At 58.7% G+C, this 55639-nt stretch carries 59 protein-coding genes and 1 tRNA gene (1 of these 60 cut by a window edge); 30 read left to right on the top strand and 30 right to left on the bottom strand.

The genetic code is table 11. From position 1 onward, the window contains the following. The 8 genes from tssG to TU73_RS12715 all read left to right on the top strand — a co-directional run. A protein-coding gene (gene tssG / locus TU73_RS12750; protein WP_082642598.1) for a type VI secretion system baseplate subunit TssG crosses the window boundary here: on the top strand, positions 1 to 29 show its final stretch. The gene continues 979 nt to the left of window position 1, outside the view; the window shows 29 of its 1008 coding nt (coding positions 980–1008); its start codon lies off the left edge, out of view; its stop codon occupies positions 27 to 29. Between the two features lie 21 nt (positions 30 to 50). Next, positions 51 to 440 (top strand): DUF4280 domain-containing protein, encoded by a 390-nt coding sequence (locus TU73_RS12745; protein WP_057012510.1) that lies wholly within the window; start codon positions 51 to 53, stop codon positions 438 to 440. A gap of 16 nt (positions 441 to 456) precedes the next feature. After that, entirely contained in the window at positions 457 to 2412 is a 1956-nt protein-coding gene (locus TU73_RS12740) for a type VI secretion system Vgr family protein (RefSeq protein WP_057012509.1), read from the top strand. Beyond that, positions 2399 to 2914: a type VI secretion system lipoprotein TssJ gene (gene tssJ / locus TU73_RS12735; RefSeq protein ID WP_162276321.1), complete on the top strand. Its 516-nt coding sequence runs from the start codon at positions 2399 to 2401 to the stop codon at positions 2912 to 2914. The genes TU73_RS12740 and tssJ overlap by 14 nt, the downstream gene beginning before the upstream one ends. Then, a complete protein-coding gene (gene tssK, locus TU73_RS12730) occupies positions 2907 to 4247 on the top strand; it encodes a type VI secretion system baseplate subunit TssK (RefSeq protein WP_057012507.1) in 1341 nt (446 codons plus the stop codon). Before tssJ ends, tssK begins: the two co-directional genes overlap by 8 nt. A 32-nt stretch (positions 4248 to 4279) precedes the next feature. Then, a complete protein-coding gene (gene icmH, locus TU73_RS12725; RefSeq protein WP_082642613.1) occupies positions 4280 to 5467 on the top strand; it encodes a type IVB secretion system protein IcmH/DotU in 1188 nt (395 codons plus the stop codon). Positions 5468 to 5512: 45 nt separating this feature from the next. Further along, positions 5513 to 8722, top strand: coding sequence for a type VI secretion system membrane subunit TssM (gene tssM / locus TU73_RS12720; RefSeq protein ID WP_162276322.1), 3210 nt, complete (start codon positions 5513 to 5515; stop codon positions 8720 to 8722). 135 nt (positions 8723 to 8857) lie between these two features. After that, the gene (locus tag TU73_RS12715; RefSeq protein ID WP_057012504.1) at positions 8858 to 10141 is read left to right on the top strand and encodes an OmpP1/FadL family transporter; all 1284 of its coding nucleotides are present in this window, start codon (positions 8858 to 8860) and stop codon (positions 10139 to 10141) included. Between the two features lie 234 nt (positions 10142 to 10375). Here TU73_RS12715 and TU73_RS12710 read toward each other — a convergent pair whose 3' ends face one another. Both TU73_RS12710 and TU73_RS12705 read right to left on the bottom strand, forming a co-directional pair. Then, positions 10376 to 11683: an ATP-grasp domain-containing protein gene (locus TU73_RS12710; RefSeq protein WP_057012503.1), complete on the bottom strand. Its 1308-nt coding sequence runs from the start codon at positions 11681 to 11683 to the stop codon at positions 10376 to 10378. A 15-nt stretch (positions 11684 to 11698) separates the two neighbouring features. Further along, positions 11699 to 12640, bottom strand: a complete 942-nt coding sequence (locus TU73_RS12705) for a radical SAM protein (protein ID WP_057012502.1) — start codon at positions 12638 to 12640, stop codon at positions 11699 to 11701. 446 nt (positions 12641 to 13086) lie between these two features. Between TU73_RS12705 and TU73_RS12700 the strand changes: the two genes are divergently transcribed. Both TU73_RS12700 and TU73_RS12695 read left to right on the top strand, forming a co-directional pair. Then, positions 13087 to 13467 (top strand): DUF4354 family protein, encoded by a 381-nt coding sequence (locus TU73_RS12700; protein ID WP_057012501.1) that lies wholly within the window; start codon positions 13087 to 13089, stop codon positions 13465 to 13467. Between the two features lie 62 nt (positions 13468 to 13529). Further along, positions 13530 to 13865 carry a hypothetical protein gene (locus TU73_RS12695; RefSeq protein WP_156421219.1) on the top strand — a complete coding sequence of 112 codons (336 nt, stop codon included), beginning with the start codon at positions 13530 to 13532 and terminating at the stop codon, positions 13863 to 13865. Between the two features lie 258 nt (positions 13866 to 14123). On the opposite strand, the gene TU73_RS12690 is transcribed toward TU73_RS12695, so the two are convergent. Beyond that, positions 14124 to 14210, bottom strand: a tRNA-Leu gene (locus TU73_RS12690). Between the two features lie 224 nt (positions 14211 to 14434). On the opposite strand from TU73_RS12690, the gene TU73_RS12685 reads away from it, so the two are divergent. Beyond that, positions 14435 to 14911: a hypothetical protein gene (locus TU73_RS12685; RefSeq protein ID WP_057012499.1), complete on the top strand. Its 477-nt coding sequence runs from the start codon at positions 14435 to 14437 to the stop codon at positions 14909 to 14911. A gap of 71 nt (positions 14912 to 14982) precedes the next feature. Continuing rightward, on the top strand, positions 14983 to 15456 hold the full coding sequence (locus TU73_RS12680) for a GFA family protein (protein WP_057012498.1): 474 nt from the start codon (positions 14983 to 14985) through the stop codon (positions 15454 to 15456). Here the strand turns inward: TU73_RS12680 and TU73_RS12675 are convergent. Further along, a complete protein-coding gene (locus tag TU73_RS12675; RefSeq protein ID WP_057012497.1) occupies positions 15428 to 15955 on the bottom strand; it encodes a DinB family protein in 528 nt (175 codons plus the stop codon). The two genes, TU73_RS12680 and TU73_RS12675, sit on opposite strands and share 29 nt — an antisense overlap. Before the next feature lie 125 nt (positions 15956 to 16080). Here TU73_RS12675 and TU73_RS12670 point away from each other — a divergent pair, with 125 nt between their 5' ends. After that, positions 16081 to 16776: a tellurite resistance TerB family protein gene (locus TU73_RS12670; RefSeq protein WP_057012729.1), complete on the top strand. Its 696-nt coding sequence runs from the start codon at positions 16081 to 16083 to the stop codon at positions 16774 to 16776. Here the strand turns inward: TU73_RS12670 and TU73_RS12665 are convergent. From TU73_RS12665 to TU73_RS12630, 8 genes are all read right to left on the bottom strand, one after another. Further along, positions 16773 to 17594, bottom strand: coding sequence for a hypothetical protein (locus TU73_RS12665; RefSeq protein WP_057012496.1), 822 nt, complete (start codon positions 17592 to 17594; stop codon positions 16773 to 16775). The genes TU73_RS12670 and TU73_RS12665 overlap by 4 nt on opposite strands. A gap of 18 nt (positions 17595 to 17612) precedes the next feature. Beyond that, entirely contained in the window at positions 17613 to 17960 is a 348-nt protein-coding gene (locus TU73_RS12660) for a DUF2493 domain-containing protein (RefSeq protein ID WP_057012495.1), read from the bottom strand. Positions 17961 to 18024: 64 nt separating this feature from the next. After that, complete coding sequence (gene mgtA / locus TU73_RS12655) at positions 18025 to 20739, bottom strand: magnesium-translocating P-type ATPase (protein ID WP_057012494.1); 2715 nt, start codon at positions 20737 to 20739, stop codon at positions 18025 to 18027. 235 nt (positions 20740 to 20974) lie between these two features. Further along, on the bottom strand, positions 20975 to 21268 hold the full coding sequence (locus TU73_RS12650) for a hypothetical protein (protein ID WP_057012493.1): 294 nt from the start codon (positions 21266 to 21268) through the stop codon (positions 20975 to 20977). 318 nt (positions 21269 to 21586) lie between these two features. Beyond that, a complete protein-coding gene (locus tag TU73_RS12645) occupies positions 21587 to 22198 on the bottom strand; it encodes a LysE family transporter (RefSeq protein WP_057012492.1) in 612 nt (203 codons plus the stop codon). Positions 22199 to 22233: 35 nt separating this feature from the next. Continuing rightward, complete coding sequence (locus TU73_RS12640; protein WP_057012491.1) at positions 22234 to 22755, bottom strand: arsenate reductase ArsC; 522 nt, start codon at positions 22753 to 22755, stop codon at positions 22234 to 22236. Positions 22756 to 22766: 11 nt separating this feature from the next. Further along, positions 22767 to 24050 carry an arsenic transporter gene (locus tag TU73_RS12635; RefSeq protein WP_057012490.1) on the bottom strand — a complete coding sequence of 428 codons (1284 nt, stop codon included), beginning with the start codon at positions 24048 to 24050 and terminating at the stop codon, positions 22767 to 22769. Positions 24051 to 24069: 19 nt separating this feature from the next. Further along, positions 24070 to 24426 carry a metalloregulator ArsR/SmtB family transcription factor gene (locus tag TU73_RS12630; protein WP_057012489.1) on the bottom strand — a complete coding sequence of 119 codons (357 nt, stop codon included), beginning with the start codon at positions 24424 to 24426 and terminating at the stop codon, positions 24070 to 24072. A gap of 175 nt (positions 24427 to 24601) precedes the next feature. On the opposite strand from TU73_RS12630, the gene TU73_RS12625 reads away from it, so the two are divergent. The 4 genes from TU73_RS12625 to TU73_RS12610 all read left to right on the top strand — a co-directional run bounded on the left by TU73_RS12625 (position 24602) and on the right by TU73_RS12610 (position 26418). Then, entirely contained in the window at positions 24602 to 24817 is a 216-nt protein-coding gene (locus TU73_RS12625) for a hypothetical protein (protein ID WP_057012488.1), read from the top strand. A gap of 71 nt (positions 24818 to 24888) precedes the next feature. After that, entirely contained in the window at positions 24889 to 25584 is a 696-nt protein-coding gene (locus TU73_RS12620) for an AzlC family ABC transporter permease (RefSeq protein WP_046068239.1), read from the top strand. Continuing rightward, on the top strand, positions 25581 to 25892 hold the full coding sequence (locus TU73_RS12615) for an AzlD domain-containing protein (protein WP_057012487.1): 312 nt from the start codon (positions 25581 to 25583) through the stop codon (positions 25890 to 25892). The genes TU73_RS12620 and TU73_RS12615 overlap by 4 nt, the downstream gene beginning before the upstream one ends. Positions 25893 to 26064: 172 nt before the next feature. After that, complete coding sequence (locus tag TU73_RS12610; protein ID WP_057012486.1) at positions 26065 to 26418, top strand: hypothetical protein; 354 nt, start codon at positions 26065 to 26067, stop codon at positions 26416 to 26418. Positions 26419 to 26566: 148 nt separating this feature from the next. Here the strand turns inward: TU73_RS12610 and TU73_RS12605 are convergent, their stop codons facing one another. The 11 genes from TU73_RS12605 to TU73_RS12560 form a co-directional block, all read right to left on the bottom strand. After that, on the bottom strand, positions 26567 to 27271 hold the full coding sequence (locus tag TU73_RS12605) for a YoaK family protein (protein WP_057012485.1): 705 nt from the start codon (positions 27269 to 27271) through the stop codon (positions 26567 to 26569). A 69-nt stretch (positions 27272 to 27340) separates the two neighbouring features. Next, positions 27341 to 28975 carry an ATP-binding cassette domain-containing protein gene (locus tag TU73_RS12600; RefSeq protein ID WP_057012484.1) on the bottom strand — a complete coding sequence of 545 codons (1635 nt, stop codon included), beginning with the start codon at positions 28973 to 28975 and terminating at the stop codon, positions 27341 to 27343. Between the two features lie 124 nt (positions 28976 to 29099). Continuing rightward, positions 29100 to 30149 carry a DNA topoisomerase IB gene (locus TU73_RS12595; RefSeq protein WP_057012483.1) on the bottom strand — a complete coding sequence of 350 codons (1050 nt, stop codon included), beginning with the start codon at positions 30147 to 30149 and terminating at the stop codon, positions 29100 to 29102. A gap of 74 nt (positions 30150 to 30223) precedes the next feature. Then, positions 30224 to 31303: a molybdenum ABC transporter ATP-binding protein gene (gene modC / locus TU73_RS12590; RefSeq protein WP_057012482.1), complete on the bottom strand. Its 1080-nt coding sequence runs from the start codon at positions 31301 to 31303 to the stop codon at positions 30224 to 30226. Between the two features lie 5 nt (positions 31304 to 31308). Continuing rightward, on the bottom strand, positions 31309 to 31989 hold the full coding sequence (modB, locus tag TU73_RS12585) for a molybdate ABC transporter permease subunit (protein ID WP_057012481.1): 681 nt from the start codon (positions 31987 to 31989) through the stop codon (positions 31309 to 31311). Beyond that, on the bottom strand, positions 31990 to 32742 hold the full coding sequence (gene modA / locus TU73_RS12580) for a molybdate ABC transporter substrate-binding protein (RefSeq protein WP_057012480.1): 753 nt from the start codon (positions 32740 to 32742) through the stop codon (positions 31990 to 31992). It abuts the gene before it with no gap. A 191-nt stretch (positions 32743 to 32933) separates the two neighbouring features. Further along, a complete protein-coding gene (locus TU73_RS12575) occupies positions 32934 to 33998 on the bottom strand; it encodes an NAD(P)H-dependent flavin oxidoreductase (RefSeq protein ID WP_057012479.1) in 1065 nt (354 codons plus the stop codon). Between the two features lie 112 nt (positions 33999 to 34110). Then, positions 34111 to 35157, bottom strand: coding sequence for a bifunctional DNA-binding transcriptional regulator/O6-methylguanine-DNA methyltransferase Ada (gene ada / locus TU73_RS12570; protein ID WP_057012478.1), 1047 nt, complete (start codon positions 35155 to 35157; stop codon positions 34111 to 34113). A 75-nt stretch (positions 35158 to 35232) separates the two neighbouring features. Beyond that, positions 35233 to 35898: a DNA oxidative demethylase AlkB gene (gene alkB, locus TU73_RS12565; RefSeq protein WP_057012477.1), complete on the bottom strand. Its 666-nt coding sequence runs from the start codon at positions 35896 to 35898 to the stop codon at positions 35233 to 35235. A 3-nt stretch (positions 35899 to 35901) separates the two neighbouring features. Beyond that, positions 35902 to 36069 (bottom strand): hypothetical protein, encoded by a 168-nt coding sequence (locus TU73_RS29155; RefSeq protein WP_164486648.1) that lies wholly within the window; start codon positions 36067 to 36069, stop codon positions 35902 to 35904. Positions 36070 to 36095: 26 nt separating this feature from the next. After that, positions 36096 to 36398: a DUF1883 domain-containing protein gene (locus tag TU73_RS12560; RefSeq protein WP_003173824.1), complete on the bottom strand. Its 303-nt coding sequence runs from the start codon at positions 36396 to 36398 to the stop codon at positions 36096 to 36098. A 212-nt stretch (positions 36399 to 36610) separates the two neighbouring features. Between TU73_RS12560 and TU73_RS12555 the strand changes: the two genes are divergently transcribed. Continuing rightward, positions 36611 to 36961 carry a hypothetical protein gene (locus TU73_RS12555; RefSeq protein WP_057012476.1) on the top strand — a complete coding sequence of 117 codons (351 nt, stop codon included), beginning with the start codon at positions 36611 to 36613 and terminating at the stop codon, positions 36959 to 36961. A gap of 164 nt (positions 36962 to 37125) precedes the next feature. Then, the gene (locus TU73_RS12550) at positions 37126 to 37356 is read left to right on the top strand and encodes a hypothetical protein (RefSeq protein ID WP_043051522.1); all 231 of its coding nucleotides are present in this window, start codon (positions 37126 to 37128) and stop codon (positions 37354 to 37356) included. A gap of 9 nt (positions 37357 to 37365) precedes the next feature. On the opposite strand, the gene TU73_RS12545 is transcribed toward TU73_RS12550, so the two are convergent. Both TU73_RS12545 and TU73_RS12540 read right to left on the bottom strand, forming a co-directional pair. Continuing rightward, positions 37366 to 37647 (bottom strand): hypothetical protein, encoded by a 282-nt coding sequence (locus TU73_RS12545; RefSeq protein ID WP_005788201.1) that lies wholly within the window; start codon positions 37645 to 37647, stop codon positions 37366 to 37368. Between the two features lie 193 nt (positions 37648 to 37840). After that, complete coding sequence (locus tag TU73_RS12540; protein WP_057012475.1) at positions 37841 to 38026, bottom strand: hypothetical protein; 186 nt, start codon at positions 38024 to 38026, stop codon at positions 37841 to 37843. Positions 38027 to 38334: 308 nt separating this feature from the next. On the opposite strand from TU73_RS12540, the gene galU reads away from it, so the two are divergent. Together galU and gorA are read left to right on the top strand one after the other, a co-directional pair. Beyond that, entirely contained in the window at positions 38335 to 39174 is an 840-nt protein-coding gene (galU, locus tag TU73_RS12535) for a UTP--glucose-1-phosphate uridylyltransferase GalU (protein ID WP_043049885.1), read from the top strand. A 104-nt stretch (positions 39175 to 39278) separates the two neighbouring features. Then, a complete protein-coding gene (gorA, locus tag TU73_RS12530) occupies positions 39279 to 40637 on the top strand; it encodes a glutathione-disulfide reductase (protein ID WP_057012474.1) in 1359 nt (452 codons plus the stop codon). Here gorA and TU73_RS12525 read toward each other — a convergent pair whose 3' ends face one another. Further along, the gene (locus TU73_RS12525) at positions 40638 to 41654 is read right to left on the bottom strand and encodes a DNA-binding protein (RefSeq protein ID WP_057012473.1); all 1017 of its coding nucleotides are present in this window, start codon (positions 41652 to 41654) and stop codon (positions 40638 to 40640) included. 168 nt (positions 41655 to 41822) lie between these two features. Between TU73_RS12525 and TU73_RS12520 the strand changes: the two genes are divergently transcribed. The 3 genes from TU73_RS12520 (at position 41823) to ahpF (ending at position 45148) form a co-directional block, all read left to right on the top strand. After that, on the top strand, positions 41823 to 42755 hold the full coding sequence (locus TU73_RS12520; protein WP_057012472.1) for a site-specific integrase: 933 nt from the start codon (positions 41823 to 41825) through the stop codon (positions 42753 to 42755). Positions 42756 to 42888: 133 nt separating this feature from the next. After that, positions 42889 to 43452 carry an alkyl hydroperoxide reductase subunit C gene (gene ahpC, locus TU73_RS12515; protein WP_003191303.1) on the top strand — a complete coding sequence of 188 codons (564 nt, stop codon included), beginning with the start codon at positions 42889 to 42891 and terminating at the stop codon, positions 43450 to 43452. Between the two features lie 130 nt (positions 43453 to 43582). Next, positions 43583 to 45148, top strand: coding sequence for an alkyl hydroperoxide reductase subunit F (gene ahpF / locus TU73_RS12510; RefSeq protein WP_057012471.1), 1566 nt, complete (start codon positions 43583 to 43585; stop codon positions 45146 to 45148). A gap of 63 nt (positions 45149 to 45211) precedes the next feature. Here the strand turns inward: ahpF and gloA are convergent, their stop codons facing one another. Then, positions 45212 to 45733, bottom strand: coding sequence for a lactoylglutathione lyase (gene gloA / locus TU73_RS12505; RefSeq protein ID WP_057012470.1), 522 nt, complete (start codon positions 45731 to 45733; stop codon positions 45212 to 45214). Between the two features lie 176 nt (positions 45734 to 45909). Between gloA and TU73_RS12500 the strand changes: the two genes are divergently transcribed. Continuing rightward, entirely contained in the window at positions 45910 to 46446 is a 537-nt protein-coding gene (locus TU73_RS12500; protein ID WP_057012469.1) for a DUF4946 domain-containing protein, read from the top strand. A gap of 113 nt (positions 46447 to 46559) precedes the next feature. Here TU73_RS12500 and TU73_RS12495 read toward each other — a convergent pair whose 3' ends face one another. Together TU73_RS12495 and TU73_RS12490 are read right to left on the bottom strand one after the other, a co-directional pair. Then, the gene (locus tag TU73_RS12495; protein WP_057012468.1) at positions 46560 to 46925 is read right to left on the bottom strand and encodes a histone-like nucleoid-structuring protein, MvaT/MvaU family; all 366 of its coding nucleotides are present in this window, start codon (positions 46923 to 46925) and stop codon (positions 46560 to 46562) included. A 198-nt stretch (positions 46926 to 47123) separates the two neighbouring features. Next, positions 47124 to 48665: an EAL domain-containing protein gene (locus tag TU73_RS12490; RefSeq protein ID WP_057012467.1), complete on the bottom strand. Its 1542-nt coding sequence runs from the start codon at positions 48663 to 48665 to the stop codon at positions 47124 to 47126. 295 nt (positions 48666 to 48960) lie between these two features. On the opposite strand from TU73_RS12490, the gene TU73_RS12485 reads away from it, so the two are divergent. The 5 genes from TU73_RS12485 to TU73_RS28305 are packed head-to-tail and all read left to right on the top strand — an operon-like array spanning position 48961 to position 54774. Continuing rightward, entirely contained in the window at positions 48961 to 49521 is a 561-nt protein-coding gene (locus TU73_RS12485) for a fimbrial protein (RefSeq protein ID WP_057012466.1), read from the top strand. Between the two features lie 45 nt (positions 49522 to 49566). After that, positions 49567 to 50337 (top strand): fimbrial biogenesis chaperone, encoded by a 771-nt coding sequence (locus TU73_RS12480; protein WP_057012465.1) that lies wholly within the window; start codon positions 49567 to 49569, stop codon positions 50335 to 50337. Between the two features lie 2 nt (positions 50338 to 50339). After that, the gene (locus tag TU73_RS12475) at positions 50340 to 52961 is read left to right on the top strand and encodes a fimbria/pilus outer membrane usher protein (RefSeq protein WP_057012464.1); all 2622 of its coding nucleotides are present in this window, start codon (positions 50340 to 50342) and stop codon (positions 52959 to 52961) included. Then, a complete protein-coding gene (locus tag TU73_RS12470; RefSeq protein ID WP_057012463.1) occupies positions 52961 to 53710 on the top strand; it encodes a fimbrial biogenesis chaperone in 750 nt (249 codons plus the stop codon). Before TU73_RS12475 ends, TU73_RS12470 begins: the two co-directional genes overlap by 1 nt. A gap of 47 nt (positions 53711 to 53757) precedes the next feature. After that, positions 53758 to 54774, top strand: coding sequence for a fimbrial protein (locus TU73_RS28305; RefSeq protein WP_156421218.1), 1017 nt, complete (start codon positions 53758 to 53760; stop codon positions 54772 to 54774). 386 nt (positions 54775 to 55160) lie between these two features. On the opposite strand, the gene TU73_RS12460 is transcribed toward TU73_RS28305, so the two are convergent. Further along, the coding region (locus tag TU73_RS12460; RefSeq protein ID WP_156421191.1) for an integrase core domain-containing protein at positions 55161 to 55639 on the bottom strand (479 nt) is incomplete at its 5' end.

The raw sequence follows: 55639 nt of genomic DNA, 5'->3' as shown, positions 1-55639 counted from the left end.
GTTTCACAGCGGCACGTTTTTTTCAGTGACTGATTCAGGAGCAAAGGCATATGCCGGCACAAGTGGTCATGGGGGCTTCGTTGCGCTGTTCATTCGGCAATACGCAAGCCAAGTTGATTGTACTGCCCATCAATCGGGTGTTTGTCGAAGGTCAATTAGCGGCGACCATCATGGATCACCTGCCGATGGTCAATATCTGCTCGTTTGGAATGTGCAGCTCCCTGGCCAATCCACAGGTCGCGGCGGCGACATCGGCAGCGATGGGGGCATTGACGCCGATGCCGTGTTTGCCGGTAACGGTCACGCCATGGATTCCCGACGTTACAAAGACTTTGATCGGCAAACTCCCTGCTCTGGGCAGTACCGCCACCTGCTCCTGCACCTGGGCAGGCCTAATTCAGGTTGCGGATCCAGGCACCCGGAAAACACTGATCTCATGATGAAGCGAGTCCCACGATGAGCAGCTTCAAGGCTAGTCAGATCAAGGCGCCTTCAGCGGCTGGCACGTTATCGCTGATTCATTTTGAAGCGAGCGAGGGGCTGAGCATGCTCGCGCAGTACACCCTTGAGGTACAGGGCAGCAAAACCGAGTTGGACGCCAATCGGTTGCTCGGCCAGACACTGGGTGTTGGCTTGAGTGCCTCCGATGGCGGTGTGCGCTGGATACACGGGCATATCAGCGCGGTGGACCAGGATGATCGACTTGGCCAGCAGGGGCGCTACACGCTGACGTTGCGCCCGTGGCTGTGGTTGTTGACGCTGGCGAGCCACAATCGTTTTTTTGAGGAAAAAACGGTAGTCGAGGTGCTGACGGCGGTGCTGGACGAGTACCCGGGCAGGGTGGACTGGCAAGTGACGGCGCGCTATGACGCCTTGGAATACTGCGTGCAGTACTGCGAAAGCGATTTCGATTTTTTCAGCCGATTGATGGAGCGTGCAGGGCTTTATTATTTTTTCACTTTTAAGGACGGTAGCCACGAGTTGGTTATCGTCGATGCCATGAGCGCCCACAAAACGGCAGCTCACTGCGACAAAATGAGCTACCGACCGCACCAGCCCCACTTCATCGCCAGCGTTTTCAGTTGGGTATCGCGCTCTGAAATGACGACGGGAAAAGTCTCGCTGCATGACTACGATTTCAGCAAGGCCAACAGCCGTGAGGCTAGCGTTCAACGTGGCGAAAGCGCTGTCGCTGCCGGGTATGAGCTGGACGATTATGAGCGGTCGTCGTACCCCGGTTTCTTTGCCGATCAGCGTGCCGGCGATGCATTTGCCAAGGTACAGGCGCAGGCTCTGTTCGCTCGCCAATGCGTGGCGCAGGCGACCCACTCGACACCCTACCTGACGCCTGGTCATCGCTTCGAACTCACCGATCATCCGCAGTCGGCTCATAACGCCAAATACCTGGTGGTGCGATCGACCCTGACAGGCAGTTGCCCAGAGTCGACGGGCGGGCTTGGCGAGCTTCGCTTTGAAGGCTGGGTTGAGGTGATCAAAACCAGCCAGATATTCCGTGCGCCCATTCGCACGCCAACGCCGGTCATTAGCGGGCCGCAGACCGCCTTTGTGGTGGGTAAATCCGGCGAGTCACAGTGGGTGGATAAACATGGCCGGGTCAAGGTGCAATTTCACTGGGACAGCAGCGGCAAGGAAAACGAAAACTGTTCCTGCTGGGTACGTGTCGCCCAGCCGATGGCTGGCAAACGCTGGGGCGCAATGTTCTTGCCGCGGGTAGGGCAGGAGGTGGTGGTGCAGTTTCTGGACGGCAGCCCGGACCGACCTCTGGTGGTCGGCGGCGTTTATAACGCTGGAACCCGGCCACCTTGGGATTTACCCGACCAGGCTTCACGCTCTGGCTTTAAATCGCAATCGCTTGGCGACCAGCAGATGTACAACGAGCTGCGTTTTGAAGACAAGAAGGACGCTGAACAACTGCTGATTTATGCGGGGCGCAACCAGGATGTCACGGTTGGCAATGATGCGTTCGTCAGTGTGGGCAACGATTGGCATATCAGCACGGGAGCCAACCAGTTCGTCAAGGTTGCCAAGGACCTGCACGAGTCGGTGGAAGGCAGTCGCAATGTCAAGGTAAGCAAGGACTGCTCCTTGAGTATTGACGGGGACAGCCATTCGAAAGTGGGGGGTAAACAGTATTTGACCGCAGGCAGTATCGACCTCAAAGGTCAGCAGACGATCACCCTTGAAGCCGGCAGTGAGTTGGTGCTCAAGGTCGGTTCAAGCTCATTGGTACTCAGCGCTTCGGGCGTAGCGATCAATGGCGTCCAAGTCACGATTGACGGCTCTGCAAAGGTCGATATCAACGGCGGTGGCGGTGGCGCTGCTACCGGTGCCGATGCAGCTCAGCCCGTCACTGCGACACTGCCGGAGGAAGCCGACAATGGTCAGGCTTGAGTCGCCGGCACGGTGGTGGCTGGCGAGCGGATTGTCGGCGTGCATGACCGGTTGCAGTTTCTTGGCCGAGCCCGTACCCGAACCCGTCGCGGACCCTCACCTGACCCTTGCCTTGCAGACGTCTCTGGACGCCAATCGCAACCTTTACGGCAGGCCATCGCCGGTGCGGGTGCAGGTGTTTCAACTGCTGCGTCGTCAAGCCTTCGAGCAAGCCAGCCTGGCTCAATTGAGTTCGGCGGCCGAGCAGGTTTTACGCGCTGACTGGCTGGGGCAGGAGGTGGTTGTGCTGCGCCCCGGCGAACGTTATCGCTACCACTTTATCCCCGAATCACGCATGCGCTACATCGGCATCATTGCCGAGTACCGCGATATTGATCAGGCGCGCTGGCGAGCCATCACCTTGCTGGATCAACGCAAGACCCCGGAGCTATCCGTCCAGATCGGACGGCATGCCATCGAGTTCATGGCCCCCTCAATGATAGAGCTGCAAACGAATGATTAACCAACCTAAAGTCGTGTGGTCCGAAGGTATGTTCCTTCAGCCTCAACACTTCCAGCAACACGAACGCTACATTCAAGCCCAGCTGGTTCAAGCACTGCGTGCACTGCAAGTCGATGCCTGGGGGTTTACCGCGCTTAAAATTGACAAAGGGCAGTTGGCCCTGGGATCTATCGTCTTGACCGAGTGTGCAGGCGTGCTGCCGGATGGCAGTTTTTTTGTGCTTGGCGACGATGAATTGGCGTTGTTGCGTTACACAGTGATGGAAGGGGAGCGGGACCAGCCGGTGGTATTGGCATTGGCGCTGCAACGCGGTCACGGTGTGGACACGGAAACGGCGCCTTCTGCCGACAGCCTTGTGCGCTATCGGGTGGTTGAGGCGTGCGTGCCTGATAGCAATGTCCAGGGCAGTGAGGCGGCGACGCTGCAGTTGGGTCAACTGAACCTGAAGTTGGCCCGTGAGCAGGATGTGGTGGTCTCCCATGTGTTTTTAACTGTCGCCAGGGTGCTTGAGCGTTCACCCGGGGGACAAGTGTTGCTGGATGAGGAGTTTATTGCGCCGGTCATGGCCTGGCGGCGTTCGCCAAAGCTTGCGGAGTTTGTCGATGACATCATCGGGCGGGTTCGCCAGCGCGCCTTTACGCTGGCCGCGAACCTTGGGGTGCAGGGGTTGGGCGGGGTTTCCGAAGTACAGGACTTTTTGATGCTGCAAACGCTCAATCGCGCTCAACCCTTGCTGGTGCAACTGGCCAGTCGTGAGGGATTGCACCCCGAGCAGCTCTATCGTTCGCTGGTAACGTTGGCGGGTGATCTAGCCATTTTTGTTGAAGAGAATAAGCGGCCCAAGCAATACCCGATCTACCGCCACGATCAATTGGCCGACTGCTTTACACCAGTGATTCAGGACCTTCGTCATGCCCTGAGTGCTGAAGCCGGCTCCGATGTGGTTCCACTGGCGTTGAGTGACAGGGAGTTGGGGGTGCGCTTCGCGTCGGTGCCCGACTCGCAGCTGTATCGGTCGGCGCGTTTCGTGTTGGCTGTACGCGCGCAACTGCCTGACGATGAGCTGCGTAAACGTTTCCCGCACAACCTGAAGATTGGCCCGATCGAGTGTATGCGCGACCTGGTTGACCTGCAGTTACCCGGCCTGAAGGTGCATGTCCTGCCCGCTGCGCCACGTGAGCTACCGTATTACGCAGGCTTCAGTTATTTCGAACTGGAAAGTGAACATCCCTTGTGGGCTGGCTTGAGCAGCAGTGCCGGGTTTGGTTTGCACCTTGCCGGGGATTTTCCAGGGTTGCAGTTGGCTTTCTGGGCTATTAAGGCTGGCCAATGAGTACCGCTAAGCCAGGTTACTGGCGCCGCTGGATGTCGCGACGCAAACGGCCACTCAATGATGGCTACGATGAGTCGGCACGTACCGTTTCGGTTTCGGCAAATGAAGTGCTGGTGCAGTTGGCAGGCGATCTGCTCTACGAAGTCGTGCCGTTGCGTGGCTTGAATCATGCCCCGGATATCGATGAGCTACGCGCCCGGTTGATTACCCAAGTGCGTAGTTTTCAGCGCAATGCGCTGGAAGCGGGGATCGATCAGCATACCCAGGAGCATGCCAAGTATGCGCTCTGCACGTTGCTCGACGAGGTGATTGCCAACTGTGACTGGGGGCAGGGCGCGTGGTCCAAGCAAAGCCTGTTGATGATCTTTCACAACGAGACAGCCGGTGGGGAAGGCTTCTTCGTTCACCTTGATGCAGCTGAACTCAGACCTGTGGAGAATCTGGCGCTGCTGGAATTGATGTACCTGTGTTTGGCACTCGGATTGGAAGGGCGCTATCGCATTCAGAGCGAGGGGCGTGCGGCCTTAGCGTTGCGCAGGCGTCAGCTTTACGAAACCATTCGGTTGCAGCGGGGCCATCATCCAAAAGTGCGTTTGAATGAGCACTTGCTCACCTTGAACCACGACTATTTCAGTCGGCGCGAACGCCTATTCTGGTGGAGCTTTTGTTTTTGCTTGCTGGTGCTGGCGGGGGCCGGAGCACTTTACTTCGAGAAGCGCTCCTATCAACAACTGCAAGCTCTGCAAGCGCTGCGCCCGGCACAGTCGACCACGGTTGCACAAACACTGGCCGAAAAATTGGCCACCGACATCGAGGCCAATCGACTGACGCTTATTGATGATGGGCGGAGCGTGCGCATCGTGCTCAGTTCCACTGGTTTGTTTGCCAGCGGTGGCAGCGAGATTGCCGAACAGACGCGTTCGCTGCTGTTGCGAATTGCGCAGGCATTGGGCGAGTGGCAGGGCCGGATTCAGGTTATTGGCCACAGTGACGACACCCCCGTGGCTGGACGACTGGGGTCCAATGAAGCGCTGTCGCTCGCACGCGCCCAGTCAATCCTGAAGGTGTTGGTGGGCGACAAGCGTGACCCTCTGCGCTTCAAGGCCGAAGGTCGCGGTGCTGCCGAGCCGCTGTTCCCAAACGATAGTGTGGAGCACCGGGCACGCAACCGGCGCGTCGAGATATTGATCTATGCCCCAGAGCCTGTGGCGACCCCCTGATGGGCTAATGAAATTTCCCCCTCCTATGTGTGGATGATTGGCGTCATGCTTTTGCGATTCTTTAAAACGCTGTCACGGGCGGCCGTGATGGTCGCGGTGTTGTATTGGTTAACGGTGCTGGTGCGTGATTACGGCCCTCGCTTGTCGATAGATGGCAGCATGCTGTTCGCTGAGACATGGCAGCAATGGGGGGTATTGTTACCGTTATACGTTGGCGGGCTGATCTGGTTTTGCTGGAGATGGAAAGTTCATGCGCAACGCGCCAAACGCCGCGCTATACAAATTCAAGTTGACCTGGAAAAACGGGTAGCTCCCTGTGAGCGTGAGTTGCAATTGCGTGAGCAGCTCACACAATGGCGCTTGCAAACACAGGTTGAGGGTGTTCGGCCAGCATTTTTGCTCTTCGACTTGCATACCACCTCGACCGTTGACCTGCGTATTGAGCGGGTAGGGCGTTACAGCGTGCTGACGGTGAGTGGCCGCTTGCTGTCCGAGGCTGAGTCGCGACGCTGGCAATGTTTGTTGAATGAGCTCAAAGACGCTAAACGTGACCGATGCGCTTTGGTGGGCGGCCTGTTGTTATTGAATGCTCAGAAGCTGCTCGGAGCCGATGACGGCCAGGAGTTGCAAGCGTTAAGCCTGCGCGAGCGCCTGGAGGAACTGGCGGGCGCGATCGGTAAGGGCTTGCCGATCCAGGCTATTGTGAGCCACTGCTCCGGTTTGCCGGGCTATGTGCCCTCGATTATGGGATTGCAGGGAGAGGAGCGTGATTTGGCGATTGGCTTTCCTTTGGGGGCTAACCAATCCAACCTCTTGCGATTGGCCGAACGCATGGGTAACCGACTCGAGTCCCTTGATGACAGCCTGCTTGACCGATTGCAGAGGGAGCCGCTGACCTTGCTGCGGACTCAGCTTTATGGGTTTTCACCGTTGTGGCGACTGTTCAGCGGGCACGTACAGTCATTTTTGCAGGCGGTATTTCATGATCAGGCGCGTTTGCAGTCGCTGCGCTTCACGGCGGGGGATTTGGCTGAAGATGTTCAAGGGGCTACGAGTTCGACGCTGTTACTGCGGACCTTGCAGCAGTGTGAGCGTCATGGAGCCTGGCGTATGTTTATCAAGCACTCTGCAGGTTGGGTACGCTCGCATGCTCGGGTGTGTTTGATATTGATCGTGGCGGGTGTATGTGCTTTTCTGGCCCATCATTATCATCATCAGGCGCGCATGCTCGATAAGCTGGCCGAGCAGCGGGAAGCGCTATTTAACCTTCGCCAGGGTGGACTTGAGCGGCTCACCCTGCTGACCGATATGGTTGATGTTTCGCAGGATAAAGGTTGGCTGCCCAGCTTGCGGCTTAACCAGCAACAGCGCCTGGTGACACTGATTCAAACGTTATACGAGCAAGCGTTGAACGAGGTCATTGCGCAACCATTGGCCAACGTGCTGGAAGCGCGGTTCAACAATCCTAAGGCGCACGCTTACGACAATCTGCGCCTGTATTTGATGCTGGGTGGGCAAGGTCATTTGGATATCCACTTCATTGCGCGCGAACTTAAGGTATTGTCGGATCAGCGGCTACCTCAACCGCAGCGTGAATGGCTGAACGCGCATTTACAGCGGGCAGTACGGTCGATACGTGCTGCTGCACTGTTGAGCGTCAACGAAGCTCTGGTGGAACAGGCCAGAGAGAGCATCTCGCGTGAACCGGTGGCGCAGCGTGTTTACCGCCAGCTATCGACCGTGTTGCGAAACCTGCCCCACAAGGAGTTGAGCGTTGCCAGCGAAATCGGGACAGGAGGCTTGATGTTATTTGCCTCGCGCTCTGGCCGTTCTATGACGCAGGGGGTGCCTTGGCTCTTTACCCAGGAAGGTTATACGCACTTGAACCAACGATTGGAGCGTTTCATTGCCAAGGCTTTGCGTGGTGAAAGCTGGGTTATGGGATCGGTTCGTCAGCAAGCTCAGCACCACGTGCGGGCCGAAATATTGGGTCTTTATCAACGTGACTATGTGAGGCATTGGGAGTATTTCGTCTCTGACTTAAAAGTTGCGGGTCTCAATGAACCTGAACAGTTGCCGGGTCGTCTGGAGCGCCTGTCACAGCAGGACGGCGTATTGACTCGATTGTTACAGTTGATCGACCGTGAAACCCGCCTAAGCCTCAATGCTGACAATGAAGGCATGATCAAGCGTCTTAGCCAACGCTTCGTTGCGCTGACGACACGTTTGGGTGTCAAGGACAACGCCAAGGACAATCTCAAGGGCGCATCGGAGCAAACTGCTGTAACGCAACACTTTGCTTCGTTTCATCAACTGAGCGGGACTGTCGAGGGGCGGCCCGGCCTCTTGGATCAACTACGCGAAGCGATGGCTTACGCTGGGGTTTATCTGTCTGCCCGTGAAGCTTCAACAGCCTCGGGTTTATCACCACCCGACGTCAATGCGCTTGAGCGCTTGGACTCACTGACGAGTACGTTGCCGCCGCTGATAAGGCCGCTGTTCAGTGACATCGTCAAAGTCGGTAAAGGTTGGGTACGTGCACACCAGTCCGTGACCCTTACAAAAAAATGGGCACAGGATCTTGGGCCTTACTGCGAGCGTGTGGTCCAGCAACGCTATCCTTTTGATCGCAATGCAAGCGCCGATGTGCCACTGGAGGCTTTTAACCAGCTGTTTGCCGCTGACGGGTTACTGCAAACATTTGGGCGCTTTTATCCTGGTCGTCACAAAGACGAAAGCACCTTACTTCGCCCCGACAACAGAGCGGTTGAGGGTGATGAGATCGACCCTTTGGTTCTGCTGCAATTTGACCGCGCAGAACATATCGGCAAGGTTTTTTTTCCTGCAGGCGCCGCGCAGGCGCGCATTGATTTCGAAATTAGCCCGGTGACCATGGACGAAGAGATCGCCTCCTTCAGCCTGATCGTGGATGATCGGCAGTTGAGTTACTCTCACGGCCCTATTTTGCCGAGCCTGTTTACCTGGCCCTCTCAAGTGCTGGGTACGCGACTTAACGCGGTGGTGACTCTGTTGGATGGGCGTACCATACGACAGTCGCAGGAAGGCACGTGGGCGTGGTTTCGGTTGATCGACCAAGGGCTGCTGAGCGCCGGCCCTTCTGCCGATACTCAGTGGCTGACGCTTTCATTTGAGGGCTATAACGTCGTATTGCAGATACGCAGTGTGGGGCTTGAGCAACCCTTCGGCGACGTCAATGTGCGAGCGTTTCGCTGCCCTTATTCGCTGGGTGCGTAACTAAGTGTTGCCGGGGGCAAGGTTGGCATCGGCGGAACTAACCTATGCAGATTTATTTCCTACAAGTTGCCCTACAACACTGACATTTAAATATTGTTACTTTCCTCTGTGGTGATCACCACGGAGCTCTAACTAATGAAGAAAGTAATGTTGAAAAAAACACTGGGTCTGGCTATTACCCTGGCATCTACACAAGTGTTTGCGGCTGGCTTTGCATTAAATGAACAAAGTATCAGTGGGATGGGAACAGGTTTCGCCGGGCGATCTTCATCGGCCGAAGATGCCAGTACTGTCTATGGCAACCCCGCAGGTATGGTTCGCCTGGACGGCCAGCAAATAACCGGTGGTCTAGCCGTTATTGATGCAACGAGCAACATCAGCCAGGCCAGCGGCAGTTCGAGTGGCAGTAACAAGGGCAACATGGTGCCGCTTACCGGCGTGCCTTTTGCTTTCTACACCCAAAAACTGAACGAGCAATGGGCTGTCGGCTTTGGTTTCTACGCGCCATTTGGCATGGTCGCCGATTATGAAAAAGGCTTCCAGGGCAAAGCTTTCGGCAGCAAGAGCGAGGTGAAAGTCATCACGCTCCAGCCAACCGTCAGCTATGCCATCAACGATAAGTTATCTATCGGCTTTGGCCCGACCATCAACCGGGTTTCCGGTACCCTGGAGTCGGATATCAACCTTCCGAACCCAAGTCTCGCGTCCAACAATATCAAAATCAAGGGTGACGACACCGCCTTGGGTTTTAACGCTGGCGTGTTGCTTCAGGCAACAGACAGCACGCGGGTAGGCCTGACTTACCATTCGCAGGTCAAGTACAAGCTGGAGGGGCACACTCAAGTCACTAAAGGTGCCAACGTTTCTGACGCAGTATTGAGCAGTGGCCTCTACGACGCATCACTCAAAATTGATACGCCAGAATCCTGGGATTTCTCTGTGACGCAAGATGTAAATGCCGATTGGAAGCTCTATGCCGGGGCCAGTTGGACACGTTGGAGTCGCCTGAAAGACATTACGGTCAAGAACGAGGGCGTTACTAATAGCGACGGTGTGTATGCTCAGGCTTTGCTCACTACCATTAAAGAAGAGCAAAACTGGCACGATACCTGGGCCTATGCCGTGGGGGCTTCCTACCGACTGAACAAACAGTGGGTGCTGCGTACCGGTTTGACGGTTGACCAGTCGCCGACCAACAACACGGATCGCTCGCCACGTATTCCTACCGGGGATCGGACCATCTTCAGTCTCGGTGCTGGCTACGATGTCGCGCCGAACATGACCGTCGATGTGGCTTATGCCTATCTCAAGGAAGCGCCGGTCAAGGTTGACCGCACCAACGCGCTTGGCCAGTACTACAAGGCCAAGTACGAAAACAGCGCTAATGGTTTCGGCCTGGGGGTCACTTACCGTTTCTAATTCGCCTTCGTCTACGCCCTGCTTTCTTACAAGAGAGCGGGGCGTTTTCGTAGATGGGAGTGGGCGGTGCAGAGGCTGCTGCCTTCAACGTGTCAAGCCCGCTGTGCATTTGGCACCGGCGGAGGAACTGATTGCCAGAGAACGGGCGCGTAACAAGTGAAGCTGGAAATCTAAAGAAGAAATAGCCCGACGATTGCCGGGCTGGTTTGCGCTCACGTTTTTAATGTCGTATCACTATTCAATATCGATCTTGATCAGTTCTCTGACTTTCCGATCCAGCGCCTTGATAGCCGCCGGTGTATCTGCTCGTAACCACGCATCCACTGCAAACACCTCCTCAAAATCGCCGCCGATGGACGTGCCGGGTGCTATATGGGTATTCACACTGAGCACGCCGGGCAGTTGGCGTGCCGCTTCGACGCCGTGGATTCCCCTTAAAATCCCACTTACTCGTGGGTAAACCGCAGACATCCCATGATACCCAGACGCTATGGGGGGCTCGGGAAAACTAAACGGTTTGCCCAGCAGTTGTTGAACGTACACAGCTGCAAAATCAACACCACGTAAAGCCAGCAGACTTTCCCGCACACGCATTCCACCAACGCGCGGATTAACTTCGATGATGCTGGCACGGCCTTTGGAGTCGTATCGTAATTCAACGTGACAGAAAGTATTCCTCAAACCCAGCGCGTTCAATACAACGCGCGTGTAGATCAATATTTGCTGCTGTTCGTTGAGCGTAAGGCGAACGGGAGGGCTGACCAAGAGGTTTTCATAGGAGGTGTATGAGCTCTGCTCCACGTCTAACTTATCGTGCATCACCAGCGGCAGGATGTGATGTCCGGTGCATAAACACTCGACACTGATTTCATAACCATTAATCGCCTCTTCTGCGAGCATCTCACGCATGGGCTCGAAATGTTCGTCGCCAATGTCGTGGGCGCAAAAATATTCAGTGTAATAACCATGGCGAGCATGCTCCTGGTAATGGCGGAATACGCGGCGCATGTCGGCAATATTCTCACAACGTGAAATAAAACTTGAGCCCAAACCCACCACGGGTTTCAGTATCAGTGGAAAGCCCACATGCTCGGCGGCGACTACAAGGCTGGCATCGCCGATAACGCGTGCGTAACGTGCGGTATAAACATTGCGTTCACGTAGGCGCTGGCGCATGGCGAACTTGTTGTTGGCGAGGTACAACGCGTCGACAGGAGGATGCGGCAAACCGCGCCGTGCGCAAAGTTCTGCGACCTGGGCTCCCAATAGCCCTTCGGGTGTGAAGAAGCCGATACAGGTGCCGATGCCGACCACGGTTGCGTATCGTTCCAGGCTGCACACCATTTTTTCCAGGCCGGCGCTGCTCCAGTCCTGAATGGGGATGGCGCGAAATGGCAAGGCGTCTATGTCATCAGGGGTGAGGGTGTCAGGTACGACGGCAATCATAGTCAACTCGGCTTGAGTGGCCGCGACGGCAATGGCATGTAAGTTTGGCAGGCGGATGATCAAGTTTTCTATAACGATAATAGTGAGTGGTTTCATAGGGCGCTTAGTGGGTCAATAGACGAGAAGGGCGTCGTTGCCATCCGGGTAGTGCGAGACGATGTAGCCTTGATCATCAATCTCGTGCAGGGGCGGCAGGCTTGAGTTACCGGAAAGTGCTTTATAGCGCTCGGCTGAATAGGGTGAGCGGGCACGAATAAAACGCTGTCCGCCAATATTTTCGTAGCGCAGGACTTGGCCTGGTGTGATGTAGTGCGTGCCCACAGCCGTGACGTACCCATAAGGCAGTGCATAGGTGCCTGAAAACGCCATCAATTGGGTAGTTAGGGTGTTGCCTTTTTGCACCGTGGTGCGCAGCGGTGCCTGACCTGGAGCATCTGCACAGTGCATTAAGTGATAAGGCGTGATTCCAACCGCAAGGAAAAGATCGATAAGATTTTTAAGGCTGTGGAAATCGTCGTTGACCCCTTTGAGCAGTACTGCGTGGCCACGTGCGTTGATGCCCCGACGGCTGAAGCCATTGAGTGTCCTGATGACGTCCGCTTGCAGCTCACTGGCGTGGTTGATTGCAACGTCCAGAGACACGCTTGTGGAGCGCAGAGGATAGGCATAATCGACATAGTTATAACTGGCCATGCGTTCGATAAATGCTTCATTAATGCATTCTGGTTGAAGCAGGGCATGCCGGGTTGCGATACGAATGTTATTGAGATGAGGGATGCTCGCCAGGTTTTCCAGCAACGCGAACAGCTGTTTTGGTTTTACCAGCGGGTCGCCGCCAACGATTGAGGCTTGGGTGATGCGTGCATCCTTGCGTACGTACTCTATGGCATTAATGAGGTTTTCTTCACTCATCGATAGGGCGTCGCAGCGCACAGTGCTGGCTTTCTTGATGCAGTAGCGGCAGGGACAACCGAAATAAGGTGTCAGCTCAACCCGGTCTTCATCAACGCGCCATATGCCGCAAGTGCAGTTTTTTTGCTGGTGATGGCGCATGCTTGTCGCTTCCATGTCGAGGACGGTGAGGAGGATAGACGCTGATGTTGTTATCAGAGAACCATTAAAGTGCCATCTAATAGAATGGTTCTGATACAGCTATTCAGCGTAATTCAGAGTTATTCATAGTGAGTCCGACATGGCGCGCTTCGTTAATGACTTTATAGCGATTACAAGGCCGCCTTCATCTGGCTGAAGGCGGTTGCTACGCCTCGCAGGATGGTTTCAAAATTATTCAGTATGATTAAGTAGTGTGATGCGCATTTTCCCTTTCTGCGTTCGAAAGGTGCGGCTATCGAAATAGCTATGCTGATTTATCAGTCGAACGTCCTTTTTAAAGAGCGACAGTTTAGCGACCTGAAAAGTAGGTGGATTGCGTGTAATTCACGCATGGCTTTGAGCTCAATTGTTTAGGATTGAGGTTTAACACATTCAGCGGACTTACTATGAAAATTTCAAGTGTCATTGCCTCAGTTACTCTGAGCTTCATTACTCTCAGCGCACATGCAAAAGGTCTGGATCACGTAATAGTAGTCTCGACACAAAAAACTTCCGGTACTATGTCTGTGGGCGAGAAAAGTGCCTATACACAAAGTTTTGAAATTTTCCTTGGGAATCTCAAGGGACGCGGACTTGATTTGGCTGGCTACTGTTTGAAAGCTTACGGGGCTGAAGGCCAAGAATTCAAATTGGATACTGTGGATGAGGTGCTCACCGTCGGAAAATTAAAAGTAGGCGCCCCGGTCCAAGGTATGGCAGTGTTTTCATCAGTCGATCCCAGCGTGTATCAACCGCTGATGATCAAACTCTCGGAAACATGCAAATAAGCCATTCTCGAATATCAGAATGCTGGACCTCTGTTATTTTTGAATGTTTGCTGAGTAATAAAGTGAAGAATGAGATAACTGAAAAAGAGATGCGCTGGGCATTGTTTGGTGTGTCTGAACCCGTTGTGTCGGCGGGCAATAAACATAGAAAGCATCCTGCTCCGCAAGTTTCAACGATACTGAGCGTAAAATCAGAAAAACAAATAACTTCAAAGGTTTTCACCTCTAAACTTCGGGTGAAGCTCAGAGTAAGTAATGAGTTTGAAGGGAAAATGTACGAAATAGTGCATGAGGCTGATACGCTCAGTTCCCTTGTTGCTGAGCAAGAGGCTGCCAAGGCCGCGAGGAAAAAATATCGCTTTGTCGAGGTAATTTCGGTCAGACAATGCAGCGGATAGCAGCTGTGTCTCGACGGTTGTTATTGCGCATGTCGTATGAATTAGTCAGTCGCGTCAGATCCTCTTTGCCATCAGGTCTGACCTTTCGCATCCGCGCCAGCCCTTGCGTCCGTTGGGCTGACCAAAGATGTAAATATTACTCTCTAAAAGCTCACCGTTCCCCGGATGCCGACGGAACGCCATAAACGAAAAAACCCGCCAAACGGCGGGTTTTAAAGGGTCCCACAGACTTTACTGGCTGTCAGTGGACTATAGAGATGGTGCCCGAACCCGGAATCGAACCGGGACGCCCTTACGAGCGGGGGATTTTAAGTCCCATGCGTCTACCAGTTTCGCCATTCGGGCGGTAGCGCGGTGTAGCAGGGTTGGGAATATATAGATCCTGTCGCTTCGACGCAACCTCGAAGCGCGCTTTCCTGCATAAAGATATGCGTGAAAAAGCGTGGCAGATCAGTCATCTACATGTCCGCCGAGTTGAGTCCTGATGAATTTACGCGGCGCAGGAACAAGCCTCATAAATGACAGTCATAGCGATATGCCATCCTGGCAAATTGCGAAGGAATCAATTGATGCCCAGTGTCCGTAAGCATTCTTGGATGATGGCTTTTGGTGTAGCAGGGCTGTTGGGTTTGGCCATGGCCGGCCCGACGCAGGCGGCGGGTGCGGTGCGTTGGGGAGAGTTCAGTGCATCGTCGACAGATAGATTGACGGGCGCCTCGGTAGAGGCTGGCAATACCTATGTGCTGAAGTCGTCGAGTCTTTCCGTCGGCGATATCGAGGCGCTGCAAGCGGCGCAAAAGCGTAGCGAGAGCGAGCTGCAAAGCCTGAAAACCAAAGTGGATGGTCAGGATCGGGCATTTGACGAGTTCAAGCGTAAGGACGGGTCGAGTTCAAGCAGCAGTGACAGTCAGGTGTCGAGTCTCAAGCGCACAGTGGATGAGCAGAAAAGTACGATTGATCGGCAGAAAGACGAGATCGATGGCCTCAAGCGTTCCATGGACGATTTGAAGCGCAGTGTGGAGACGTTGAGTAATAAGGTGAAGTGACACTGGGCCTGTTCATGGGGCAGGAGCAGGCGCTAACCTGCCACGCCACTAATCATAAAAAGGAGTGAGTGATGAGCGATGAAAACCTGCCGCTGGAAGGCAGTTGCCGCTGTAGCCAGGTACGTTTCAGCGTGAGCGTGCCGCCTGTGATCACCATGGCCTGCCATTGCACCGGTTGCCAGAAAATGACCGCCAGTGCGTTCTCTCTCAGTGCGCTGTTTCCTGCCAGTGGCTTTACAGTGACCCAGGGCTGCCCGGTGATCGGTGGTTTGCATGGCATCGATCGCCACTACGTATGCCCCCACTGTATGAGCTGGCTGTTTACCCGCCCTCACGGCGTCGATGAGTTCGTCAACGTGCGGGCGACCTTGCTGGATAATGCCCACGACTACGTACCATTCATGGAAACCTGGACCAGCGAAAAGCTGCCTTGGGCAAGCACGCCAGCGGTGGAAAGCTTTGCACAGTTACCCGAGCCGCAAGATTTCCCACGCTTGATGCAAGCCTACGCCGCGCTCAATCAATCAGCGCCAGCAGGTCGGTAGTACCTACATCCACCCCCGCCTGGGTCAGCAGTGTTGTCACCTGGCCCCGGTGGTGGGTCTGGTGGTTGAAGAAATGCACCAGCAGCCCGAAGAAGGGTTTCTCGGCGGCCGCACCGCGCATGTTGTGGTAGCGCAGATCCTGGTCAAAATGGGACTCGTGCAGGCTGTGGGCCCACTCGACGATCAGTTGGTCCAGCCAGGCGCGATGCGCCGAAAGTTCACTTAGATCGGCAAAGTCCAGTTGCTTGAGATCGGCGGGGGCAGCGATGGCACTCAATGGCGCCAGTGCCGAAAAATCAGCTGGGTGCTCGGCAAAGCGCTTGAGCCAGACCGTGTCGCCCAGCACCAGGTGATTCAAGGTGCCGAGGATCGAGCCGAAGAACGCCTGCCGGTCCAGGATTAATTGCGCGTTGGTCAACGTGCCGGCGGCGTCATAGACCTTGCGGTTCATCCATTGGTTGTAGTTGGCCATCAGCGCGATATGCTCGATGCGGTTCACCAATGTTCTCCCTTGACGGTGTAGTGGCGCCATCATAAAGCTTGCCCGCCCGGCGGTCATGGTGTTCCATCGCAGGCGGACTATGTTTGATCAACGCCACTTTTGCGCCCGGGGAGGGCGACACCATGAATACCAGCGATCTACTGGAACAACTGTTGCGTGCAGGGCAGCAAGGCGGCAGCGCTTCGGGCGGTGGCCTGGGCGGGTTGCTCGGGGGGTTATTGAAAGGCACCAGTGCCGGTGGTGCTGCAGCTGGCGGTGGCTTAGGTGGATTACTGGGTGGCCTGGGTGGCTTGTTGGGCGGTGCGCCGGCCGGCGGTGGCGCTCAGGCGCGCAAAAGCGGCGGGATGAATTACGCGGCGCTGGCATCCCTGGGGATGGCGGCTTTCCAGGCCTATCAAGCCTGGCAGCGCCAGCAGGCCACAGCCCCACAGCAAGCCATCCAGACCGTTGACCAGCTTGAAGGCGCACAAGCCGAAGCCCACAGCCATGGCGTATTACGTGCGTTGATCGCGGCAGCTAAGGCCGATGGGGCTATTGATGCGCAAGAGCAGCAGATGATCTCTGCCGAGATCGGCCGTCACACCGACGACCCCCAGTTGCAGCAGTGGCTCGACGCTGAAGTCGCCAAGCCCCTGGATGCCTCGGATTTTGCCGAGTATGCCCATGACCCGGCGCTCGCCGCGGAGATTTACCTGACCAGCGTGATGCTGGTCAGTGATCAGCAGGACGCTGAGCGCAATTACCTCGACGATCTGGCCGGGCAGCTGCAAATCGATCCGCAGTTGCAGCTGCACCTGGAACAGCAGGCCAAAGCCTAGAACCTCAGCGTTGTCCCAGTGGTCAGCCACTGGGCGCGTTCCCCAATCAGGCTGCGCCCGACCACCACGTCCACATCGACCCGCTTGCCGATGTGGAATCGCGGCCCTGCCTGCCAAGCTTGCTCACCGCCTTCCTGGCCGTAGCGTTCGCCGATCAGGGTCAGTCCCTCCGCCAACTGATATTCGAACCCCGTGCCCCAGCTCAGGCGGTGCTGTTGATCGCCGTCGTTATAGGCGTGGCTCCAGCCAGCGTTCAGGTTCAGGCGCAATGGCGCCAGGGGCTGCCAGGTCAACGGAACATTCAAATCGGCCCCGTCAAACCCGTGCTGGCGATCGAGGGCCACATGCGCTCCGGCGGCAATCGCAAGCTCAAGCCCCACGTCTTCCCGTGATAACACCTGCGCCTTTACCTGCGGGCTGATCTGCGTCTCGCCTTTGCCTGCGGTGGTGGCGCGTGACAACGCGGCGCCCCATTGCACGGTGGGCATGGCGCTGAACGTACAGGCGGGCGACAGGGTGGCGTTATGGGTGCTGGCCGCGTGTCGATTGGCGCTGTACCAGGCGTCGACATTGCATTCGCCCGGAGCATTGACGGCGCCGTCATCGACCACGTAAGCACCGCCTGCGGCATGGGCCTTGGAAAATAGGGCGATGAGCAAGACAGCGCCCAGGCTCACGCCGATAAAGATCAGGTTGCGCTGCAATGCACGGCGCTTGGCCGGTGGCAACAACAGCAAGGTGTGGCGGGCACCGCGATAGTGGCGCGCACGGTATTTGGCAAAGCCGTCCTGCCGCTTTGGGATGTGTCGTTTGTGCATGATGCACCTCGTTTGAATTCAGCTTTCTACAGTCAGCACCGAAATGCCCAGGGCTTTGGCCTGGCACACCAGCTCCAAGGTGTCGTCGCCACCGGGCAGGGCGATGATCACGTCGGGGCGGCTGTCGGCCAGCATGAAGTGGTTGCGTTGGCGCTCGGCCTGCTTGCCGTGGCGTTGCCAATTGGGTGGGTAGCGCACCACATCGATGCCGATTTCCCGCGCCCATTCCTCGATCTCGCTGCCGAGGAACTGGTTGCCGCCGTGAATCAATACCTGCACCGGGCGCAGGCGGTGGTAGGCGTCCAGCACATGGCGGGACTTTTTGGTGTCGGCGTAATGACGACCTGCACAGATCAAGACGCGCATAGGGTGCATCCTTGTATTGCACGGTGACGGTCGGGCGACCGCCACCGTTTGAACGGCGGGGAGATCAGTACCACTGCTTGAAGCGGCGGATGTAGATCGTCTTCATCAGTTGGGCCACGCAGCAGTACGCCAGCAGGGTGCCCACCAGCCATGGGAAGTAGGCCATCGGCAGGGGTTGCAGGCCTACCAGGGTGCCCAGAGGCGAGAACGGCACGTAGATGCCCAGGGCGATGACGATGCAGGTCATCATCAACACCGGCCAGGCAGCGGTGCTCTGGAAGAACGGGATCTTGCGGGTGCGCAGCATGTGCACCACCAGGGTTTGCGAGAGCAGCCCCTCGATAAACCAGCCGGACTGGAACAGGGTCTGCATTTCCACACTGTTAGCCGAGAACACGTACCACATCAGGGCAAAGGTGGTGATGTCGAAGATCGACGAGGTCGGCCCGATCCAGATCATGAAGCGGCCGATGTTTTTCGCATCCCACTTGCGCGGCTTGGCCAGGTATTCCTTGTCCATCTTGTCCCACGGCAGGGCCAGCTGGGAGATGTCGTACATGAGGTTCTGCAGCAGCAGGTGGATCGCCAGCATCGGCATGAACGGGATGAACGCACTGGCTACCAGCACCGAGAACACATTGCCGAAGTTGGAGCTGGCGGTCATGTTCAGGTACTTCATGATATTGCCGAAGGTCTCGCGGCCCTTGAGTACACCTTCTTCCAGCACCATCAGGCTCTTTTCCAGCAGGATGATGTCGGCCGATTCCTTGGCGATATCCGTACCGCTGTCCACCGAGATACCCACGTCAGCATCCCGCAGCGCCGGCGCATCGTTGATACCGTCGCCGAGGAAGCCGACGGTGTGGCCGTTGGCTTGCAGCGCCTTGAGTACCCGCGATTTCTGTAGCGGCGTCAGCTTGGCAAATACCGTACGCTCTTCCACGCGGCGCAGCAGGGTGGCGTCGTCCATCGCTTCGATTTCCACGCCCAGCAGCGGCTGGCCTGGCTGCAGGCCGACCTGGCGGCAGATCTTGCTGGTGACCACCGCGTTGTCGCCGGTCAACACCTTGATTGCCACGCCAATCTGCTGCAGCGCGGCAATCGCCGGGCCTGCGGTTTCCTTCGGTGGGTCCAGAAAGGTCAGGAACCCCTGGATCACCAGGTTGCGTTCATCGGCAGTGGTGTACTGCTGGCGTGCCAACGCCTTGGGGATATTACGGGTCGCGACCACCAGCACACGGAAACCGTCTTCGTTGTAGTCGTTAGCCAGTGCCAACAGCGCCTCACGCCGACGATCATCCAGGGGCACGGCGGCGCCGTCTTCCAGGGTGTGGGTGGAAATGCTCAGCATCTCTTCCACGGCGCCCTTGCACACCAATAGATGGTCACCGGCAGCGTCCTTGACCACGATAGACAGACGACGGCGTACGAAGTCGAACGGCAATTCATCGACCTTGCCATAGGCAAATGGCACCTGGAACTTGGGGTTCTGTTGCGCAAACTGCACCACGGCCTGGTCCATCAGGTTCTTCATGCCGCTCTGGTGAAAGCTGTTGAGCCAGGCCAGGGACAACACCGCATCGTCGCGCTGGCCGAAGGCGTTGACGTGATGTTCGAGGATGATCTTGTCCTGGGTCAGGGTGCCGGTCTTATCGGTGCACAGCACATCCATCGAGCCGAAGTTCTGGATCGCATTGAGGCGCTTGACCACCACCTTGCGCTTGGCCATGGCCGTGGCGCCCTTGGCCAGGTTGGCGCTGACAATCATCGGCAGCATTTCCGGGGTGAGGCCGACGGCCACCGCCAGGGCAAACAGCAAGGCATCGCTCCAGTCACCCTTTGAGAAGCCATTGAGCAAAAACACAATGGGCACCATCACCAGCATGAAGCGGATCAGCAACCAACTGACGCTGTTCACTCCACGGTCGAAGGCGGTCTGCACCCGCGAACCGACAATCGCCTTGGCCAGGGAGCCAAAGTAAGTGCGCGGCCCGGTGGCGACCACTACGGCCTTGGCGCGGCCGCTGACCACGTTGGTGCCCATGAAGCAGATGTTTGGCAGATCGAGCAGGTTGCCTTGGTCGGCGGCCAGGCTGGAGGCGGATTTTTGCGTGACATCGCCGAGGGTGTCGTACTTCTCCACCGGCAAGGCTTCACCGGTCAGTACGGCCTGGCTGATAAACAGGTCGCGGGACTCGATCAGGCGGATGTCGGCGGGGATCATGTCACCGGCCGACAGCTGCACGATATCGCCGGCCACCAGTTCGCGCATCGGCACTTCACGCAGGGTAGGTTGGGCACCGACCTGCTCGCGGCGTAGCACGGTGGCCGTGGTGCGCACCATGGCCTTGAGCGCCTCGGCGGATTTGGCCGAACGGTGCTCCTGCCAGAAACGCAGCAGGCTGCTGAGCAACACCATGGTCATGATGATGATGACTTTGGTCGGGTCGACTTCTTCACCTGCCTGCAGTGGCAACCAATAGTCGGTGACAAAGCTGATGCCCCCCAGGGTCAATAGCACGTAGATGAAGGGGTTGTTCAGTGCCTGCAGGAACTGGACGATGGCGTGTGGCGGCTTGTCATGGGCGACTTCGTTATAACCTTCGCGTAGCAGGCGCGCCGAGGCGTCCAGTTCGGTCAGTCCGTCCTGGGTGGCACGTACGTTGGCGAGGGTAGCCGCCAGGCCGTTCTGGGCTTCACGGGCGGCGCGCATCGACAGCTTGGTGTCGGCAGCGGTGCCATTTTTCTTGTGCAGAGGCGTGTTTTTTACGGCGCTCATTGTCTGTACTCCTGTCGCCAATTCTCGACAAAACATACCCGGTACTTACCTGCATAGAGGCGAGCGAAAGCATGCCGAGCCGCGGACTTCGCGATCGGTTTAAATAAAGTGTTCAAGTAACTTCTAGAGTGCCCGCTAACAGCGCGTTAATTAATATGCGCGCAGCGGGCTACTACTGGACTTGTTCATAAAGAACTCCAGGGTCTTAATAAGAAAGTTGCAGTTTCCAGCCAGGTCAGGCGGCGCGAGCGCTCACATAAACACCGAGCATCAAGCTGGCTTGCGCCAGGCTGGAAACCTTGGGTCTGTGCGGGTCTTGAGGGTCGGCGTGGTCCCAGTGCTGCACCAGTTGGCCGCTGTCAGGGCAGATACGCCAGTGCGCCAACGGCGGTGCCGGGCGCGCTTGAGGGGAGGGTGCAGCAAAGGTTGAGCGGGTTGGCGTAAAGCCCACGGGCTCCCGGCACAGCTTGGCGCGCAGGGCGGCGGCCAGCGTGCGTACATCGGGCAAAGCAATGAGTTGGAAGGTCATAACACACCTCGGGACCGGACACGCGACCGGTGAGGCAGTTACGGTGGAGCATCGAGCTCTAGCGCAGCTTACCGGACCGGGAAGGCGAGTCCTGTCATATTCTGGGTTTGGCGCCCGATGCCCGCGGATGCGGTGCTCGGACAGCGACTAGATACTGTGTCCATTGGCTTCTTTTGTGAGGTTTAAAAAAGGCCCCAGTTGCGGGCACGGGCAATCTACTCAGACCCTGTCAGAATGTCAACGCATGATTAATTAAATCAACCCGCGTTCAGAGTTCATTCAGACAAGGGACATGCGAAAGTTGCTGGGTATATAACTTCATATACCTTGGGCGGCGAGTATCGCCAGGTAGATCAATACCAAACCGCATGCGGCATAACTGACACGCTGCCAAGTGGGCGAGGCGTTCTTGCGCAGCAGGTTTACCAGCGCGGCGATCAGGAAGCACGAGAGCACCGAGGCCAGCATGAAGCCGGCAAAAAACATCAGGGTTTGCCCGTGGCTGGGCGTGGCGCCGACGATGCCCGACAGCGCACTGCCCAGCGCGCCCCAATAGACAATATTCTTCGGGTTGGCCAGGGAGATCGCCGCGCCCACGGCCAGCGCATTTTGTCGGGTACTGGCCGGCGCGTCACTGGCTGCGGGCAGGTGCCAGGCGTCAATCAGGCTGCGGACGCCCAGCCATGCCAGGTACAGCGCACAGACGATCGTCAGTGGCACCCGCACCGCGTCATGCTGGATCAGCAGCGCGATACCGGTGAGGCCAATCACGGCCCAGACGGCGTCACCCACCAGCGAGCCGAACTGCACCAGCAGCGCCGGTGTGAAACCGTGGAGCAAGCCGCGGCGCAGGGTCTCCGCCAGCACGGCGCCGGGGGAGAGGCAAAATACGAAACCGAAAACCAGTGCGTAGAAAAAGATCGTCAGCATGCCCGCGTCCTTTCAGGAAAGTGCGAAAGCATACGTCAGCGAAGGGTTAAGAAACCATGCTGATTTGAATGGTCCACGATCCAAATGTGGGAGGGGGCAATACGCTCGAGCTCAACCTTCAATTCATCCGAGCCGAGGCTGGCAAATGGCAGCGCAAAAAACGCCTCGCAGCGAGCGGCGATGATGTGGAGGGTGGCCTTGAATGCTGCATCTACCTGGGCTTCATCACCTTGCACGTGGGAAGGGTCTTCCAGCCCCCAATGCGCCTTCACTGCCGCGCCGAAATATACGGGACAAGCTTCCCCGGCCGCGTTGTCACACACCGTGATGACCACATCCGGCGGGCTGCCTTCAAAAGCGTCATTGCCCTTGCTGTACAAACCTTCGGTGCTGATGCCCGCCGCCTGCAGCGTCGTCAGGCTGCGCGGCAAAACCTCGCCCTTGGGAAAACTGCCGGAGCTGATCGCCTCGAAGCCCTCAGGCGCCATGTGGTTGAACATCGCTTCTGACAAAATGCTGCGGCAACTGTTGGCGGTACACATGAACAGCACTTTCATTGCAGTCTCCTTTAGACGCTCAGGCGCAGGGCGAGGGCGGCGAGGGTGATCAACAGCACCGGCAAGGTCAGCACGATGCCGACCTTGAAGTAGTAGCCCCAAGTGATGGTGATGCCTTTTCGCGCCAGGATGTGCAGCCACAGCAAGGTCGCCAGGCTGCCGATGGGGGTGATTTTCGGGCCCAGGTCGCTGCCGATCACGTTGGCGTAGATCATCGCGTCCTTGACCACGCCCACGGCATGGCTGGATTCGATGGAGAGCGCGCCGATCAGCACCGTCGGCAGGTTATTCATCGCCGATGACAGCAGTGCCGTCAGCACGCCGGTGCCCATGGCCGCGCCCCACACACCGTAGGTGGCGAAGGTGTCGAGCCAGGTCGCCAGGTAGTCGGTCAGGCCGGCATTGCGCAGGCCATACACCACCAGGTACATGCCCAGGGAAAAGATCACGATCTGCCAGGGCGCTTCCTTGAGGACCTTGCGCGTGGAAATCTTGTGGCCCTTGGCGGCAATCACCAGCAACAGTACCGCGCATACCGCGGAAATCGCACTGATGGGAATGCCCAGCGGCTCCAGGGCAAAACAGCCGACCAGCAGAATGCCCAGTACCCACCAGCCGGCGCGAAAGGTCGCACGGTCATGGATGGCACTGGCAGGGGCTGCAAGGTCGGCCGGGTCGTAGACCTGGGGAATATCGCGGCGGAAAAACCACAACAGCACTGCCAGGGTCGCAGCGACGCTGGCCAGGTTCACCGGCACCATTACCGCGGCATATTCGTTGAAGCCGATCTTGAAATAGTCCGCCGAGACGATGTTCACCAGGTTTGACACCACCAGCGGCAGGCTCGCCGTATCGGCGATAAAGCCGGCGCCCATGACAAATGCCAGGGTCGCCGCCGGAGAAAAGCGCAAGGCCAGCAACATCGACATCACGATGGGGGTGAGGATCAGCGCCGCGCCGTCATTGGCAAACAGCGCCGACACCAGCGCGCCGAGCAGCACCATATAGGCAAACAAGCGCCGGCCACGACCACGGCCCCAGCGGGCCACATGCAGGGCGGTCCAGGCGAAGAACCCGGCTTCATCGAGCAACAGACTGATGATGATCAACGCGACAAAGGTACCGGTGGCGTTCCAAATGATGTGCCATACCACCGGGATGTCCGCCAGGCTGATTACCCCAAAGGCCAGGGCCAGGATCGCCCCCAGGGTGGCGCTCCAACCCACGCCGAGGCCTTTGGGCTGCCAGATGACCAGCACGATGGTGACAAGGAAAATCCCAATTGCGACAAGCATGAATAAAGGCTCCGATGGCTTAGCAGCAGGTGCTTGCCCGTTGTGGTCTGTTGCCCATTGCATCCAGACGCAGTGCGTCGTTCTGCAACCATGGCTGGTTGGCTTGCAAGGTGGTGTCCAGCACCTGAGTCACCCAGGCGGGCAGTGCCGGATTGATGCGGTAGTAGATCCATTGCCCTTGACGGCGGTCCAGCAGCAGCCCGCAACTGCGCAGTTGCGCCAGATGACGGGAGATCTTGGGCTGGCTATTGTCCAAGGCATGGATCAGCTCGCACACACAAAGTTCGCCTTCGCGCAGGATCAATAACGCCAGGCGTGCGCGAGTGGCGTCAGCCAGGCATTTGAACAGGGTGGGAGGAGAGAGGAAATCGGACATGACCAATGCCTTTATATATGGTTATTCGAATATACGTATTTCCATATGTTTCGGTCAAACCTTGTTTCATTTGATATGGATCAAATGTCCTGGAAACAGCCACAACTGTTTGAAATTAAAATGAAACACAAAGGTCCTAAAGTGCCTGCCTATTGCCGATGAAGGAAGAACCCGCGTGACCCGTGCCACTCGCAACCTGCGCAAGACCCTGGATTCCGTCGCGGAAAATAACGAAACCGCGGCGTTCGACCTGATGCGCGCCGTGGAAAAACTCGGCGATGAGGTCCTGCGCCAACGCTTGCTCAACACCATCCACCGACTCAACCAGGATGCTTACGAATTGCGCGAAGCGCGGGAGTCGGTGGAGCTGGTTTCGGTGAAGCTCGCCTGAGCAAGATCGTTCAAGACAAGCCCCTGATTGCGCTGGCATGCTTGTCGACTGTCTGTCGATGAGCCGTTTCCATGCCCACTGCATTACCTCATTACGCCTTCACCCGCGGCGCCATCGCCGTTATTCCTTTGTCCCTGGCCTGCGCGCCTTGGGGGTTGCTCGCCGGCTCCATGGCCATCGATGCGCAATTTACCCCGCTGCAAGCCCAGGGCCTGTCTGCCATCGTGTTTGCCGGTGCGGCGCAGTTGGTCGCCATCGGCATGGTCAAGAGCGGCGCCAGCCTGATTTCTATCGTGTTGACCACCTTGCTGCTGACCTCCCAGCACCTGCTCTACGGCATGCATATGCGCCCCACGTTGTCGGCGCTCAATACCCGCTGGCGCATGAGCCTGGGGTTCTTGTTGACCGATGAGTTCTTCGCCCTGGTCAACCACTACGACCGCGAGACCTTCAATCGCTGGTATGCCCTGGGCGTCGGCCTGACGTTTTATATCATCTGGAACCTCTTCACCCTGGCCGGCATTGTGCTGGGCAAGAGCATTCCCGGCCTGGACCAGTTGGGGCTGGAGTTCTCGATTGCCGCCACCTTTATCGCCCTGATTACCCCCGTGGTGCGCGATGTGCCCACGGTGGTGTGCGTGGCGGTTTCGCTGCTGTGTTCGGTGTGGTTGAGTTATTTGCACTGGGAATCGGCGGTGGTGGTCTCGGGGGTATTGGGGATGAGCGCAGGGTTTGCCTGCAAGCGCCTGGGAGTGGGGCAACGATGATCTACTTGATGATTGTGGCCATGGGCCTGGTGGTGTTTTTCAATCGCTATGTGTTTCTCGAACCGCGCCTGCCCGTGCGGCTCAATCGCGGCGCCCGTGAGTTCCTGGGGTTCGCCGTGCCGGGCATGCTAACGGCAATCTGCGGGCCGATTATTTTCCTGGCGGACCATCAGCTCAACCTGAGCCCGACCAACCCCTACTTGCTGGCCGCCATCTGCGCCGTGGCGTTGATGTTCTGGACGCGCAGTGTATTGATCACCGTGTTGTCGAGCATGGCGTTGTTCTATCTGTTTCGTTGGTGGCTCTGATAGCCAGGCAAAAAAACGCCCGCGGGAGGGCGGGCACAAGGGAGGCTTCTTGAAAATGAGCTTGGCCACTATAGGCGGCGAGTTTGCCCTTCACAGTGAAACAAAGTTCATGGGCGCGTCAGTTGACCCCGGCACAATGGTAGAGTCACGGTTTTTCCAAGGAAGCAATGGCATGCACAAGCTGGTAATTGGCGCATTGGTATTGGCAGCACTGGCCGGCTGCGCGGGTTCGAAGATGAAAGAGGCCCGTGCCGGCAGCCCCTACAAGACCCTGGCATCGGACAAGGCCACCCTGGTGGTTGCCCAATGCATCCAGTTCGGCTGGCAGGATGAAAGCGTGTTTGGCGTCGACGCCGGCGGTTTCAAGGAGGCTACCGAGGCCGGTGGTTTCACGGTCTACACCACGGGTGGCGACTACTTTGTCGACGTACAAAGCACGGGTGCGGGTTCCAGTGTCAAGTACTACGCCGTTGAAGACAATATGCCGGCCAAGCGTCGCCTGGCTGCGCTCGCCACTTGTCTGTAATACCTTGCCTTAGTCATATTGCGAAACGCCTGGCGGGACAGCCGCCGGGCATTGTCTTATGATTCACTCGCTCGCTCGACGTGATGGCTCTTTACCGGTACACGGATGTCGAGGCCTAAACGTCGGGCGAGCACCTCTTTGTCCCGCCTCAACGCGGCATGAAACCCAGGTGCCAGCGCCGCGGGATCATCAGTGTCACCAGCCCCAACAACCCTGCCATCGCACCGCTGACCCACAGTGCACGCAGGCCCATCTGCTGCTCCAGCAGCGCGCCGATCACCGCACCGATAAACATCCCGGCCCAGGGAACCAATTGCACGCGCCAGCCGTTGCGACGCTCGCCCAATAGCCAGCGCCCCAGCCCGCGACCAAAGCGCGACAGCGCGCCGGTGACATAGGTGAGCCCCACCGGCAAGCCATTCACTTCCTCGACGGCCGCGTTGAGCATACCCATGGCGATAATCGCCGCCAGCAAGGCCGGTAAGGTCGCTGTCGACGGCCATAGCGCCCCGCCACAGAGCAAGGCGCCGATGCACAACAAGAGCGGCAACGCGTGGCGCTTGCTGAAACGGCTGACCATCACGCCCAAGGCATTACCGAGCACAAAGGTTGCGATCAACAGCACCAGGCGTCCGGTGAGCCCGAGGTCGCCGGCGCTGATGGCCACCGCCAGCCGGGTGGTGTTGCCGCTCATGAACGAGACGAAATCGCCGCTGGCCATAAAGCCAATGGCGTCGGTCATGCCGGCCAGCACCGACAGGCACGCCACCAGCATCATGCCTACCCGTCCGCGCCAGCGCTGTCGATGGGCGAGCGTAACGTTGGTGTATGGCTTGCGGGACGAAGGCAGCATGGGGCCGGTTTCCTCGGTGAGATTATCCGGCCATTACCGTAGGACGCTTTGCGTGCGGGTGCAATGACCTCAGGCATGCTCCAGTTGCCAGCCGGTGCTGTGCCACGTCAAATGATGAGTCGGCTCAATCGCCTGTAGAAAAGCCTCGTCATGGGAGACAGCCAGCATCGCGCCTGTAAAGCTTTTCAACGCTTGCTCAAAGGCGAGCACCGATTCCAGGTCCAGGTGATTGGTGGGTTCATCCAATAGCAGCAGTTGTGCGGGGATAGCACGCCACAAGGCAACAGCCATCGCGGCTTTCAGGCGTTCGCCGCCGCTGAGTTGCGCCACCGGTTGGGTGACCCGCAACGCATCCAATTGCAGCAACGCCAGGCGCGTACGCAGCTCAGCTTCTGCCAGCGGGGTGTCGAGCAGGTTGAGTTGTTCGATGATGCAACGCCGGTCATCCAGCAGCGCCAGGTGCTGATCGAGATAAGCGCTGGACACCGCCACCTGGCACTCGCCACTCACGGCCTGCCATTGGCCGGCGAGTAATTTGAGCAGGGTGGATTTACCGCAACCGTTAGGCCCGCGCACGGCAACGCGCACGGGCCCCGCCAGGTTAATGGTCAGATAGCTGGAGGGCGCCAGCGGATCGAGCCAGGGCAACTGCGCACCTTCCAGGGCCAGCACTTGCCGGCCGTTGGGCACCGTCGAGCCTGGCAAGGCAAGCAGGGTGGGCGTTTCGTCCACCACGCGCTCGTAGGCTTGACGCACCTGGTCATCCAGCTGGTTTTTGTGCGCGTGATGAGCGCTGCGCACAGTGCTGACAATTTCCGTAGCGGCGCCTTTCCAGCGTGCCCTGGTGAAGCGGTCGACGTTGGCGGTCTCGGCATTTTTACGCGAGCGTGCGGCGTTGCGCTGCAGACTGTCATGGTCTTTTTGCAGGCGTCGACGCTCACGGCTACGTGTCTGGCGCGCATGTTCCCATGCAGCGATGGCGGCCTGTTGCTGTGTCTGCTGTTGCTGGCGATAGGCATCGAAGTTGCCGCCGTAGACCTGGATACCAAGGGGGGACAATTCGATGATGCGCCCCATGGCGTTGAGTAACTGTCGATCATGGCTGACCACCACCAGGCCGCCGCGCCAATCGCCCAGCACCCGTCGCAGCCAAGCGCGCCCGGCACTGTCGAGGTGGTTGCTCGGTTCGTCCAGAATCAGCAACTGCGGCGCCGCCAGTAGCGCACCGATCAGGGCGACCCGAGCCAATTGGCCGCCGCTGAGTTGATCAGTTCGGGTGTCGGCGCTGAGGGTTGGCAAACCCGCCGCATCCAGTGCCAGGCGCAAGCGCTCGGCCAGGTCCCAGCGATCGTCGATCAACTCCAGATCACCGACACGGGCCTCACCTCGGGCCATACGCTCAAGGGCAGCCAAGGCAGGGGCTGTGGCGGTGATATGGGCGACCGTTGCGTCTGCTTGAACCGTCAGCGCCTGGGGCACATAGACGACGCTGGACGGCTTTTTCAAGCTGCCGGAGGAAGGCAGCAATGCCCCGGCCAGCAACTTCGCCAGGATACTTTTGCCACGCCCATTGCGCCCGACGATACCGGTGGGCGTGTGATCAATGGACAGGCTCAGGTCCTCCAGCAAGGTTTCGCCATTGGCGAACTGGAAAGACACATGTTGCAGGGAAACAAGCACGGGCAGCCGGTTGACGTCAGTCATCAGCACCTCCAAGAAAATGTCGAACAGGCCAACAAGCGCACCAGGCGGCTCGTTGCAGATACATTTTGGAAGGCTTAGTTGTTCACGTCGGCGGTCATCCCGTTAATCAGAAGGGACGCAGAGGCTAACCCACCTTGGCGTTGTGCGGCAAGTCCTTGGCCAGTTTCTCAAGGAACATCGCCAGGGCCACTTCCTCGGCTTTCAGGCCCTTGCGCACCCGGGGCTTGGGCAGCTTGGACAATTCACCGAGGCTGAAATGCTCAAGCACCGCAGGGTGGATGTAACATTTTCGGCACACCGCAGGCGTATTGCCCAACTGCCTGGCAACGTTCTTGACCATCGCCACCACATGCCGCTTGGCGTCGGACTCCGGTTGCCACGCCAACTCGCGCAACACCGCCAACGCCATGGCCGTGCCGGCCCAGGTGCGATAGTCCTTGGCGGTAAAGTCTTCGCCGGTCAGTTCATGCAGGTAGGCGTTGACGTCGTGGGAACTGACGGTATGGCGTTCACCGTCTTCGTCCAGGTACTGGAACAGGTTCTGCCCGGGCAGCTCCATACAGCGCTTGACCACACTGGCCAGGCGCCGGTCCTTGACGCTGACCTGGTGCTCGACACCGCTCTTGCCACGAAACTGAAACTGGATCTCGTTGCCCTTGATATCCACATGGCGGTTGCGCAGGGTGGTCAGGCCGTAGGATTTATTCTCGCGGGCGTACTGGGTATTGCCGACGCGAATCAGCGTGGCATCCAGCAACATCACTACCGTCGCCAGGACCTTTTCGCGGGTAAACCCCGGCTCGGCGATCTGTGCTTCCAGCTGTTTGCGCAATTTCGGCAAGGCGTTGCCGAAGGCCTGCAAGCGCGAGTACTTGTCGCTGTCACGCACTTCGCGCCAGCGTGGGTGGTAGCGGTATTGCTTGCGGCCACGGGCATCGCGGCCGGTGGCTTGCAAGTGGCCGCGAGGGTCGGCGCAGATCCACACATCGGTGTAGGCGGGCGGCACGGCCAGGGCGTTCAGGCGTTTGATTTCATCGGCATCGGTGATGCGCTCGCCTTTGGCGTCCAGGTACTGGAACTTGCCCCGCACCTTCTTGCGGCGAATGCCAGGCTGGGTGTCGTCAACGTAATGCAGGTCGCGGGGCAGGTCGGCGGGCAACGAAGAATCAGGCATGGTGCGGGTTCCTTGACAACAAATCAGGCCGGTATGACTGATTGACCGCAGCGTCTTTCGGTCGTGCCAATTGGTTAGGCCAGCACTGCCACCGCCTTGATTTGCGCCCACAATGCCTGGCCCGGATGCAGGTGCAGTTGGTCGCGTGAGAAGCGCGTGATGCGTGCCAGCAACGGCGTGCCGCCTGCATCCAGGCGCACCAGCACATGGGCGCTGTTATCCGCGGCAATGTCCTGGGTGACGGTGACGGGGAGCCGATTGAGGATGCTGCTGTGTGCTTCCGCTTGCAAATTGAGGCTTACATCCCGTGCCTGGATCTTGACCCGCAGCAGTTGGCCCAGCGCCAGCGGCGTATGAGCCACGCGAATCTGTAACGGGCAATCGGGCAGTTGCAGAGTGAGCAACTGGTAGTTCTCATCGTAGGCAATCACCCGGCCAGCGATCACCACGCCAGCATCGTCGCCCAGGGCCAGGGGCAGGTCGAGCCGTGCCAGGGTTTCGCCGATGGGCCCGCTGGCCAAGGCTTTGCCCTCGCTGAGCAAGACGATATGGTCGGCCAGTCGCGCGACCTCATCCTGGGCGTGGCTGACGTACAGCACCGGAATATCCAGCTCGTCGTGCAGGCGTTCCAGGTAAGGCAGGATCTCGCTTTTGCGTTGGCTGTCCAGGGCCGCCAGGGGCTCATCCATCAACAGCAACCTGGGGCTGGTCAGCAAGGCGCGGGCGATGCCGATGCGTTGGCGCTCGCCGCCGGACAGGTGTTGCGGCTGACGCTCAAGCAGGTGGCCGATGCCCAGCAGCTCGGTGGCCTGGGCCATGTCCACGCGCCGTTGCTGGCGTGGAATGCGCTTGAGGCCGAACGCCAGATTGGCCCGTACCGATAGGTGGGGAAACAAGCTGGCTTCCTGGAACACATAACCCAAGGCGCGTTTATGCGCGGGCACAAACAGCCCTTTGTGGCTGTCTTGCCAGACCTCATCGTTGATCTGCACAAACGCCTCTTCGGCGCGCTCCAAACCGGCGATGCAGCGCAGGCAGGTGGTCTTGCCGGAGCCGGAATGCCCGTATAGCGCGGTCACGCCGCGGCCGGGCAATTGCAGGTCGACGTTCAGGGCAAAGGCGGAGTATTTCAAGTGCAGGCGTATATCAATCATCGCGTTCAGCTCCAGCCCATCTTGGTTTTGCGGCTGGAGTACAGCGCCAGCAATACGAGGAACGCGAACACCACCATGGCACCGGCCAGCCAATGAGCCTGGGCATACTCCATGGCTTCAACGTGGTCGTAGATCTGCACCGAGACCACCCGGGTCTTGTCCGGGATATTGCCGCCGATCATCAGCACCACGCCGAACTCACCAACGGTATGGGCAAAGCCGAGGATCGATGCGGTGATAAACCCCGGGCGTGCCAGGGGCAGGATCACCGTAAAAAACGTGTCCCACGGATTGGCGCGCAAGGTCGCGGCCACTTCCAACGGGCGGGTGCCGATGGCGCAGAAGGCGTTCTGCAATGGCTGCACCACGAAGGGCATGGAATAGATCACTGAGCCGATCACCAGCCCGGCGAAGCTGAAGGTGAGGGTGCCCAGGCCCAGCCACTGGGTGAACTGGCCAAAGTAACCGTTGGGGCCCATGGTCAACAGCAAGTAGAAACCGATGACCGTTGGCGGCAGTACCAACGGTAATGCAACCACTGCACCAATGGGGCCGCGCCACCACGAGGTGGTGCGCGACAGCCACAGCGCAATCGGAGTGCCGATGATCAACAGGATCACGGTGGTCAGTGATGCCAGCTTGATGGTCAACCAGATTGCGGAAAAATCAGCACTCGAGAGGGGCATTTACAGCTCGTAACCGTAGGATTTGATCACAGCCGCTGCTTTCGGCCCTTTCAGGTAGTCAACCAGGGCCTTGGCGGCGGCGCTGTCCTTGCCCTTGTTGAGGATCACGGCGTCCTGTTTGATCGGGTCGTGCATCGACGCAGGAACAATCCACGCTGAACCGCGGGTGACCTTGCCGTCCTTATAGATCTGCGACAAGGCAACAAAGCCCAGCTCGGCATTGCCGGTGGACACGAACTGATAGGCCTGGGTGATGTTCTGGCCCTCGACGAGCTTGCCCTTGACCTGTTCGGTCAAGCCTTGCCTGGCCAGCACTTGGGTGGCGGCCAGCCCGTAGGGCGCGGCTTTGGGGTTGGCGATGGACAGGTGCTGGAATTGGTTTTTCTTCAGCACGTCACCCTTGGCGTCTACGTAGCCTTCCTTTGCCGACCACAGCGCCAGGGTGCCGACGGCGTACGTGAAGCGCGAGCCCTTGACGGTATCGCCTTCGGCTTCGAGTTTTTGCGGGGTGGTGTCATCGGCGCTGAGGAACACTTCGAACGGCGCGCCGTTCTTGATCTGGGTGTAGAACTGCCCGGTGGCGCCATAGGCGGCGACCAGTTTGTGGCCGGTGTCTTTTTCGAAGTCGGCTGCAATGGCCTGGATCGGTGCGGTGAAGTTGGCCGCCACGGCCACTTGCACTTCATCAGCGTGGGCCGAGCCCAAGGCAAATACGGCAAGCAGGGGGGCCAGGCGTGAGACGCGGGTGATCATGGAGCAGCTCCTTGGGATGTGCGCTGTAGGCAAGTTGAAAGGTTAATCGCTATGTAGGTGAATATATAGCGAGTGGCCATTGTCGGTACAGCGCAATGTTGCCCAGGGGCGGTGCGATGTCAGTCAGTTAACGCTCTTGCAAGAGCGAGCAAGCTCGCTCTTACAGAGGGCGATGTACGCTCTGCGTGAGGTCAGTTACGCGTGAACCTGGCCAGTGCCTGCTCGGCCAGTTCGCAAGTCAGGTCATAGGTGGACCGGTCTTTGCCAAGCCCCAGGGCCTGGCCCGCCCACAGGTTGCTGAAACCCGCTTCATCCTTGGCCTTGAGCGGCATCAATGCACCACCGGCTTTTGGGAACGCCGGCGCGGCCGGGTTGATGGCGCCGAGTTCACGCATCACGCGGTTGACGATGCCCCGCGCCGGGCGGCCGGTGAACAGGTTGGTCAGTGCGGTTTCACTGGCCTGTGCATGGCGTAGCGCGTGGTGGTGGGAAGCAGTGACGCTGGCCTCGGGCGTGAACAGATACGCCGTGCCAATCTGTACCGCCGAGGCGCCCAGAGCCATGGCGGCGACAATGCCCCGCGCATCGCCGATGCCGCCTGCAGCAATCACCGGCACCCTGACCGCATCGACAATCTGCGGCACCAGGGCCATCAAGCCGATCTGGCTGTTGAGGTCGTCACTGAGAAACAGGCCACGGTGCCCACCGGCTTCAATGCCCATGGCGATGATCGCGTCGCAGCCTTTTTCTTGCAGCCAGAGGGCTTCCTCGACGGTGGTCGCCGATGACAGCACTTTCGCCCCGGTGGCTTTTACGCGCTCCAGTAAGGATCTCTCCGGCAGGCCGAAGTGAAAACTCACAACCTCAGGGCGGAAATCCTCAACCACTTGGCAAGCGGCCTCGTTGAATGGTGCGCGATTGGACATAGGCGTCGGCGCGCCAAAATCAGCGCCCAGTTCAAGGTAGTAGGGTTGCAGCAAATCCTTCCAGCGGCGGTCACGCGCTTCATCGGCGTCGGGCGGCTGATGGCAAAAGAAATTCAGGTTCAACGGGCGCGTACTGGCTTGGCGGATAATGGTCAGGGCTTCGCGTAGTTGCTCGATACTCAGCGCGGCGGCGGGCATGGAGCCCAGTGCGCCGGCTTGCTGGGCGGCAATCACCATGGCGGTGGTCGTCGCTCCGGCCATCGGTGCCTGGATGATCGGCACATCAATGCCGAGCAGGTCGAGAATACGGGTGTCTGGCCAAGTGCTCATGGGATGCGTCTCCAGCGTCGGTAGGGCGTTTCGCTGTTTTAACAGGGCACTTGGCAGCCGGCCAGTCTGTTTTATTCACTGGACGAATGCAGTGTTTTGTGGGGGTCAGGTTTCAGTGCGGTGTCTCGCGCTCGAGCAATTGGCGCTTGCGCTCGACGCCCCAGCGGTAACCCGACAGTTCGCCATTGCTGCGCACCACGCGATGACAGGGAATCGCCACCGCCAAGTGGTTGGCGCCACAGGCCTGGGCCACGGCGCGAAAGGATTTGGGGGCGCCGATACGCTCGGCTATCTGCGCATAGCTGGCGGTGCTGCCCACCGGAATCTCGCGCAAAGCCTGCCACACGCGCTCCTGGAACGCCGTGCCGCGCAGGTCCAGGGGCAGATCAAGGCCCAGGGCAGGGGCTTCGACAAACCCCACGACTTGGGCGATCAGCTGTTCGAAGCCCGGATCCGCGCCGACCAGTTCGGCCTTGGGAAACTGGTCTTGCAAGTCGCGCACCAGCTTGTCCGGATCGTCACCGAGCAAAATCGCGCACACGCCACGTTGGCTCTGTGCCACCAGAATCGCCCCCAGCGAGCATTGGCCCACGGCAAAGTGAATGGTGTTATTGGCACCGCCGCTTTTGTAATCGCGGGGCTTCATGCCGAGCAATTGATCGGCGGTTTCATAGAAGCGGCTGTTGGAGTTGAAACCTGCGCCATACAGCGTGTCGGTCACTGAGTGCTGGCCCTTGAGGCCGTCGCGAACCTTGCGCGAACGCAGGGCACGGGCATAGCCCTTGGGGGTCAGGCCAGTGCTGGCTTTGAACACACGATGGAAGTGGAAAGGGCTCAACCCGGCCTGGTGCGCGAGCACTTCCAGGCTCGGGGCCGTTTCTGCCTGTTCGATCTGTCGGCAGGCATTGGCAACTAACCGCGCATGATGGGCGGCCAGTTGAGTTCGGTCGCCCGCGGCACGTTTGCTCGGACGATAACCCGCGGCTTCGGCCTGCGCCGGGGTGTCGAAGAATTCGATATTTTCCGGGCGCGGTAAACGCGAAGCGCTGCTGGGCCGGCAATATACGCCGGTGGTTTTCACGCCGTAGACAAACAAGGCGTCTGCCTTGGCATCGCGGGCAATGATGGCGGCCCAGCGCGGATCGTGATCGTTGTTCATGGCCTGCACTCTTGACGGTTCACGAGCAGATTAACCGTGCCGGTTGCCCATGACACTCCGAAGCTTGCGGTCAAATCAGCCGGCAGTGCGAAAGGTCAGGTTGATGCGTTGCGGGCCCATGACGGGATGTTCGCCTTCCTTGATTGGCATCACCCCATGAAAGCGCAGGCGATCAACGCCGCCCCAAACCACCACATCGCCATGGAACAGCGAGACCTTCTGCGGTTTGTCAGCTCGCTGATGGCCACCAAACAGGAAAGTCGCCGGCAGACCCAGGGAGACCGAGACCACGGGTGCGCTGTAACAACGCTCGTTCTTGTCCTGATGCAGTGACATCTTTGCTCCAGGCACGTAGCGATTGATCAGGCAAGCGTCGGGTAAAAAGTCGCTGAAGCCGGCCTCCGTTGCCGCCGACACCGCCAGTTGCCGCAAAGCGTCTGGCATGGCGGGCCAGGGCTGTTGGTTGCGCGGGTCGAGGGGGCTGTAGCGATAGCCGCGGGTATCGGTGGTCCAACCCAGGTCGCCGCAACTGCTCAACGCCGCCGACATGGTGAAGCCGCCGGGCGTGACCATCTGTCGAAACGGAGATTGGGCCAGGACACGCCGCAGCTCGGGCAGCAACCGCTCAATCCAGGGCAAGGCGTAGCCCCGAAGGACGTAGGACTCTTCGCCAATCTGCTCGCGCCCCCCAGGTTGTTGCAGGGCAGCATCGGCGAATAAATCGGCAGTCGGCCCTGACATGTCTTACAGCGCCTTGCTCACATTGATGTCGGTGATTTCGTCACTGGCATCATGAATTTTCGCCAGGGCCTGCTTGGCTTCCTCGACGCTGTCGGTTTGCAACTGGGCAAATTCAAAGCGGCGCTCGCCGTTGAGTTTGTACTTGATGACGTATTTGGTCGTAGGGGTCACAGCTTTCTTCCTTTCAGGTGTTCGGATCAGCTCAACTTGGTGCTGGTGCGACGAACGATGCGAATCTTGTGGGACAGCGCCGGCTTGCGGGTCACGCTGATGGCACGACGGGTCACCACGTCGAGGGTGATATTCCAGAACCCAGTGCTGGGCGCGGTGATCTTGGCTGGGAACTTATCGAATGCGCCACCATGGTAAGTATGGCGACCACCATTTTTGAAGCTGCGGAAGTTCGCGTCGCTCATCAGGCGAATGTTGCAGGTCTGCGAGCATTCGATGACGACAATGTCTCCCTCGTTGAGGTGCTCACGCTGGTGGATGAATTTCATGGGGTGTCTCCAGAAGGGCTTTTTCTGAAAAATCAGAATGATACGTAGGTTAAGATGGAGTTTATCAGCCCCAGCGCGTTTATTATCGGGCCGTCGTCGACGTCTTCGACAATTTAAAACAGTTATTTACCCTGTAATCAGAGATAAATCCTACGTTGGTGGGAGAAATTTACCATCCCCGCTGTCGTAGGGTCTTTATCGGAGGTTTTTGTATGAAGTGGAGTGTGTTGGTGCTGGCCTTGGCAATAGGTGGGTGTGCTTCGGTTGCAGATATCAAGCAGACCCCGCCAACATTGGTGGTCATCTCAGGCAAGAAGCCGCAGGAATATGCGGCGTGTGTTGTACGTAAATTGGAAGCGACCCGCCGGCCACCGCAGATCGAGCCCCATAAAGACGGTATTCAGGTGATTGTGCCGCAAAAATTCTCGGCGGACCCTTCGGCGATCTTCCTAATCGAAGACCGCTCCAGCGGGAGCAGCATCAAGCTCTATGAGAGCATGTCCAATGTGCCGATTCGCCCGGGCGACGTGAAGAAAGCCGGGGAAGACTGCATTTCTGGCTGAGCCCCAGGCCTATCCTGCGCACTGGCGCCGATAAAAAAGCCATCAGCCGTCAGTGGCGGCATGCATTTGGGGCAGGGCATCCGTTAAACTGTCGGGCATTCACTATAAAGATGCCGCTCAGACCTTGGGTTTGAGCGGCATTTGTTTTTTCTGGAAAGCCTGTTATGAAACGAGAACTCGTCAAAGCTCGCCATGCTGAAGGTCAGATTGCGGCGACCCATGTCATCCAGAACCCCGCCGACCTGGGCGAGTGGATCGTATTCTTCAAGAAAAGCGGCGGTCGCAGCTACTTCCTGGTGGACGATCAGGATGAAGTCGAGTCATTCCCGCGCCTGGATGACCTGATCGAAATACTGCGTGGCCTGGGGATCAAGTTCGCCGAAGTGCATCTGTAGCACGCCGGCTTACTTGCAGACCACCACGACGCTACGGCCCTTGAAATTGCCCACATCCTGACCCAGGGTCTTGTCACTCTCCTTGAGGGCAGGCGTGCCATTGGTGCCGACGATACGGTAGCCGGTGCCCGCACAGGACGCGTCGGCTTTCTCGTAGCAACTGGCCCATGAGTTGGCCTCGCCCGAACAATCGATGGTCAGGCCTTGCTCGCCATTTTTCAGCAGGGTGTCGGAAGTGGTGGTGCAACCGGCCAGCGCCAGTACCGCGGTCAGTGCCAGGATCTTGTTCATAGTGGGTCATCGTTAAGAGAAGTGGAGGGCGCTGACACTGTCGTGGGGCGTTGGCACGGATTATAGCGAACTGCCACCAAGTGCACAGGCCCTGATACAAGATCTTCGATCTGTGCGCCCTTTGCCCTCAGCCAGATAGGCGCCTCCACGAAGAAGCCCCGTTAACCGGGGCTTCTTGTACTGCATTGGAGGCTTACTTGCCTTTCGGCCTTTTGCTCGATGCATGGCCCGCTTCATCCACAAACACTTCGGCGACCGCAATCGCCTGGCTTTCGGTGGCAAATGTCCCGGCAACGCTGTCGCCGTGGAAATTGATCAAGTGCCAGCCGTCCGCTCGCTGTGTGATCAGGTAGCCGTTTACACCTTTTGGTTCTGACATCTATTGGCAATCTCGTGGTCGGATTCAAGCTGCCCATGATAGCGCCAAATACCCTGGGGGCGGGCAAGATGTTGCAGGCCAGTGTCCTGCGGCTGAAAGCGTGCTAAAACGGTTGGCAGCCTTTAAATAAAGGGGGCGGGCGTTTTTTGCCTGACCATTGGTGAAGCCCTTTGTAAGATCAGCGGAACTTACGCCGACATTTTTTCTCTATGATGACATCGCAACGCCAGCAGGACCCATTGTAAGGTGACTGCGGCCTGATTAGACTGCGCCGAATTCCGTACGCACAGCCCTTTGTAAGGACTCATATGATCAAGAAATGCTTGTTCCCAGCAGCCGGTTACGGCACTCGCTTCTTGCCAGCGACCAAGGCCATGCCCAAAGAGATGCTGCCGGTGGTGAACAAGCCACTGATCCAGTACGGCGTCGAAGAGGCCCTGGATGCCGGCTTGAACGAAATCTCCATCGTGACCGGCCGTGGTAAGCGCGCCCTGGAAGACCACTTCGATATCAGCTACGAGTTGGAAAACCAGATCAAGGGCACCGACAAGGAAAAATACCTGGTCGGTATTCGTAAGCTGCTCGACGAGTGCTCGTTCTCCTACACCCGCCAGACCCAGATGAAAGGCCTTGGCCACGCCATCCTCACCGGTCGCCCGCTGATCGGTGACGAACCGTTCGCAGTCGTGCTGGCCGATGACCTGTGTGTGAACCTCGAAGGCGATGGCGTGCTGACCCAGATGGTCAAGCTCTACCAGAAGTATCGCTGCACCATCGTTGCGGTGATGGAAGTTGATCCATCGCAGACCAACAAGTACGGCGTAATCGCCGGTGACGATATCGGTGATGGCCTGATCCGCGTGCGCGACATGGTCGAGAAGCCAGCACCGGAAGACGCGCCGTCGAACCTGGCGATCATCGGTCGCTACATCCTGACCCCGGATATCTTCAAGCTGATCGAAGAAACCGAGCCAGGCAAGGGCGGCGAGATCCAGATCACCGACGCGCTGATGAAGCAGGCCAAAGATGGCTGCGTGATTGCCTACAAGTTCAAAGGCCAACGTTTTGACTGCGGTGGTGCTGAAGGTTACATCGAAGCGACCAACTTCTGCTTCGAGCACTTCTACAAGACCGGCAAGGCTTACTGATTTACGCTAGCCCGTCTGTTCAAGAGAACGCCACCTTCGGGTGGCTTTTTCGTTTTTCAGCCCCATGTAAGTCGGTATGCTGGCGTCCTGCCGAGGAGAATGAAATGGCCTACGATTTTGACCTGTATGTAATTGGCGCCGGTTCCGGCGGTGTTCGGGCGGCGCGCTTTGCCGCGGGCTTTGGCGCCAAGGTGGCCGTGGCTGAAAGCCGCTACCTGGGTGGCACCTGCGTGAATGTCGGCTGCGTGCCGAAAAAGCTGTTGGTATACGGCGCGCACTTCGCCGAAGACTTCGAACAGGCCAGCGGTTTCGGCTGGTCGCTGGAGGAGGCGAACTTTGATTGGGCGACCCTGATCGCCAACAAGGATCGCGAGATCAATCGCCTCAACGGCATTTATCGCAACCTGCTGGTCAACAGCGGTGTAACCCTGCATGAAGGGCATGCACGCCTGGTTGATGCCCATCAGGTGGAGATCAACGGCGAGCGCTTCACCGCCAAGCATATCCTGATCGCCACCGGCGGCTGGCCGCAGATCCCTGAGATTCCAGGGCGCGAACATGCCATCGGCTCCAATGAGGCGTTCTTCCTTAAAGAGCTGCCTAAGCGTGTGTTGGTGGTGGGCGGTGGTTACATTGCGGTTGAGTTCGCCGGCATTTTCCACGGCTTGGGTGCGCAGACGTCATTGCTGTACCGCGGCGACCTGTTCCTGCGCGGCTTTGATGGCTCGGTGCGCAAGCACTTGCAGGAAGAGCTGACCAAGCGCGGCCTGGATCTGCAATTCAATACCGACATCGAGCGCATCGACAAGCAAGCCGACGGCAGCCTCAAGGCCACTCTGAAGGATGGGCGTGTGCTGGAGGCCGATTGCGTGTTCTATGCCACCGGTCGCCGCCCGATGTTGGACAACCTGGGCCTGGAAAATACCGGGGTCAAGTTGGATGAGCGCGGCTTCGTCGCCGTGGATGAGTTGTACCAGACTGCCGAGCCGTCGATCCTGGCCATTGGTGATGTCATTGGTCGTGTGCAGCTGACGCCCGTGGCACTGGCCGAAGGCATGGCTGTGGCGCGGCGCTTGTTCAAGCCCGAACAATACCGTGCGGTGGATTACGCCAATATTGCGACGGCGGTGTTCAGCCAGCCGACTATCGGCACCGTAGGCCTGAGCGAAGAGGATGCGCGCGCCAAAGGCCACAAGGTGCAGATCTTCGAAAGCCGGTTCCGGCCGATGAAGCTGACCCTCACGGACTGTCAGGAAAAGACCCTGATGAAGCTGGTGGTCGACGCCGATACCGACAAAGTGCTGGGTTGCCACATGGTTGGCCCGGATGCTGGTGAGATCGTGCAAGGCCTGGCGATCGCGCTCAAGGCGGGCGCGACCAAGCAGCATTTCGACGAGACCATCGGCGTGCACCCTACGGCGGCGGAAGAATTCGTCACCATGCGCACGCCTGTGGCCGACTGATCAGGTTGGCTCCGTTGGCTCCGTTGCCTCTGGCGCCGTCGCAACGACGGCCGCCAGGCGCAGCGCGTCGATACGGGCCTGGGCCTTGACCAGGTCCAGTTCCAGCGCCTTGTTGTGCCGTTGGTGCTCAAGCAGCGCCTCCTGGCGTGACTGACTGTCCTGCATGGCAACACGCAAGCGTTCCTGGAGCAGGGTGCGCTCGCTGTCGATGCGGCTGAGCTGCTCGTTCAGTTTGAGCTGTGCGGCTTGATCCTTGCGGACCTGCTCTTGCAGCGCATTGAGTTCCTTGACCGTCACACGCTGCTCAATCAGTAGGCGTTCATTGTCCCGATGCAACTGGGTGATTTCATCCTGGCGCACCAGTGCGCTTTGCTGGGCCTGGCGCAGCTCGGCCTGGATCTGTTGCAGCTGACCTTCATGGCGGCGCTGCTCCTGTTCACGCTGTTCCTTGATTGCATTGCGGTAATGCTCAAGCGCATCCCGGGCATGCAGGTGCTTTTCTTCCAGTGAGCGAATTTGCTCGTCCTTGTCGCTGATCCTTAGCTCGTAATCGCTGCACGCCTGGCTCAGCCCGGCGTTGCGGGTCTGTTCGGCCTGCAGGCTGGTGCTGGCGGTTTGCAGGGCGGCGCTTTCTTCCTTCAGGGCCGCGGCCTGGATATCCAATTGCTGCCTGAGCTGGGCGTGCGCCTCTTCCAAGGTTTCAACCTGGGCGAGCAGGGCGGCTTTCTGTTGTTCGAATTGCGCCAGGGCCAGGTCAATCGGCTCCTGGGCTTTCTCTTTCAAGCGCTGGGCCAGGCGCGCGACCAGTTCGCCCAGCTCGTCGTCAATCGGCGCCTGGGTGATCGCCTGGCGGGTCTGGCTCTCGTCCAGCTCCTTCAAATAGCGATGAATGGTGGTTTTCGAGCCGGTATTGCCCATCTCGATACGAACGGCATCGATGCTGGGGTTTTCGCCACGGGCGAGGATTGCCAGGCGTGCCGTCTGAACTACTGCTTTGTTTATGCCGCCGCGAGCCATGGGGTCTCCGTCGATTTGATAATGTGGTACGTATTATGTATATACGTACTATAGCATGTCTAAAAATTCGTTGAAATTGATGATTTAACAGGCGGGATATTGGCGTATTATCCCGTGTCATAGGGATTTTCCTTGCCAACCCATCCGCCAACAGTACGAAGGACGCCAATGAGCGACCTGGATCGATACCTAGACGCCGCCACCCGTGACAACACGCGCCGCAGCTATCGGGCTGCCATCGAGCATTTCGAAGTGACGTGGGGCGGGTTCCTGCCCGCCACCAGCGACAGCGTGGCGCGTTACCTCGTGGCGCACGCCGGCGTGCTGGCGGTGAACACCCTTAAGCTGCGGCTTTCGGCCTTGGCGCAATGGCATGTCAGCCAAGGCTTCGCCGACCCGACCAAGGCGCCGGTGGTGCGCAAGGTGCTCAAGGGGATCCGTGCGGTGCACCCGGCGCGAGAAAGGCAGGCCGAGCCTTTGCAGCTCAGGCACTTGGAGCAGGTAGTAGCGTCCCTCGAAAGTGAGGCGAGGCAGGCCGCTACTGATCAGGACAGCCCTCGATTGCTGCGCGCCAAACGCGACACCGCGCTGATCCTGCTGGGCTTCTGGCGCGGCTTTCGCAGTGATGAGCTGTGTCGGTTGAGTATCGAGCATGTCCAGGCAGTGCCCGGTGCCGGCATCAGCCTCTACCTGCCGCGCAGCAAAAGCGACCGGGACAATCTCGGCAAGACTTACCAGACCCCGGCGCTGCTGCGCCTTTGTCCAGTGCAGGCCTACAGCGAATGGCTCAGCGTCTCGGCCCTGGTGCGCGGCCCGGTCTTCCGCGGCATTGACCGCTGGGGCAACCTGGGCGAGGAGGGCTTGCACCCCAACAGTGTGATCCCCTTATTGCGCCAGGCTCTTGAACGCGCTGGCATTGCGGCTGAGCAATACACCAGTCATTCCCTGCGTCGAGGCTTCGCTACCTGGGCGCATCGCAGTGGCTGGGATTTGAAGTCACTGATGAGTTACGTCGGTTGGAGCGACATGAAATCCGCCATGCGCTATGTTGAAGCGACGCCATTTCTTGGTATGACCCTGGCCACCCAACCGCTGTTGTGAGATTTCTTCTATTAATACTGTTACCTGATAGAGAAAACCAATCGTCAACATCAGGTTTGCCAATGAGCCATCGACCGAGAGAGCCGGTAGGATTCATCTCATCAACTTACTAACCCCTGACGGAGAGTCAACGATGCCTATCATCAACAGCCAAGTAAAACCGTTTAAAGCCACCGCTTTCAAAAACGGCAGCTTCGTCGATGTGACCGATGCTGACCTGAAAGGCAAGTGGTCAGTCGTGTTCTTCTACCCAGCTGACTTCACCTTCGTTTGCCCAACCGAACTGGAAGACCTGGCTGACAACTACGCCGAATTTCAGAAACTGGGCGTCGAGATCTACAGCGTGTCCACCGACACCCACTTCGCCCACGCTGCCTGGCACAACACTTCGCCAGCCATCGGCAAGATCCAGTACACCATGATCGGCGACCCAACCCTGACCATCTCGCGCAACTTCGACGTGCTGATTGAAGAAGCCGGCCTGGCAGACCGCGGTACTTTCGTCATCAACCCAGAAGGTCAGATCAAGATCGTTGAACTGAACGACGGCGGTGTTGGCCGTGACGCTTCCGAGCTGCTGCGCAAGATCAAGGCCGCTCAGTATGTCGCTGCCCACCCAGGCGAAGTCTGCCCAGCCAAGTGGAAAGAAGGCGAGGCCACCCTGGCTCCGTCCCTGGACCTGGTCGGCAAGATCTAAGTCTGTGAAGACGCATCAAGGGCGGGAATCCGCACTTAAGTAAGCTGCATCCGCCCTCAAAACGCCCGGGCGAGATTCGCTCGGGCGTTTTTTTGTCTGCAATAAACCGAATCAATAGGAAATCGCCCGTATGTTGGACGCCAATCTTAAAGCTCAGTTGAAGTCATACCTGGAACGGGTCACCCAGCCGATCGAGATCGTCGCCTCCCTCGACGACGGCGCGAAATCCCAGGAAATGCTTGCCCTTTTACAGGACGTCGTCAGCCTCACCACGCTGATTACACTGAAAACCGATGGCGATGATACGCGCAAGCCATCGTTCTCCATCAACCGCCCGGGTGCTGATATCAGCCTGCGTTTCGCCGGCATCCCCATGGGTCATGAATTCACTTCGTTGGTGCTGGCTCTGCTGCAAGTCGGTGGCCACCCGTCGAAGGCCAGTGTCGAGGTGATTGAACAGATTCGCGCGCTCAAAGGCGAGTTCAGCTTCGAGACTTACTTCTCGCTGTCGTGCCAGAACTGCCCGGACGTGGTCCAGGCCTTGAACCTGATGGCCGTGCTGAACCCGAACATCCGCCACGTCGCCATCGACGGTGCGCTGTTCCAGGCCGAGGTCGACGAGCGCCAGATCATGGCGGTGCCGAGTGTCTACTTGAACGGGGTCAACTTCGGCCAGGGCCGCATGGGCCTGGAAGAAATCCTTGCCAAGCTCGACACCAGCGGCATCGAAAAAGCCGCGGAAAAGATCAGCGCAAAAGACGCCTTTGACGTACTCGTCGTCGGCGGTGGCCCGGCCGGTTCTTCGGCAGCCATCTATGCGGCGCGCAAAGGCATTCGTACCGGTGTTGCCGCCGAGCGTTTTGGTGGCCAGGTACTGGACACCATGTCGATCGAGAACTTTATCTCGGTACAGGAAACCGAAGGGCCGAAGCTGGCCAGTGCGTTGGAAGCGCATGTGCGCCAGTACGACGTGGACATCATGAATCTGCAACGTGCCAGTAGCCTGGTTCCGGCGAAAACTCCTGGTGAGTTGCACGAAATTCGCTTCGAAAGCGGCGCGACCCTCAAGTCCAAGACTGTGATCCTGGCCACTGGCGCCCGCTGGAGAGAGATGGGCGTTCCGGGCGAGCAGGAATACAAGGCCAAGGGCGTGTGCTTCTGCCCGCACTGCGACGGCCCATTGTTCAAGGGCAAGCGCGTGGCGGTGATCGGCGGCGGTAACTCTGGTGTTGAGGCTGCCATTGACCTGGCCGGGATCGTCAGCCATGTCACGCTGCTCGAGTTCGACAGCAAGTTGCGCGCTGATGCGGTATTGCAACGCAAGCTCTATAGCCTGCCGAACGTGGATGTGATTACCAGCGCGCTGACCAGTGAAGTCAAGGGCGACGGCCAGAAAGTCACCGGCCTTGCCTACAAGGACCGCGACAGCGGCGAGTTCAAGACCATCGACCTGGAAGGTATCTTTGTTCAGATCGGCTTGCTGCCCAACACCGATTGGCTCAAGGGCACTGTAGAACTGACCCCGCGCGGCGAGATCATCGTCGATGCCCGTGGCGAGACCTCATTGCCAGGCGTGTTTGCCGCCGGTGACGTCACTACCGTGCCTTACAAGCAGATTGTGATCGCGGTAGGTGAGGGGGCCAAGGCTTCGTTGAGCGCCTTTGATCACTTGATTCGTACGTCGGCTCCGGCATAACCGAGCCCTTGAAAAAAGCCCCATGATTACTCATGGGGCTTTTTGTTTTCTGTCGTGCGAGGATTACATCGGCGCTGGCTGGATAATCTCGACCCAGTAGCCATCCGGGTCTTTGATGAAGGCGAGGCTCTTCATGCGGCCATCCGTCAGGCGCTTCTGGAAGTCGCAGCCCAGTGCTTCAAAACGCTCGCATGCCGCGACAATATCCGGCACCGAGATGCAGATATGGCCAAAGCCACGCGGGTCAGTATTGCCGTTGTGGTAAGCGAAGTCGGCGTCGTTTTCAGTGCCATGATTGTGGGTCAGTTCCAGGATGCCCGGGATCGACTTCATCCACTGGGTGCGCTCGGCGGCGTCGGCCGGGATCTGGGCCTTGTCCACCAGGGCCAGGAAGTACAGGCTGAACTCGGCTTCCGGGAAGTCGCGTTTTTCAACCAGTGAAAACCCCAGGACACGGGTGTAGAAATCCAGTGACTGGGTGATGTTCTTGACCCGCAGCATGGTGTGGTTGAACACGAAGTTCGTCGTAGCGGTATCAGGCTGGGCGGTGACGCCCGGGAGAGTATTCAGATCGTGCAGGCTCATGGGCCCTCCAGAAAAATGGGGCAAAGCGGTCCCTTGGCTTGCGGCAGCCTCCGTGCAGCCGGACCATGATACGCAAGGCCTGCCCGCTGCGCCAAATGAAAAAGCGCACACGGCCCTTGCGACCCGCACCGGCTGGGCCGCAAACTTTGCTGCTTGAACCTTGGGTGTTTTGTGCAATGATCGAGTTTCGTAGATTGCTGTTGAGCGCTGTGTGTGGGCTGCTGTCCAGTCCGTTGGTACTGGCCGCCGACCCGGAGATTCACTGGCCCAGTGGTTGGCAGGTCGAGGAAGTCGTGCCTGACGGCGAAACACCCGCCAAGCCTCAAGCGGTGTCGCGCCAGCGTGCGATCAAGAATGATGAAAATGGCGCGACCCTGATGGTTATGGAGTTGACCGGTACACCGATTGAAGACGGACATAAAGTTAATCTTCCAGGCGTATTGCTTGAGATGCGCAAATCCATCCAGAAGGATTTTGCCCGAAGCGGTTATCAAAGCGTGTGCAGCAAAATGCACCCCAGCACATTGAGTCGTCTCGAAGCGCTCGAAACTACTTGTGTGATTACCGAGAATGGCCGGCACGTTCTGTCACAGACATTAGTCGGTGCAGTGGATGTCGATAAAGCCTATGTCTTTTCATACGCAGGCCAGGTGCAAGCCTATGACGCAAGCAAGGATGAAGTGAGTTCGGTGCGTAATAGCCTGAAATTATGACTCGGCCAAGTTGAGCGAATCTGAACAAAATGAGCGATTGGAAAAGTTCGTTTTCGAACCTATAAAGCACAAGAGCCCCGCGTCGGCGGGGCTCTGTTTTTAGTGCCTGTTGATCAGCCGCGAAGCCAGGAATCTACAGTGGCGGCGCCGTACTCTTCTTTCCAGGCTTTAAGACCGCGGTGGTTGCCGCCCTTGGTCTCGATCAGCTCGCCGGTATGCGGGTTGTGGTACACCTTGACGACCCGCGCACGCCGCTGCTTGGGTGCCGCGGCAACGGCTGCGCCGGCTTTGCGTGGGGTTGGGTCAAGAATGGCGATGACGTCGCGCAGGCTTTTGCCGTAGCTGTCCATCAGCTTCTTGAGTTTTTCTTCGAATTCGATTTCTTTCTTCAGGCCTGCATCGTTCTTCAAGGATTCCAGCTGCGCAAGCTGCTCTTGAAGGGCTTTTTCTGCTGCGCGAAATTCGGCGAGTCTGGACAAAATCTGTACTCCAATAGTGTAGTTGCTGTTATCAACGGCAGACAAAGCTATAAGCCAGGAACGTTAAGGTAACTCAACGAAAAAGACCCCTCTGCGAGTTCTGCACAGGTAGGAAAAATTGTAGTAGTTAATCCATCTCGAGTAAATCATGTCTGCCGTCAAAATAACAATCTTTCATCGAAGGTGGCGCAGGGCTATTCAATGATTGCCCAACGAGTTAATGAACTCATCACAGGGTAACGGTCGGCCGAACAGATAACCTTGTAAGAAATCTACGCCTTGGGCAACGAGGTATTCACACTGTTGCGCTGTTTCCACGCCTTCGGCAACAATGCCAAGGTCAAGCTTGCCGGACAGTTCTATGATGCTGTCCAGGATATGTCCTGACAGCGCATCCGCACCGATCATGGCGACAAAGCTTTGGTCAATCTTCAAGTAATCGACGTTGAAGTTGCGCAAGTAAGCCAGGCTGGAGTGGCCTGTTCCAAAGTCATCGATCGCGATCAGTACACCCAACTGGTGCAGGGCATCGAACAACTGGCGGGTGATATCGGTGGGCTCGATCAGCTCGCGCTCGGTCAACTCCAGCACCAGGCTGACCTGGCCAGGCACGAAGGCGGCAAGGAACTCCCGGCAGTCCTCCACCAGGGCCAGGTCCTGGCAATGGCGTGCGGTGATATTCACGCCAATATGGAAGCCGGGGCTGAAACGCGCGGCGTGGGGCGCCAGTTGGGCAGCGGTCTGGCGCAGCAGGGCGCGGGTCATCGGCACGATCAGGCCCGAGTCTTCGGCCAGGGGAATAAACAGGTCCGGCCGCACCAGGCCCTCTTTCGGGTGTTTCCAGCGCATCAGCACTTCACAGCCTGCCCATTGACGCGTGTCTCCGCGTACCACTGGCTGGAAATACGGGATGAATTCGTTGGCACTCAACGCACGCTGCAACTCCTGGGTGGGGGCGGACGAGCGTTTTTGCAACCAATGCGCGAGGATGCCGGCCAGTACACCGAAGAACACCACCAGGCTGAACAGCGCCGGATAACGGGCCTGCATATAACGCCAGGTTTCTCCTTCCGGCATACCCGCCTCGACGCTGTAGTAATAACGCTTGGACGTCAGATGATGATGGGCCACGGCAAATACCGGCACCGCGCTGTCATGCACCTTGCCCTCGGCATCCAGCCAATGGGGGCCGACTTGCAAGACCAGATGGGCGTAACGGCTGATCAAGCGCAAGGCGTTGGTGAGGTGGTAGCTGTCAATCGAGGCGAACGCGCCCTGGTCGCCTTCCACGAGGCGGTAGACCAACAGTGCGGTATCCGGCGTGACGGGGTTGCCGTTCATCAGCCATAACCGGCCATTGACGTAGTCATCCGGGTTAACCGGCGACTGATGGTTGCCGCCGAACAGCGAACTGCAATAAATGTTTTTTTGCCAGGACAGGGTGGTGGCGCGTACAAACGGGCGGCGCGTGACCTGTTCGCGCAGCGCCAGTTGTGCCTCGCTATCACATGGCTTACCCGCCAAAGGCAACAAAGCCTGGGCGGCGAGGGCGGTATTGTCGAGCATCAGGTCGAACTGGCGCACCGCTTCTTGAGCGGTTTGGGCCGTGCTTTGCTCGAGCGTGCGTTCGGCTTGCCAGTAAAGAATTACCACCCCCAACAGAATGGGCAGCAGCCCGCACAGGGTGCTGATGAAATAGCGGGCGGCTCGGCTTCGTGGACCTTTGGCGGTCAGGGGCATAGGGGCAATCAATCGTGAAAAAGAGAGTGGGCTCTGCCGATGATAGATGGCATTGCACGGGGCTGCTCACTTGTTTAACGCCTACTGACCTAACCGTTCGGTCAGTTGTGGCGGGCACTTCAACTTGGCAACATAAACTTCGTTGCAAAACGTAAGAGACTCAGTAGCACTTAACCCCTACAGCCTCTTTCACTGCCACTCAGCCCAATTTTGGCGGGACCGTCGCGTCTCGCCCTTCGATTGATGAGTCCTGGCTTGCAACACTTTCACTGACATTCACCAGGAAGTATCTGTAATGAAAACTATCGCATTGGCAGTTGTATTGCTGGCGGTCACCGGCGTTGCCGCTCTGCCTGCTGTTGCCGCAGACGGCAAGATCACCTTGACCGGTGAAATCACCGGCACCACTTGCAGCATCAGTGGTGGCACGGGCTCTGCGCCCGGCACCAGCCCGGACTTTTCGGTGCCACTCAACAAGGTCCAGGCCAGCGCGCTCAAGGCGCCAGGCCAGACTGCCGGGGCGAAACCCTATTACATCCATGTCGGTTCCTGCCCCAAGGATACGACCGTCGCCGTGATGTATGAGAGCAACAGCCCCGCGATCAACCCGGCGACCGGTAACCTGGTCAACCAGGCACCCGCCAAGCCGACGCCTGCCACCTTCGTTGAGGTGCAACTCGTGGATGGCGTCACCCGCCAGCCCATGGATTTGCGCCTGGGCCAGAACTCCAGCCCCGCGAAAGTCCCGGAAAGCGGCCAGGTGTCGCTGCCCTTTGCCGCCCAATACATCGCCACGGGCACCGCTACGCCAGGCCCGGTCAGCACCCAAGTGCTGTATTCGGTGACGTTCCCCTGATCGGGGCCCAGTTGCCTGGCCGTGCGCCAGGCAAGGACAGACAAAATGTTTGCCCGAACATTGCTATTGACCCACTTGCTGATCAGTGTCGGGTTGCTATCCGTCGCTCACGCCGGCGTAGTGATCGACGGCACGCGGCACATCTATCCGCAGCAGCGTCGAGAAATCACGCTGCGCCTGACCAATGACGATCAGAGAGCGCCGCGCCTGGTCCAAGTGTGGCTGGACCAGGGCGACCCGGCGCAAGACCCCTCCGGCAGCGACGTGCCGTTCAGCCTGTCGCCGCCTGTGTTTCGCATGGACGCGGGCAAAAGCCAGGTGGTGCGACTGGTCTATACCCAGGACCCACTGCCGGATGACCGCGAATCGTTGTTTTGGCTCAACGCCCTGGAGATACCGCCCAAGGTCAACGTGGCACCGGGCAGCCCGCAAGAGGCCCCTTCGAACCACCTGCAGTTCGCTTTTCGTATCCGCACCAAAGTGTTTTTCCGCCCGGCCCGATTGCCGGGTTCCGCGGACGAGGCGCCCACCCACTTACGCTGGACCCTGCACCGGAGTGCCCAGGGACCGCTACTGGAAGTGCACAACCCATCGGCTTATCACGTGACCTTCAATGAGGTTGCCTTGGCCATGGGTTCGGGCCCGGGTGCTCGCCTGTTACCGGCAGGAGAGGGCATGGTGCCTCCCGGCGGCAGCCTGAAGCTGCCCGTCAGGGATGTCGCACAAGCAATACCCGCGGACGCCCAGGTGCATTTCAAATACATCAATGATTACGGCGCATTCTCCGTGCCGCAGCGTGCTCCCCTGAAGTTCTGATCATGTATGCCTTATTGCAAATACCCGTTCACCGCTTCACTGCCTGGCTGTTTGCCAACCCCAGGTTACTGCTATGGCTGGGCCTGCTCAGTACCTTATTGATGTCGGCAGAGGCCGCGCCACTGTTGTTTGACATCGAGGCGTTCGCCAGCGGCCTGTCCTCTTCGGCAGATATCTCACGCTTCAATACCAGCAACGTGTTGGCGCCAGGTGTCTACCGCGTGGATGTGATGCTCAACGGGCAATCGATGGGACGCCGCGAGATCACCTTCGCCCCCCTTGCCGGGCAGGACGACGCCCAGCCTTGCCTGAACGCTGCCGAGCTTGGCCAACTGGGGGTTTCTGTGCAGGCGCTGGCGGATAACACCGAGCATGCCTGCCAGGATTTTGCCGAGTGGATACCCATGGCCAGCAGCCGCGTCGATATCGAGACCTTGACCCTGGATGTCAGCATCCCCCAGATCTACATCAACCGTTCCGCGCGCGGCTACATTGACCCGTCTGAGTGGGACAATGGCATTGACGCCGCGCTGCTCAACTACAACTTCAGTGCCGCGACGGCGACAGCGGGCGCCGGTGAGGATCGTGGCTACCTGGGCCTCAACGGCGGTCTCAACCTGGGCGACTGGCGGCTACGCCATCAGGGTGGGCAGGCATGGGCATCCGGTAGCGGCCTGGCGCCTTATCAACACACCGCCACCTACCTGCAACGGCCCCTTGCCGCCTGGCGTTCACAGCTGACCGTCGGCGACAGCTTCAGCAGTGGCCAGATCCTCGACGGTGTGCGTGTACGCGGCATCACCCTGGCGACCGATGACCGCATGCTTGCCCAGTCGCAACAAGGCTATGCGCCTCAGGTGCGAGGCATTGCCGACAGCAATGCAACGGTGACAGTGCGCCAGAACGGCTACACCCTTTACGAAACCACAGTGGCCCCGGGGCCGTTTGTCATCGATGACCTTTACCCCACCGGGTACGGCGGCGACCTGCAAGTCAGTGTCACCGAGGTCGACGGCCGGCGCAGCAGCTTCGTGGTGCCTTACTCCGTGGCGCCTTACTTGCTGCGTGACGGTGCCAGCCACTACAGCGTGACCTTGGGGCAGTTGCAGCAATACGGCGTCAGCGATGCCAGCCCGCTGATCTTGCAGGGTACGCTGCAGCATGGCCTGGGCGATCGTCTGAGCGCCTATGGTGGCAATACGCTTTCCCCAGGCTACGGCCAGGCCAAGGCCGGCCTGGCGATGAGTACTCCGATTGGCGCGTTCTCCCTCGACAGCACCCAGTCGCGCACCCAGATTCAGGGGCTGGGGGTAGTCGGCGGGCAAAGCTGGGGCCTGGCCTATAACAAGAACCTGCCGTTCTCGGGGACGCACTTTGCGCTGGGCGCCTATCGTTTCTCCACGGCCGGATACCTGAACCTGCCTGATGCGCTCAATGTGCGGGAACTGGCCCGCCAAGGCGGGAGTATCAACAGTTACGCCAGGCAGAAAAGCCGCCTCGACCTGACAATCAGCCAGCAGTTGGGCGCAGGCTCGCTGAGCCTGTATGGCAGCTCCATCGACTACTGGGCGGGCCGCCAAGGGCGCCAGACATCCTTCACCCTCAGTTATGCGGCTAATTGGAAGTCACTCAACTGGAACCTCTCGGCGCAGCGCTCGCGTGTCAGTGAAACCCATCCATTGAACGATCACGAGCGCAGCGACGAAATCTTTTTTGGCCGGTCGGCGCAAGCCGGGCGCGTGGATAATCACCTGGTGCTGACACTGTCCATGCCATTGGGCGCAGGAACGCGTGCGCCGACCCTGAGCAGCAGCCTGTCGCACGATGCTGGCGATTCACGCGGCAGCCAGCATCAGGTGGGAATCAATGGTTTGCTGGGTGACACCGGTGAAGCCAGCTACGGGCTGTCCGGCAGCCGTGGCAACGGCCACCAGCAAGGCTCCAGCTTCAATGCCTACGCCGGCTATCGCAGCCGCGCTGCGAGCCTGCGGGCCGGCTATGCCCAGGCCCGCGACAGTTCGCAACTATCCATGAGTGCCGATGGCGGGCTGATAGCCCACAAGGGTGGCGTGACCTTCGCGCAAAACCTCGGTGAAGCCTCGGCACTGGTGTATGCGCCGCATGCACAAGGTGCCCGGCTCGGCAGCAGCGGGGCGCGTATCGATAAGCAGGGTTATGCGGTGCTGCCAGCCCTCAGGGCTTATCAGCGCAATGAAGTAGATATCGATCCCGAGGGCATGCCCATGGATGTGGAACTCAAGGAATCGAGTCACGCCGTGGTGCCGACGCTGGGGGCCGTCTCACTGGTCAGGTTCGAGACCATCAGTGGCCGTGCCGTGGTGATCAAGGCCACCCATATGGGTGGCAAGCCGTTGCCATTTGCCGCCCAGGTGTTTGACGAGCGCGGCGTCGAAATCGGCGTGATCGGCCAGGCTGGCAAGGCTTTTGTGCGCGGGGTTGCCGACCAGGGGCGGTTGACGGTGCGCTGGAATGCAGGGGCGGGTGACCAGTGCTTCATCCATTACCGTTTGCCACCGCGCAGGCCCGAGCAACGCCAGGAAAACGCGGACCAGTTGGTCAGTCAATGTGCCGACCATGGCGATGCGGACGAGGAGCGCAGCTGATGACTCGTCGCTTGTTCAACGCGGTGCTTGGCCTGGCCCTGGCGGTGCAGACAGTATTGGCCCATGGGGAAATCGTCATTGACCGCACGCGCATCATTTACACGGCCAGTGCCCCTGGGGTAACGGTCAACCTGCACAATGAGGCCGACGGCCCGCGATTGGTCCAGGTGTGGATCGATGCGGGCGACCCGCAGGTCGCGCCTGAGTCGAGTGATGTGCCCTTTACGGTGACCCCGCCGATCCTGCGCCTGGATGCCGGCAAGCACCGCGCACTGCGGGTGATGTACCACGCAACCCAAGACAAGGCCATGGCCGTGCCTCAGGAGTCGGTGTACTGGCTGAATGTGCTGGGGATCCGCCCGTCTGTCGACACCGGCAACCAGCTGCAATTTGCCTTTCGCACACGGATCAAGCTCTTCCTGCGCCCGGACGCGTTGCCAGGCCAAGCGCAGGAGGCGGTGGATACGTTGCAGTGGCGCCTGGCGGGCGACGGCCCGGTCCTGCAGGTGCGCAATCCCAGTGCCTTTCATGTGACGCTTTCCAGCGTGTTGCTGACCGTCGATGGCGTCGAGTATCACAGTGAGGCCCCGCCGATGCTGTTGCCGCATTCGGTTGCCCGCATCGTGCTGAAGGGCGGGGCGCCGCAGGGCCAGGGTACGGCCGCGCTGCGATTTACCACCCTGGATGACCATGGCATGACGCGTACGCACGCAGTGTCTTTGGGGCGCACTAAGGATTTGGCGATATGAACGGTGTCCGGCAATTTATGTTCAGGTTTTTACAGATTGGCGTGTGCTTGAGTATTTGTGCAGTCGCGATGGACGCACAGGCGCATTTCAATGCAGGCGTCTGTACCCCCCAAGCCCCGGTGACGCTGTCCTTCCCGCCCATCACCCTGCCTAACAACCTGCAAGTGGGCGAGGCGATTGGCTACCCAAGCGGCTATGACTTCGCCAGCAATGGCTTTGTCATGCAGTGCCGCTACACCGACTGGCCATTGTCGCATCCGGTGTCGGCCAACCTCAGCGTGGTCAATTCGCCGGCAACCGGCATGACGTTCAACGCCAATGGGCTGACGTTGCCCGTCTATGCGACCAGCTACCCTGGCGTCGGGTTCGTCATGATGGCCAGGGATCCGTCCCAGTATTTGAAGGTCATCACCCACACCGGCGTCACGCTGTTGGACATCAAGCACAACAAACCCAATGGCTGGGGCCTGCAAGGGCGCGTGTACCTGGTGGCAACGGGCCCGATCACGTCGGGCACCCTCCCTGGGAACACAGTCGCCAGGTATGTGCTGACCAATGTCAACATCCAAAGCCCCGGCGCTGCCTCGGTCAACTTTGCCGATACGGTGATATTGCCGCCGCAAAAGCCGACTTGCCGGGTGAGCACGCCGTCGCTTGCGATGCCGCTGGGGCAGGTGCCCAGCCGTGATTTCAAGGGCGTCGGCAGCAGCGCCGGCAGCGTCAGTCGCAACATAACCCTGGACTGTGCCGGCGGCACCGGCGGCATCCTGGATGTATGGATCACCGTGACTGACCAGACGGAACCCGGCAACCGCAGTAACCAGTTGTCCTTGACCCGCAACTCGGACGCCCGTGGCGTCGCCCTGCAATTGCTCAGTGGCGACCGGTTGGTAAGCTATGGGCCCGATTCCTCGGGCGTGGGCAACCCGAACCAATGGCAGGTCGCAAACACGGGCAACGGCACCCTGACGATTCCCTTGACCGCCCGTTACGTTCAAACCGCGTCGACCATCAAGCCTGGGACCGCCAACGGCCTGGCCTCGTTTACCCTGAGTTACCGGTGAGCCCCAGGGTCAGCATAGGTATCTACACAACTTCGGCACGAGGCTAAATCTGTGGCGAGGGAGCTTGCTCCCGTGACGGGCTGACAGCCGACGCTGATCTAGCTGACGCACCGCGATCCAAATGTGGGAGCTGGCTTGCCTGCGATGACGGCCTGCCAGCCGATGCCAATCTACCTGACACCCCGCAATCAAACTGTGGGAGCGGGCTTGCTCGCGAAGGCGGCCTGACAGGCGACACAGCTATACCGGGTACATATCCATTCCTGCGGTAACGGCCACTTAGGGTTCCGCTCTGACAGCGGGTCACTTTGGAAAAGAGCCCCAAAGTAACCAAAGGGCTCTTGCCCCCGGCGTTTTTCAAGGTAGTTGTCGCGTCAACCGTTCTGCTATGCCGCTTTTTGTTCGGTCTGCTGTTCCCGATCTGGATTCAGCAGCACCGTTCCTACCGGTTCCCAGTTACGTGTTTGTCCTGACCACCGTTCAGGTCTTTTCCGGCGCTCCCGCTCATACAGCTCATGGCGCAGTGCCAGGATCTGATGATCTTTCCCTCCATGGCGCTCTGATGGGGTGACGAAGCGGATCCGGCTGTGCCGGTGTTCGCTGTTGTACCACCGCATAAAATCCCTCACCCAAGTCCGCGCAGCGTCCAAGCTGGCGAAGCCTTCCAAGGGCCATTGCGGGCAGTACTTCAGTGTCCTAAACAGTGATTCCGAGTACGGGTTGTCATTGCTTACGCGTGGACGACCGCGAGAAGGCGTGATGCCCAGCTCATACATTTTGCTTAACAGCGTCACCGATTTCATTGGCGCTCCGTTATCAGAGTGCAACACCAAGGGCTCACGCAGGCACTTCTCATTGATCACGC

Source organism: Pseudomonas libanensis (assembly GCF_001439685.1).
Classification (GTDB): Bacteria; Pseudomonadota; Gammaproteobacteria; order Pseudomonadales; family Pseudomonadaceae; genus Aquipseudomonas; species Aquipseudomonas libanensis.
This window is presented reverse-complemented; position numbering and strand designations above follow the sequence as displayed.

Excerpts from the sequence above, each read along its gene's own strand:
- TU73_RS12595 (WP_057012483.1), bottom strand. The coding sequence starts at position 30,149 with ATGCCTGATTCTTCGTTGCCCGCCGACCTGCCCCGCGACCTGCATTAC.
- TU73_RS12710 (WP_057012503.1), bottom strand. The coding sequence starts at position 11,683 with ATGAAACCACTCACTATTATCGTTATAGAAAACTTGATCATCCGCCTG.
- TU73_RS12480 (WP_057012465.1), top strand. The coding sequence starts at position 49,567 with ATGTTTGCCCGAACATTGCTATTGACCCACTTGCTGATCAGTGTCGGG.
- TU73_RS12705 (WP_057012502.1), bottom strand. The coding sequence starts at position 12,640 with ATGCGCCATCACCAGCAAAAAAACTGCACTTGCGGCATATGGCGCGTT.
- TU73_RS12665 (WP_057012496.1), bottom strand. The coding sequence starts at position 17,594 with ATGCACAAACGACACATCCCAAAGCGGCAGGACGGCTTTGCCAAATAC.
- TU73_RS12575 (WP_057012479.1), bottom strand. The coding sequence starts at position 33,998 with ATGAGCACTTGGCCAGACACCCGTATTCTCGACCTGCTCGGCATTGAT.
- TU73_RS12555 (WP_057012476.1), top strand. The coding sequence starts at position 36,611 with ATGAAGTGGAGTGTGTTGGTGCTGGCCTTGGCAATAGGTGGGTGTGCT.
- tssJ (WP_162276321.1), top strand. The coding sequence starts at position 2,399 with ATGGTCAGGCTTGAGTCGCCGGCACGGTGGTGGCTGGCGAGCGGATTG.
- TU73_RS12475 (WP_057012464.1), top strand. The coding sequence starts at position 50,340 with ATGTATGCCTTATTGCAAATACCCGTTCACCGCTTCACTGCCTGGCTG.
- alkB (WP_057012477.1), bottom strand. The coding sequence starts at position 35,898 with ATGTCAGGGCCGACTGCCGATTTATTCGCCGATGCTGCCCTGCAACAA.
- TU73_RS12605 (WP_057012485.1), bottom strand. The coding sequence starts at position 27,271 with ATGCTGCCTTCGTCCCGCAAGCCATACACCAACGTTACGCTCGCCCAT.
- TU73_RS12640 (WP_057012491.1), bottom strand. The coding sequence starts at position 22,755 with ATGAAAGTGCTGTTCATGTGTACCGCCAACAGTTGCCGCAGCATTTTG.
- modA (WP_057012480.1), bottom strand. The coding sequence starts at position 32,742 with ATGATCACCCGCGTCTCACGCCTGGCCCCCCTGCTTGCCGTATTTGCC.
- TU73_RS12520 (WP_057012472.1), top strand. The coding sequence starts at position 41,823 with ATGAGCGACCTGGATCGATACCTAGACGCCGCCACCCGTGACAACACG.
- TU73_RS12670 (WP_057012729.1), top strand. The coding sequence starts at position 16,081 with ATGAATACCAGCGATCTACTGGAACAACTGTTGCGTGCAGGGCAGCAA.
- TU73_RS12685 (WP_057012499.1), top strand. The coding sequence starts at position 14,435 with ATGCCCAGTGTCCGTAAGCATTCTTGGATGATGGCTTTTGGTGTAGCA.
- TU73_RS12540 (WP_057012475.1), bottom strand. The coding sequence starts at position 38,026 with ATGTCAGAACCAAAAGGTGTAAACGGCTACCTGATCACACAGCGAGCG.
- TU73_RS12715 (WP_057012504.1), top strand. The coding sequence starts at position 8,858 with ATGAAGAAAGTAATGTTGAAAAAAACACTGGGTCTGGCTATTACCCTG.
- TU73_RS12645 (WP_057012492.1), bottom strand. The coding sequence starts at position 22,198 with ATGCTGACGATCTTTTTCTACGCACTGGTTTTCGGTTTCGTATTTTGC.
- TU73_RS12560 (WP_003173824.1), bottom strand. The coding sequence starts at position 36,398 with ATGAAATTCATCCACCAGCGTGAGCACCTCAACGAGGGAGACATTGTC.
- TU73_RS12545 (WP_005788201.1), bottom strand. The coding sequence starts at position 37,647 with ATGAACAAGATCCTGGCACTGACCGCGGTACTGGCGCTGGCCGGTTGC.
- TU73_RS12550 (WP_043051522.1), top strand. The coding sequence starts at position 37,126 with ATGAAACGAGAACTCGTCAAAGCTCGCCATGCTGAAGGTCAGATTGCG.
- ada (WP_057012478.1), bottom strand. The coding sequence starts at position 35,157 with ATGAACAACGATCACGATCCGCGCTGGGCCGCCATCATTGCCCGCGAT.
- TU73_RS12615 (WP_057012487.1), top strand. The coding sequence starts at position 25,581 with ATGATCTACTTGATGATTGTGGCCATGGGCCTGGTGGTGTTTTTCAAT.
- TU73_RS12600 (WP_057012484.1), bottom strand. The coding sequence starts at position 28,975 with ATGACTGACGTCAACCGGCTGCCCGTGCTTGTTTCCCTGCAACATGTG.
- TU73_RS12470 (WP_057012463.1), top strand. The coding sequence starts at position 52,961 with ATGACTCGTCGCTTGTTCAACGCGGTGCTTGGCCTGGCCCTGGCGGTG.
- TU73_RS12610 (WP_057012486.1), top strand. The coding sequence starts at position 26,065 with ATGCACAAGCTGGTAATTGGCGCATTGGTATTGGCAGCACTGGCCGGC.
- TU73_RS12740 (WP_057012509.1), top strand. The coding sequence starts at position 457 with ATGAGCAGCTTCAAGGCTAGTCAGATCAAGGCGCCTTCAGCGGCTGGC.
- TU73_RS12500 (WP_057012469.1), top strand. The coding sequence starts at position 45,910 with ATGATCGAGTTTCGTAGATTGCTGTTGAGCGCTGTGTGTGGGCTGCTG.
- ahpF (WP_057012471.1), top strand. The coding sequence starts at position 43,583 with ATGTTGGACGCCAATCTTAAAGCTCAGTTGAAGTCATACCTGGAACGG.
- TU73_RS12620 (WP_046068239.1), top strand. The coding sequence starts at position 24,889 with ATGCCCACTGCATTACCTCATTACGCCTTCACCCGCGGCGCCATCGCC.
- TU73_RS12745 (WP_057012510.1), top strand. The coding sequence starts at position 51 with ATGCCGGCACAAGTGGTCATGGGGGCTTCGTTGCGCTGTTCATTCGGC.
- modB (WP_057012481.1), bottom strand. The coding sequence starts at position 31,989 with ATGCCCCTCTCGAGTGCTGATTTTTCCGCAATCTGGTTGACCATCAAG.
- modC (WP_057012482.1), bottom strand. The coding sequence starts at position 31,303 with ATGATTGATATACGCCTGCACTTGAAATACTCCGCCTTTGCCCTGAAC.
- TU73_RS12490 (WP_057012467.1), bottom strand. The coding sequence starts at position 48,665 with ATGCCCCTGACCGCCAAAGGTCCACGAAGCCGAGCCGCCCGCTATTTC.
- tssM (WP_162276322.1), top strand. The coding sequence starts at position 5,513 with ATGCTTTTGCGATTCTTTAAAACGCTGTCACGGGCGGCCGTGATGGTC.
- TU73_RS12650 (WP_057012493.1), bottom strand. The coding sequence starts at position 21,268 with ATGACCTTCCAACTCATTGCTTTGCCCGATGTACGCACGCTGGCCGCC.
- gorA (WP_057012474.1), top strand. The coding sequence starts at position 39,279 with ATGGCCTACGATTTTGACCTGTATGTAATTGGCGCCGGTTCCGGCGGT.
- gloA (WP_057012470.1), bottom strand. The coding sequence starts at position 45,733 with ATGAGCCTGCACGATCTGAATACTCTCCCGGGCGTCACCGCCCAGCCT.
- icmH (WP_082642613.1), top strand. The coding sequence starts at position 4,280 with ATGTCGCGACGCAAACGGCCACTCAATGATGGCTACGATGAGTCGGCA.
- galU (WP_043049885.1), top strand. The coding sequence starts at position 38,335 with ATGATCAAGAAATGCTTGTTCCCAGCAGCCGGTTACGGCACTCGCTTC.
- TU73_RS12680 (WP_057012498.1), top strand. The coding sequence starts at position 14,983 with ATGAGCGATGAAAACCTGCCGCTGGAAGGCAGTTGCCGCTGTAGCCAG.
- TU73_RS12630 (WP_057012489.1), bottom strand. The coding sequence starts at position 24,426 with ATGTCCGATTTCCTCTCTCCTCCCACCCTGTTCAAATGCCTGGCTGAC.
- TU73_RS12525 (WP_057012473.1), bottom strand. The coding sequence starts at position 41,654 with ATGGCTCGCGGCGGCATAAACAAAGCAGTAGTTCAGACGGCACGCCTG.
- TU73_RS12485 (WP_057012466.1), top strand. The coding sequence starts at position 48,961 with ATGAAAACTATCGCATTGGCAGTTGTATTGCTGGCGGTCACCGGCGTT.
- mgtA (WP_057012494.1), bottom strand. The coding sequence starts at position 20,739 with ATGAGCGCCGTAAAAAACACGCCTCTGCACAAGAAAAATGGCACCGCT.
- ahpC (WP_003191303.1), top strand. The coding sequence starts at position 42,889 with ATGCCTATCATCAACAGCCAAGTAAAACCGTTTAAAGCCACCGCTTTC.
- TU73_RS12660 (WP_057012495.1), bottom strand. The coding sequence starts at position 17,960 with ATGCGCGTCTTGATCTGTGCAGGTCGTCATTACGCCGACACCAAAAAG.
- TU73_RS12700 (WP_057012501.1), top strand. The coding sequence starts at position 13,087 with ATGAAAATTTCAAGTGTCATTGCCTCAGTTACTCTGAGCTTCATTACT.
- tssK (WP_057012507.1), top strand. The coding sequence starts at position 2,907 with ATGATTAACCAACCTAAAGTCGTGTGGTCCGAAGGTATGTTCCTTCAG.
- TU73_RS12635 (WP_057012490.1), bottom strand. The coding sequence starts at position 24,050 with ATGCTTGTCGCAATTGGGATTTTCCTTGTCACCATCGTGCTGGTCATC.